This window comes from Bacteroides sp. 3_2_5 (assembly GCF_000159855.2).
In the GTDB taxonomy this organism is placed as follows: domain Bacteria; phylum Bacteroidota; class Bacteroidia; order Bacteroidales; family Bacteroidaceae; genus Bacteroides; species Bacteroides fragilis.
Map to the genome: position 1 here is coordinate 1,238,092 of NZ_JH636044.1, position 57,671 is coordinate 1,295,762.

Below are 57,671 nucleotides of genomic sequence, written 5' to 3' on the forward strand. Positions count from 1 at the left end.
GGGCCGTAACCCATAAAAGAAAAAGCACAGATGGTACCTATGATAGCTCCGCTTAAATGCCCTTCCCACGAAATGCCGGATGGTGTAAAATAGGGGAGCATATTCCATATAAGACCTCCATAGAGAAAGGTAACTAATAGAGATATGGCAATCAAGGGGATATATTTTCGTAACAGTCCGCTGAAGAAAAGAAAGAAAGCCAGTCCATAGATAATACCGCTGGCGCCGATATGCCAGGCAGGCTTGCCGATAAGGAATGTAATGGCTCCACATCCTATCCAGATTATAAGAAAAATAGAGGGAGCTATGCTTCTGTAAAAGTAAAAAAGACACCATGAAAGGAAGAATAGTGGTAAAGTGTTGGTCAATAAATGTTTGAAGCCGCTATGTATAAGAGGATGAGTGAAAATACCAAACATACCTTTTTTTGACAAAGGGTATACTCCTAAACTGGTAAAGTCCCAGTCCATACCTATCTCTAAAACCTTTATCATGTAGAGGATAAAAATTAGAAACAGCGGAAGTACCATTGTCAGCAGGATTTGTCGAATTTCTGGCCTCATATTAGCATATTTCTTTAAATTTTATACAATGCTACGAATATTTGCCCTGAAAATAAAAAATAAAGTCCCTTTTTATTTTGTTATTTACCTTTAATTCGTATTTTTGGGCATCATACTTATATTATATACTATGATAACCGAAATAATTAACCTTTAAATAATGCACAACTATGAGTTATTTACATTTTGACAAGACCCTGATGATAAATCTTGAGGAATCTTTACCAAGGGAGATTCTCCGGACGAACAAATCAGGAGCTTATCATTGTACAACGATTGTAGATTGTAACACACGCAAATATCATGGATTGCTGGTGATTCCCGTACCCAATCTGGACGATGAAAATCATGTGCTGCTATCTTCTTTGGATGAAACGGTAATTCAACACGGTGCTGAGTTTAACCTGGGATTGCATAAATATCAAGGAAATCACTTTAGCCCCAATGGACATAAGTATATCCGTGAGTTTGACTGTGAACATATTCCGGCAACAACTTACCGTGTGGGAGGAGTCATACTTCGCAAAGAGAAAATCTTTGTACATCATGAGAACCGGATTCTGATCCGTTATACCTTGGTCGATGCACACTCAGCTACCACTCTTCGTTTTCGTCCGTTCCTTGCTTTCCGTAGTGTACGCGAATATACCCACGAGAATTCGCAGGCGAGTCGTGACTACCAGTTAGTAGAAAACGGCATTAAGACTTGCATGTATCCGGGCTATCCGGAATTGTTCATGCAGTTGAATAAGAAAAACGAATTCCATTATGAACCGAATTGGTATAGAGGAATTGAATATCCGAAAGAACAGGAGAGAGGATATGATTTCAATGAAGACCTTTATGTTCCCGGATATTTTGAAGTTGATATAAAGAAAGGAGAAAGTATAATTTTCTCTGCCGGTATTTCTGAAATTTCTCCCCGCAGATTGAAACAAACTTTTGAGGCGGAAGTTGCCGACCGTACGCCACGTGATAGTTTCTATCATTGTTTAAAGAATTCCGCCCATCAATTCCATAACAAGCAGGAAGAGGACCATTATATTTTGGCCGGATATCCCTGGTTTAAATGTCGTGCCCGGGATATGTTTGTATCGCTGCCCGGATTGACGCTTGCTGTAGATGAGATAGGTGAATTTGAAGACGTGATGGAAACTGCCCGCAAAGCGATCAATAACTACATTAAAGGTGAACCGAGAGGCTGTAAAATCTACGAGATGGATGATCCTGACGTATTATTATGGGCCGTATGGGCTCTGCAACAATATGCAAAGGAAACAAGTCGTGAACAATGTCGTGCCAAATATGGTTCTTTGTTAGAAGAAATCATCGATTTTATTCGTCAGCGCAAACATGATAATCTGTTCTTGCACGAAAACGGGTTGTTGTATGCCAATGGTGCAGATAGGGCGATCACATGGATGAATTCCACGGTTAACGGACGTCCGGTTATTCCGCGTACAGGTTATATCGTAGAGATAAATGCTTTGTGGTACAATGCCTTGCGTTTTATTGCCGACTTAGTTCGTGAAGGCGGTAATGGATTGCTGGCAGATTCACTGGATGCACAGGCTGAGGTAACTGGAAAGTCTTTTGTGGAAGTCTTTCGTAATGAATATGGTTATCTGTTGGATTATGTAGACGGAAATATGATGGATTGGAGTGTACGCCCCAACATGATATTTACGGTTGCCTTCGATTATTCTCCTCTTGACCGGGTGCAAAAGAAACAAGTACTCGATATTGTGACGAAGGAATTACTTACTCCGAAGGGACTCCGAACATTGAGTCCGAAGAGCGGCGGATATAATCCGAATTATGTAGGTCCTCAAATCCAGAGAGACTATGCTTATCATCAGGGTACGGCTTGGCCATGGCTGATGGGATTCTACATGGAGGCGTATCTGCGAATCTATAAGATGAGTGGAATTTCGTTTGTAGAGCGTCAGTTGATTGGACTTGAAGACGAGATGACCAGCCACTGTGTTGGTTCGTTGCCGGAATTGTTCGACGGAAATCCACCTTTTAAAGGGCGTGGAGCAGTATCGTTTGCAATGAATGTGGCGGAGATTTTACGTATCTTGAAGCTGTTGTCTAAATATAATTTATAGGAGGAGGGACGAAGATGAAAGTTTTAATGTTTGGATGGGAGTTCCCCCCGCATATCTTAGGAGGTTTAGGAACTGCCAGCTATGGTTTGACAAAAGGTATGTCTCAACAAGAGGATATGGAGATTACATTTTGTATTCCCAAGCCTTGGGGTGACGAAGACCAGAGTTTTCTGAGAATAATCGGTATGAACAGTACACCGATTGTGTGGAGGGATGTAGATTGGGAATATGTCAAAGGGCGTGTAGGCTCTTACATGGATCCTCAATTATATTTTGACTTGCGCGATCATATTTATGCTGATTTCAATTATCTGAATGCAAATGATCTGGGATGCATTGAATTTTCAGGGCGTTATCCGGATAACTTACATGAGGAAATCAATAACTACTCAATTGTTGCAGGAGTTATAGCACGGCAACAGGAGTTTGAAATTATACACTCACATGACTGGTTGACTTATCCGGCCGGTATTCATGCAAAACAGGTATCGGGCAAACCATTGGTGATTCACGTACATGCTACTGACTTTGACCGTAGTCGTGGTAATGTGAACCCCACAGTTTATGCCATTGAGAAAAATGGTATGGATCATGCCGATCATATTATGTGTGTGAGTGAATTAACTCGTCAAACAGTAATCCATAAATATTTCCAGGATCCGAAGAAAGTATCAACTGTGCACAATGCAGTTTCTCCTCTTTCGCAAGAGATACAGGATATTGTACCTAATAAGAACCCGAAAGAAAAGGTAGTTACCTTCTTGGGACGTATTACAATGCAAAAAGGTCCTGAGTATTTTGTAGAGGCAGCTGCGATGGTATTGCAGCGTACGCGGAATGTACGTTTTGTGATGGCCGGTAGTGGTGATATGATGGATCAGATGATCCGTCTGGCAGCTGAAAGAGGCATTGCCGATCGTTTCCATTTTCCGGGATTCATGAAAGGGAAACAAGTATATGAAGTCTTGAAGGCCAGTGATGTATACATTATGCCTTCGGTATCCGAACCTTTTGGTATTTCTCCGTTGGAGGCTATGCAGTGTAGCGTACCAAGCATTATTTCCAAACAATCCGGTTGTGCCGAGATCTTGGAAAAATGTATCAAGACCGATTACTGGGATATCCACGCTATGGCAGATGCTATTTATTCTATCTGTACCTATCCGGCTATGTACGAGTATCTCCGTGATGAAGGTAAGAAAGAGGTGGACGAAATAAAGTGGGAGAACGTAGGCTACAAGGTTCGCGGCATCTACGACGAGGTTATAAAAAATTATGGAAAACAATAAAACAATATAGATATGAGAACAATCTGTCTTTATTTTGAGATACATCAAATTATTCATCTGAAACGTTACCGTTTCTTCGACATTGGTGCCGACCATTATTACTATGATGATTATGCCAATGAGACAGGTATTAATGAGGTTGCCGAACGTTCTTATATTCCGGCTCTCAATACATTGATTGAAATGGTGAAGAATTCCGGAGGAGCATTTAAAGTAGCCCTTTCTATTTCGGGAGTAGCATTGGAACAGCTCGAAATTCATGCACCTGCCGTAATTGACCTGTTACATATATTAAACGATACGGGTTGCTGTGAATTCCTGGCAGAGCCATACTCTCATGGCTTATCATCATTGGCCAATGAGGACTGTTTCCGTGAAGAGGTAATGCGTCAGAGCGAAAAGATGAAACAGATGTTTGGTAAAGCTCCGAAAGTGTTCCGTAACTCCAGTTTGATTTATTCGGATGAAATAGGTGCTACGGTGGCTAGCATGGGTTTCAAGGGCATGCTGACCGAAGGTGCTAAACACGTTTTGGGTTGGAAGAGTCCGCATTACGTGTATCATTGCAATCAGGCTCCCAGTCTGAAATTGTTATTAAGAGACTTCAAGTTATCGGATGATATCAGTTTGCGTTTCTCTAACTCTGATTGGAGTGAGTATCCTTTATTTGCCGATAAGTTTATCGGTTGGATTGATGCTTTACCACAAGAAGAACAAGTGATCAATATCTTTATGGAACTGAAAGCATTGGGTATGGCGCAGCCATTATCGTCCAATATTTTGGAGTTCCTGAAAGCACTTCCTTATTGTGCAAAAGAAAAGGGCATTACTTTCTCTACCCCATCGGAGATTATTTCGAAATTGAAATCTGTTTCCCAATTGGATGTACCATATCCAATGTCGTGGGTAGACGAAGAAAGAGATACGAGCAGCTGGCTGGGTAATGTTTTGCAGCGTGAAGCTTTCAGCAAATTATACAGTGTGGCTGAACGTGTACACCTTTGCGATGATCGTCGTATCAAGCAGGATTGGGATTATCTGCAAGCCAGCAATAACTTCCGTTTTATGACGACCAAGAATACCGGTGTGTGGCTGAATCGTGGTATTTATGATTCTCCTTATGATGCCTTTACTAACTATATGAATATCTTGGGGGATTTCATTAAACGTGTAAATTCTCTCTATCCTGAGGATATCGATAATGAAGAGTTGAATTCATTGTTGACAACTATCAAGAACCAGGGAGAAGAGATCGCCGAATTACATAAGGAGGTTGATAAGCTGCAGGCAAAAGCGGAAAAGGCTGCAAAAACAGTAAAGGCCGAACCCAAAGCTGCACCTAAAAAGGCCGCTGCGAAGAAACCTGCTGCAAAGAAAGCAACGGCAAAAAAAGAAGATTAATATGATTCAAGAACATGCTTTAGCGTAAACTAAAGCGGTGGAAAGGGGCTGTCCAAAAAAGTTGGATAGCCCCTTATTGTTATTTACAGTTTAAAAGTAAAAGGCATAAAATGACCCTTATCTCTTGATAAGAAGGGTAATAGTCCAAATTTTTTAAATGATATTTCTTTGTAGATTTACAAGCAGTGAGTTGAAAAGGTAAGGAGCTGACTTTGGAAGATAACCTCTTTCTATTTTATGGAGAAAGAGGCGTCTCTGCTTTAGTTCGCCACATCTTGTTATTTTTTACATAAAACATAAGGAGAATGAGACCATAAAAATTAAGGCGATGTAAATGATTCTTTATTTACATCGCCTTAATTGTATTATATACTGAGAATATTTTGTTACTGCTTACCGTTGAAGTTGGTATAAGTTACTTCTAACTTCAGTTTCGTACCGTCCGGACCACCTTCCAGTTTTACGTATCCCGGTTGTAGATCGTGCTGGATGCTGATCATATTCTTATTGGAAGAGCTATCATACTGTACCAGTACCGGGATAAGTACCACTTTATTCCAATCCGGATTTGCTGCTTCCCAAGCTGCTTCGTTCCAACTGTCTCCTGCTTTTTTCTTGGCTTCCTGCTTTTCGTTGACGCATGCATTAATCAAGCGAGTCAAGTTGGTAAACACATACTGATTGGTTGTAGGTTTATTGGAAATAATAGCATTGTGTACGGCCAGATAAGAAGTGATGTTATCTGTAAGTTTGTTCTCTTCGAAGAAACTTTGCCGTTCTTTCTCACGTAAAAGTAACACATATGTAGGTGCTTTCATACTAAATTTCCCATTGTCCGGTTGGTTGTAGCTATTGAAAGTCAATTTCACTGCATTAATGGTGTCATGGCTTAATTCTTCATAAATCTTATTGATCGGCAATGTAGCTTGTGTGAAGATACCGGCCGGAGACTTCAAATAAGTACAGTCTGTCTTTTTAGCGATTTCGTTTAGCTTTTCAGAATTAACAAACTTATTGGCTTGAATTACTTCCTTGGTTGTAGCGAAAGTACGGGTTGTGTAGTATAAAGAGTCAGCACCATTTTTTTTCTTCAGATTATTTCCCAAGCTGTCTTTTTCGTGGCATCGGATTACAACATTCAGGTTGATCTGGTCAACATAAAGAATCGTTCCGTTACCATAGTCATTCTTGGCATAAATACCTTTGAATACGTTATTAATAAATGCTTCCGAAGTTTTAAAATATTCAGGGTGATCTCTGTTCAAACGATAGATACGTTTACCTAGTTTCGTGATCTCTTCAGAAGTTAGACGGACATTAGGATAAAAGTCATCTGAGTTTCTGATGGAATCGCTGAGTGATTGGTCAACAGCTGTGTAGGCTTTTCGTGCGAGTAAGTTGTTTGGATTGTAATACTTCAATGGATCGATGTCTGTATAATAGTTCTGGGTCAAGTTTTCGTCCAGTTCATAAACAGTCATTCGGCATGGATTGATAGAGTCTCCAAAATAACTTTTATAGTATAAGATCAATTCAGCGGTGTGAATAGAGTCTCCTGCCATTACCCCTTTGGGATTAGTTTCCGGATCGTAGACCGAAGGAAAAGAAATTCCATCCGGACTATTCAACTGTGCGAGGAAACTGGCTTCGTATTCTCCGAATTCTTTATCAGTGAATTTTCCCACATAACCTACGCTGGTTTTGGCAAAAACAGGACCTGATAGGTCGGAATTCGTAGTTAACTCGTAAGTCGTATATCTTCCATTGATATTTTGGTCGCTATCCGGAAGCATATCCCATCCGATAGTACCTGTATTATCATCGCATCCGAAGAAAGTCAAGGCAAGCAGTGCTACCCATACATATTTTGCTTTCATGATCGTCGTATCTAGGTTCTTATTTATTTTTGTTCAGCTTCCCATACTTGATCGTAGAAACTGTTGCAAGCATCTGCAAGAGCATCGGGAGCTTGATAGTCAAGAACCAATTTGCCCGATTGACGCGCGTAGTTCATGACATCTTCATTTACATGTTCACTATTCTGTACTATTCCGTCCGAGTAATCGACAGCTAATTTGCAAAGTGTAGCATAATCTACCGGATCTTTCAGGGTAGCTACATCTTTTTTATTAATACCCTTTAGCATCAGTTTGCTTGCAAAGTCATTGTTGAATGTACCTTTGAAATCATCTTCGTATACGGAGAATACTACTTTTGCATCGCGGAACGAAGGTTCGTCTTTATACGCTTTCTTTATATACAAAGGGGCTAATGCCGTCATCCAGCCATGACAGTGAATAACGTCCGGACACCAACGCAATTTCTTTACCGTTTCCAGCACTCCTCTGGCATAGAAGATAGCCCGGCTATCATTATCATCGTATTCAACCCCGTTTTCATCAGCTGTCTGCAGCCGGTTCTGAAAATAATCATCGTTATCGATGAAATAAACCTGCATACGTGCTGACTGGATAGAAGCTACTTTGATAATAAGTGGATGGTCGGTGTCGTCGATGATCAGGTTCATGCCGGAAAGACGTATCACTTCGTGCAATTGATTTCTGCGTTCGTTGATATTCCCCCATTTGGGCATAAATGTTCTGATTTCTCTGCCTTTTTCCTGGATAGCTTGTGGTAGGTGTCTGCCTATATTGGCCATCTCGGATTCTGAAACGTAAGGAGTAATCTCTTGTGTAATAAATAAAACCTTGTTAGCCTTTGTCATAATAACAATCGTTCTCGTAAATATTCTGCAAAGATATAAAAAAAAACGGGCATTAAAGCAAGTTCTCTGGCGGTATAATTCCTTATGAATTGTTAAGTGCTTGTTTTTCAGTGATAAATCGTCCTGTTGCTTAGGACTCTCCTTCGTCTTCTTTTGCATTAATTTACGATATTTCTTCTTTATATGGTAAATTATGGTTTATTTTGCACCGTTTTTCAAACAACTAAGAATCATAAACCAATTAAAATGAAAGTAATACATACGATCAAGGACTTGCAGGCTGAACTTTCGGTTTTGAAAGCCCAGGGTAAAAAGGTGGGGTTGGTGCCTACTATGGGTGCTTTGCATGCAGGGCACGCATCTCTTGTAAAGCGTAGTGTAAACGAGAATGAAGTAACGGTGGTAAGTGTTTTTGTGAACCCTACCCAGTTTAATGATAAAAATGATCTTGTTAAGTATCCTCGCACACTGGATGCCGATTGTAAATTGCTCGAGGCTTGTGGAGCGACTTATGCTTTTGCTCCTTCGGTGGAAGAGATGTATCCGGAACCGGATACCCGCCAATTCAGTTATGCTCCTTTGGATACTGTAATGGAGGGGGCTTTCCGTCCGGGACACTTTAATGGAGTATGCCAGATAGTAAGTAAACTGTTCGAAGCGGTGAAACCACATCGTGCATACTTTGGTGAGAAAGATTTTCAGCAATTGGCTATCATCCGTGAGATGGTTCGTCAGATGCAGTTTGATCTTGAAATAGTAGGTTGTCCTATTGTTCGTGAAGAAGATGGTTTGGCTCTGAGCAGCCGGAATGCGCGTCTGTCGGCAGAAGAACGTGAAAATGCATTAAAAATATCTCAGACCTTATTTAAAAGTCGTACCTTTGCAGCCACTCACACAGTGAGTGAAACGCTGAAGTTTGTGGAAGATGCTATTGCTGCTGTTCCGGGATTGCGTCTGGAGTATTTTGAGATAGTAGACGGAAACACTTTGCAGAAGGTTGATAATTGGAACCAAACATCGTATGTAGTGGGCTGTATAACAGTGTTCTGCGGTGATGTCAGACTGATTGATAATATTAAATACAAAGAATCTTAAACTTAAAAAAGACGAACCCCTTATGATGATTGAAGTGTTGAAGTCAAAAATTCATTGTGCCCGTGTCACGGAAGCCAATCTGAATTATATGGGTAGTATTACGATTGATGAGAATCTATTGGATGCAGCTAATATGATTGCCGGTGAGAAGGTGTACATTGCCGACAATAATAACGGCGAGCGTTTTGAGACCTACATTATCAAAGGTGAACGCGGATCAGGTAAAATCTGCTTGAATGGTGCTGCGGCCCGTAAAGTACAACCGGATGATATTGTGATCATTATGTCGTATGCGTTGATGGATTTTGAGGAAGCTAAGTCGTTTAAGCCGACTGTTATTTTTCCGGATCCGGCTACAAATAGTGTAGTGAAGTAAGAAATCGTTCAATTGTGGAATATGAAAATCCCTGCTAATTATCCAATTTAGCAGGGATTTTTTATTAGGATCGATTATTGCGAGTATCCGGTCCGGAGAATAAATTGTTAGGAGGGTGTCCATAACTCACCACATACTCTGTGGTGAATACGAGTTTTGAACATCCCCCCGACTTTATACTTCTACTTGGTACTCAATTGTTCGTTCATTGCTGCTGCGGCACGGCGTCCGTCTCCCATGGCAAGGATGACAGTAGCTCCTCCGCGTACAATATCTCCTCCCGCATAAATAGTGGGAATAGACGATTGCATCTGATCGTTAACAGTGATTGTTCCTTTACGGCCCAATTCCAGACCTTTGATAGAACTGGGGACGATAGGATTGGGAGATACCCCGACACTGACAATGGCGAGATCGATATCAACGGTTTCTGTTGCTCCTGGGATGGGGACGGGGCTACGCCGTCCGGAGGCATCCGGTTCACCCAATTCCATCTTTTGCAAGATTACTTGTTTGACACGTCCTTGCTCGTCTGCCAGATATTCGATTGGGTTGTGTAAGGTCAGGAACTCTATACCTTCTTCTTTGGCATGTTTCACTTCTTCCAGACGTGCTGGCATTTCTTCTTCTGAACGGCGATAGATGATCATAGCCCGTTCGGCTCCAAGACGTTTGGCTGTACGGACAGAGTCCATGGCAGTGTTACCGCCACCAATTACAGCTACGTTCTTTCCGAAGGCTACCGGAGTATCGGAATCGGGACTGGCTGCATCCATCAGATTTACACGAGTCAGATATTCGTTGGAAGACATGATGTTGATCGAGTTCTCACCCGGGATGTTCATAAAGTTGGGAAGTCCGGCTCCTGAGGCTACAAAAATTCCCTTAAAACCTTCTTCTTCCAACTGTTCTACGCTGATCGTTTTCCCTACAATGCAGTCTTTGATGAATGTAACTCCCATTTTGGCAAGATTCTCAATCTCGACGTCTACTATTTTGTTGGGTAGACGGAATTCGGGAATACCATATTTCAGTACACCGCCAATTTCATGTAGCGCCTCGAATACCGTTACATCATATCCGTATTTGGCCATATCCCCTGCAAAGGATAGTCCGGCAGGACCGGAACCGATAACAGCCACTTTGATACCGTTTTTCTCGCCTACTTCAGGTACGGAGATTTGTCCGCTTTCTCGTTCGTAGTCGGCAGCAAATCTTTCCAGGTGACCAATGGCTACGGCTTCTTTGCCCATTTTCAGATGGATACATTTTGATTCGCATTGTTTTTCCTGCGGACATACACGACCGCATACGGCAGGCAGGGCACTGGTCTCTTTCAGTGTTTTGGCTGCTTCAAGGAATTCTCCACGTTCTATGTTCTTGATGAAACGGGGAATGTCGATGCCTACCGGGCAACCTGTCATACAGCCTGGGTTGGCACAATCCAGACAGCGCTGTGCCTCCGTAACTGCCTGCTCTTTAGTCAGCCCTTGATTGACTTCTTCTTTACGGCTGTGTGACCGGTACTCCGGATCGAGTTCGTTCATTTGGCAGCGTTCAATGTTCGCACGGTCTTTAGCTTTGATAGCTTTACGGAGTGCTTCGCGCCAAGGGGCTGTACGTCCGTTTTCATCTATGACTTTGGTTGCTTCACATTCATCGAGTTTATGCAACTCTTCACGTTCGATGGTTTTGAAAGCTCCCATGCGCTTCAACATTTCATCGAAGTCCACTTGGTGACCGTCAAATTCCGGACCGTCGACACATACGAATTTGGTCTTTCCTCCGATAGTAATACGGCAGGCGCCGCACATTCCGGTGCCATCCACCATAATTGTATTTAATGATACTTCTGTCGGAATTTCATATTTCTTCGTCAGCAAACAAACAAATTTCATCATGATAGCCGGTCCGATAGCAAAACATTTGTTCACTTTCTCCCGTTTGATTACTTCTTCTACTCCTTCGGTAACCAAGCCTTTGCGACCGTATGATCCGTCATCGGTCATTATAATCACTTCGTCCGAACTTTCACGCATTTCTTTTTCAAGAATGATCAGTTCTTTGCTACGTCCTGCCAGTACGGTGATCACACGGTTTCCGGCTGCCTTCAGGGCCTGTACGATGGGTAGCATCGGAGCTACACCTACGCCACCTCCGGCACATACTACTGTTCCGAAGTTTTCAATGTGGGTAGCTTGTCCCAATGGACCTACTACGTCGGTGATATAGTCTCCTTCGTTTAGTTCGCAAAGGCGGGTAGAAGAGAGCCCTACTTCCTGAACAACCAGGGTGATCGTTCCTGCCTTCGGGTCGGCGGCTGCAATGGTCAGTGGCATCCGTTCTCCCTTTTCACCGACACGCACAATCACGAAATGACCTGCTTTGCGTGATTTTGCTATCAACGGAGCTTCAATGACAAGTTTGAATACTTTCTCCGAAAAGTGTTCTTTGCTAATGATTTTGTTCATTATCTAATTAATTTGTTGGATTTATTACGTAATTGCTATCAGAATGTTCTTAGTGTGCAAAGATACTGCTAATTTGTAAAAAACAAAAGAAAAGCCATCCTTTTGAGGGGATGGCTTTATTATCAGTGTAAATCAGTTTGTTTTGTTCTGATTTTATATCCGGCTATAGCCCTAATCGACAGAGAAGAGCGGGCTTGGATGAGCTTACCTGATTCTATGTCAGTCTATCATGTCAAATCCGCAGTAGGGAACCAATGCTTTCGGAATCCGGATACCCTCCGGAGTCTGATGGTTTTCCAGCAAGGCTGCTACGATGCGGGGCAATGCCAGTGCCGATCCGTTCAGTGTGTGGCAAAGTTCGGTTTTCTTTTCTCCGCTACGATAGCGGCATTTTAATCGGTTGGCTTGGTAAGTATCGAAGTTAGATACAGAGCTGACTTCCAACCAGCGCTTCTGTGCTTCGGAATATACTTCGAAATCAAAGCAAAGCGCAGCGGTAAAACTCATATCACCACCACAGAGACGGAGAATACGGTAAGGGAGTTCCAACTTCTGGAGCAGGCCTTCTACATGATCCAGCATTTCCTGATGTGACTGACGGGAGTGCTCCGGTTTGTCGATACGCACCAATTCTACTTTAGAGAATTCGTGAAGGCGATTGAGCCCGCGTACATCTTTACCGTAAGAGCCGGCTTCCCGACGGAAGCATTGTGTATAAGCGCAGTTTTTAATAGGAAGTTGCTTTTCATCCAAAATGACGTCACGGTAGATATTAGTTACCGGAACTTCAGCCGTCGGAATCAGATAGAGATCGTCTACTTCGCAATGGTACATTTGTCCTTCTTTATCCGGAAGTTGTCCGGTTCCATAGCCGGAAGCAGCGTTTACAACTGTTGGAGGCATGATTTCGGTATATCCGGATTTACGTGCTTCATCCAGGAAAAAGTTAATCAGTGCGCGTTGCAGTTGAGCTCCTTTGCCTTTGTAAACAGGAAAACCTGCACCGGTTATTTTTACACCCAAATCAAAGTCAATCAAGTCGTATTTCTTAGCCAGTTCCCAATGGGGGAGTGCATCTGTGGGAAGTTGAGTTTCCATACCTCCCATTTTCTCAACCACATTGTCCTCGGCACCAACACCTTCGGGCACACTGTCGTAGGGAATATTGGGAATGGTATACAGCAGATTCAGCATGTCGTTGGCAGCTTGGTCCATGTCGGCCTGCAGTGTTTTATTGCTCTCCTTTATCTCGGCTACACGGGCTTTTGCAACTTCAGCTTCTTCCTTTTTGCCTTCTTTCATCAACTGACCGATCGTTTTCGAAAGTGAATTTACCTCTGCCAGGTTTTTATCTAATTGATTTTGTGTATTACGTCTTTTGTCATTCACTTCGATTACTTGGGCAATTGTTTCTTTGGCTCCTTTGAAGTGTTTTTTCTCCAGACCGCGGATTACCGCGTCGGTGTTTTCTGTAATTTGTTTAATGGTAAGCATATCTATACTTTATTTATGAACTTTCTTCTTTGAGTTTACAAAGATATATAAAAATAAGATAAGAGGGTACGTCTTGTATAAAAAAGAAAAGAGACGCAATCAACCGATTGCATCTCTTTCTTCAATTTCTTACAATTTCCTTTAAACTCCGGAAATTTATGCTTCTGTTGCTTCAGCAGGGATGATAGAAACATATCTTCTGTCTTCTCTACCTACTTTGAAGTTTACAGTTCCATCTACTAAAGCGAAAAGAGTGTGGTCCTTACCCATACCGATGTTTTCACCCGGGTGGAATTCAGTACCTCTTTGACGAACGATGATGTTACCTGCTTTGCAAGCTTCGCCACCAAATATCTTAACGCCTAATCTTTTGCTCTGTGATTCGCGGCCGTTCTTAGAACTACCGACACCTTTCTTATGTGCCATTTCTTCTTACTTTTAAAATTGATTAAGCTACTACTTCTGTGATTGTTAACTCTGTGAACTGCTGACGGTGACCGTTCAACTTTCTGTGACCTTTTCTTCTTTTCTTGTGGAAAACAAGAACTTTGTCACCTTTAACCAGGCTTGAAACAATCTGGCAAACTACTTTTGCACCGTCTACAGTAGGAGCACCTACAGTAACGTTTCCGTCTTTGTCTACCAAAAGAACTTTGTCAAATTCTACTGTTGCACCGTTCTCTGCATTCTGAATGTGGTGAACGAACAATTTCTGGCCAGCTTCAGCTTTAAATTGCTGACCGTTGATTTCTACAATTGCGTACATCTTATATAAATAAATGTAAGTTAGCTCCGTCGGGTGGTCTTTAATCACTTAAAAAACACTTGCTCAAACCCGGTGCGGAATAATCAGGGTACAAAATTACTGCTTTTATTTGTTTCGGACAAGTTTTTCTTTTTCTTTTTTGTTTGCAGTATGTTATTTTGCTCTTTTTCTTCTTGCGGGTAGGGGCAGTTAGAAGGTTGATTATTAAATGGGATGTGACTTTATTCATTTTGTCACTTTGATAATCGGAACTCCTCAGAATCGTTTATTTCGGACGGGATGCTTGCCTGGGTGAAAAAAACGCGTTCTGAAGGTTTTTCCCGATGACATATATCTTGGGGCTTTTGATTGATGGTACGCACAAGGAAAGGAAAAAGTCGTGTCGGTGGTGAAAGTGCTTCGGATGGGATTGCATTCCGATTTTTTTGTCACTTCAGAAAGCTCTGCCTGCGGTTGCCAACCGGAAGACGGAGTGTCCCTTTCAGACCGGATTTGGAATAACAATAGGAGATATTTGGGAAAACAATAGGAGATATTTCCAAAACATAAGGACATTTTCGGTAAATGCTTACGTCTTTTCGGCCAAATGTTTGCTTCTTTTTGCGAAAAGTCAGGCTTTCCGAGCCCGGAAGCCCGTCTTTTCGGCCTCTAAAGTCTCCATTTGGCTTTTTTCTTCTCTCCGGATGTCGGAAACGGACAAGGACTCTGTTATGAAAAACAGATATTTACTTTCTTTTTGTACTGTTATTCGATGAACGGATGTCATCCGGTTGGATTGTTCAGAGTGGACAGCCGGATTTGTCTTCCGGAACGGAGATTAGCTGGCCAAGAGTACTGATGATTCTGTCGTAGGGATAGGCCTGAAACTCTTGGGCAGTAGTCATACCGCTGGTAACACCGGTAAAAGAAACTCCGGCAGCGGCGGCTGTTCCTGCATCCACTGTACTGTCACCGATGTATAATACTTCTTCGGGGCATGCCTTCAATCGGTCGATGGCAAGTAGCAAACCTTCAGGATCGGGTTTATGATGTGTCACATCTTCACCTCCGATAATGATGTCAAACCAATCATCCGGCATGTGATTTCTCAGGAAACTCAGTATCCGGAATCGGTATTTGGTTGAAATGATTCCGATACGGATTCCCTGTTTTTTCAGGTGTGTAAGCGTGGGGAGAGTATCCGGGAAAAGAATGGTATTTGCATTCATGTATATATCTGCCTCTTTGGAATACTCTTGTCTGAATGATTCCAGTTGGTCGGCGTCAGTAATTCCCGTAAGGATGCTGAACGATTCTTCAAGCGTTTTCCCAATGGTGCGTTTGATCATATCATCAGTGATACCGGTGTAGCCATGTCTCTCGAGTACGCTTCTGAAGCAGGTTACGATGCCACGCGAAGAGTCTGCCAGTGTATAGTCAAAGTCGAATAAATAAACAGTGTATTTCATTTGCGGAATTTTCGGCAAAGATAGTGAATTTTTTATTTCAATAAAGGTTATTTGCGTACTCTGCCTCCCGATATCCAGTGAGTCCGGTAATAGGGTTCATTGAGACTGCTGACAATGACTCCCTGGCTGGTGCTGGCATGAACAAACTTTCCGTCTTTGAGATAGATGCCCACGTGTGCCACTTTTCTGCGCGATTTCCGGCTACTGAAAAATACCAGATCACCTTCCCGAAGATTTCGCCGGGCAACTTTACTGCTCTCTTTCTTCTGACCGTCTGTGCTTCGTTGCAGTTTGGTATGATATACCTTTTTATAAATCTGGCAGGTCATTCCCGAGCAGTCTGTGCCACGTTTGGTCTCTCCGCCTCCCCGGTAGGGAGTACCTATCCATTCGGCTGCTTCCAGGTAGAGTTTATGGTTATCCTCCATTCCGATGTCTACGCCCAAGCGTACAGAAGCACGGGCCAATTTCTTATAGTCTAGTTTGGGAGCAGAGGTGCGGCAGCCACTCAGGCCGATAACTAAGACGGTGAAAAGTAACAGATTAAAAAGGTGTTTCTTCATACATTCATTCTTCTTCTACATTAAAATAATCTTCCAGTTCTTTTTCTGCCGAATTGTTTTCATTTACAAGGTCACGGATAATGACTCCATGCTCAAGCACGGCAATACGAGGACAGACATCCACCGTATGGTTCAGGTTATGGCTCGAAATAATGACCGTGGCATTATGTTCCTCATTATACTTTTTCAGCAGATGTTTAATGACGGATTGTGAACTTGGGTCCAGAAAATTAAACGGTTCGTCCAGAATGATCAGTTTCGGATAATGTAGCATGGCCGACACGATACCGATCTTTTGCTTATTGCCCGCCGAGAAGTTACGGATAAACTTCTTTTGTCCCAATACTTCCCCGTTCATAAAACGTTCGAAGGGGATCAGGCGTTCATCCACTTCTTCTTTTTTGAGTCCGTACATTTTACCGATAAAATAGAAATATTCTTCCGGAGTCAGGTAACTGATCAGGAATCCGTCATCGATAAATGCACCGGTAAAACTTTTCCAGTCTTCGCTTTGGCTCACATGAATGTCGTTGATAATGATTTCACCGGTATCAGCTTTCAGCAGGTCCAGCATTAAACGGAACAAAGTTGTTTTTCCGGCTCCATTGTTACCCACCAGGCCGACCATCTCTCCCTGATTGATTGTATAATTCTCGATATCGACGGCTGTTTGGGTGCCGAAGTTTTTCTGGAGGTTATGTATGGTAATCATATTCTTTTTCTATAAAATAAATGTTGAATCGTTATTTACTATCTCTGAATCCTTCCATGTTTTCGTAACGGCGTTGCATGAAACGGACATATACATTGTTTATCCACATAGGAGAGGTCAAGGTGAAGCCTAATCCGATGATTAATATGACAATGTAGGCCCATGTTTGTCCCAGCAGCATGGGGAGCGTGCCATAGAGTGTGGTTGGTACGATGAAAAGTCCGAAACTGATTAACATCTGCATTCCGGTATTCATACTTTGTTTGCCTGTGATGCTTTCATTGAGTGGTACGGTTTTATGGTTGTATACCGCCAGTTGGAACAAGATGCAATAGACAGGACCTGTTGTCAGAAAGATTAGTGCGACAGCACCCAGCAGGCTGGCTTTTCCCATCACAAAAGCCGGTATCAGCAGGATCAGCGGAATGATTTCCGCCAAGCTATAGATATAATATTTGGCTGTCAACAGGCTTTTGATGGATTCTTTGCGAGTCATCAGTCCGTCGATATAGTTTCCTTCAAATCCCATAAGTTGTATCAGAATCACCATACCGAATCCAAGGAAGGAGTATACCTGGACAAAACTCTTCATGTGGTCATACGTACTGCTGAAACTCAGTATGATGGAGAAGATGATTACGAGCATTGCTACCGACCGGAGTGAGGCCTTACAGCGTTTGTTGCGTAGAAGCATCTTCAATTCCAGACGCATATATTCGCCTACCTCTCCGAAGCGTTCCAGGAAACGGTATTCGGATACGGTTTTTACTTTTGTGTCTTCTACTTTATTGATTTCGTTGTATATTAAACCGGTCATCACTTTACGGTTGATACACCATACCAGAACAGTGGCTGCCAATGTACCCAGGTAAGCAAGTAGATTTCCTTCGATATAACCTTCTCCCAGGTTCATGAAAAAGTTACTTATAAATCCCGTTTTGGGAATAAAAATAGCGATGGCGATTCCACTGTAGACAACGATGGGAAGTACCACCCACCAAATATGTTCGTTAATCAGCGTACGGCAAAGCAGATACCAATATCCGTTGAAAACCATCAGTAACCAAATGCCGATGCTGTAAGTGAGAACTCCTGATATTCCATAAAAAGGAAAGACTGTGAGTGCTGCGAACGGTACGAACAGGAACAGCCAGATAAGATTGAAAGAACTGAGCCCGTGGCGGAGAAGCAGAAAGTCGAGTATACGGCTTCGTTTTACCGGAAGTAGCAGGTAAGGTTTTACTTCTTGTGTAGGAGTTTTTTGGAATGGGAAACGTATTACAAAGTCCAGGGCAAGCGCAAATATCAGTCCACTATTCAAAATATGATAGGCTTCCATATTGGGAACTTCTGTGCTGATGGCTTTTGCCAGACCGATGCCAATAAATATAAAGTAAGCACCCCAGAAAATAAAGGACGCATACATGATGTATTTGCCTATTTTATTCTTTTCGTACATCGGATGTCGTTTGGCTGCAAGTTTGCCGTGCAGGCGTAGTTCATTGAATAGCATGGTACCGTTTTATTTAAGTTTCGACAAAAAAGAGCACGCAGATAATACAACTTCTTATCTGTTTGGGTTGCATCATCTGCGTGCTGCAAGGTCTTATTATTTCTTTTCCGGGCTGACCATTGTCACTTCCACTTCATTTTTCTGTTTGAAGAGGTCGTCAGCGAATTTCCGGATGTCATTCACCGTAATGCTATTGACTATCTTTTCATAATCATTCATGCGGTTCATGCCGGTATATAAGTATTCGTCGATACTTCCCAGCCAGTAGCTGTTTTCTTTCAGGTCTTCGGTATGCTTTTTCAGCATATATTCTTTCACTTTGTTCAAGTTGGCTTCCGACGGGCCTGTTTTCGTTATGTTATCGATTTCTCCGAAAATGATCTTCATCAGCTTCTCTTTCTTTTCGGGAGCCGTATCGAAGATGATTTGCAGGATTGCTTTTTCTTTTGGATATTTTTGTAGCGTTCCGCCTACATATACACCATATGTACCTCCTTCGTCTTCACGTACTTTTTCTGTGTAGACCAAATCCAGAATCTGGCTTGTCATGCTAAGCAAGAGGTTGTTTCTCAGGTCATATTTGCAATCTCCGTTGTAGAAAGCGAAAACGGAAGCTTTCGGTGTCTCTTGCTGCTTGGTAAACTCGTTCTTGTAAATGCCCTGACGCATTTCAATTTTGTTATCTTTGAAAGTTTCTTTGCGGTTAACGGCGGGGAGCGCACCCAGATATTCGGCAATTACCGGTTTCATTTTCTCTACATCTACGTTACCGACAAAGATAAATGTGAAGTCACTTGCATCTTTGAAGCGATCCTGATACATAGACAGAATCTTGTCGTAATCCATTTGATCCACCATGTCAGCTTTTATGCGTATGATTCTCGGGTGTTTCATATAGATGCCGGCTTGGATAGAGTCGCTGAAGGCCACATTCGGATTCAATTCCTGATTCTTTAATGCGGCTTTATTACGATTTTTATATGAAGCAAATGCATCATCGTCTCTACGCGGTGCTGTAAATGTAAGGTAAGTGAGTTGCATCATCGTTTCGAAATCTTTGGGTGAACAACTTCCTGAAACGCTTTCGGTCTTGTTTGCGATATCGTAACTAACCGATGCTTTCTTTCCGGCGAGCACTTTTTCAAGGTTTACAGCACTGAAGTTACCCAAACCACCGACTCCGACTGCATCCAGACCATTTATATTGATGATTTCCGAATCCGGGAATACGGAACTACCTCCCAGGCTGACACCTTTCATCCGGATTTCATCTGCCTTGAAATCAGTTTTCTTTATAATCACTTTTACTCCGTTAGAAAGGGTCAAAGTAGTTGCTCCAAAGATGTCGTCTTTTGATTCCGAAACAATCTTACCACCTTTCGGCGCTTCAGCCATTAAGGGTTCGTCTGATACTTTATCTACGTAGGCAGTCAGCTTTTCGGTTTTTGCATCCTTCAGCAGTTTTGCGATAGCGGCTTCGGATGGTAGTTTCAGATCCTCTTTTTCGGGTGCGAAAAGGGCCAGCGCCTGATTGTCGTCTGTAATCAGTCCTTTCATCAATTGGTTGATTGCTGCCACCGGAATATTGGGGGCGATCTGGTTGATGATTGTATATTCGTTCTCTATGCCCGGTATAGGTTCGTTATCAAGAAAGTGGCGGACATATTCATTTACATACTTTTCGTTTTTCTGTTTGTCACGTTCATTGTAAGAAGATTCCAACTGACGCAAGTATTCGGCACGGGCACGATTGTATTCTGTTTCGGTGAAGCCGAATTGGCGGGCACGTTCTAATTCGCGGAGCATGGCGGCGATACCATTTTCGATGCTGTCCTCTTTGCAAACCACGATCCCCAGAAATGCATCTTTGGTTTTGGCAACAAAGAAGTTGCTATCGTCTGCTCTTGCATAAATATAGGGTGGATTGGCTGTCTGAACCAGTTCGTTCAAACGTGCATTCAGCATAATGCTGATCAGATTCTTGGCGTATTGCTGTATCAGATAGTCCACATTTCCTTTCTGGTTATCGGGAACTGCTTCGTGTTTATTGAAGAGTAGAACTTGGACATGAGGCTGTTCCTTGTCTTTCAAGATACAGATAATCGGTTCTTTATTGTCTGCGACGGGATAGTAGATACGTTCTGCCGCATTAGGCTGTGCAGGGATGTCGGCAAACATTGTTTTGATTTTAGCTTCTACGGCATCTACATCGATATCACCGACGATGACGATTCCCTGTAAGTCGGGACGATACCATTTTTCGTAATAGTCTCTCAAGGTTTGCGGCTTAAAATTCATCACTACGTCCATGGTGCCGATGGGGAAGCTATGGGCGTATTTGTCACCCGGATACATCATTGGCAGAAGCTTCTCTTGCATACGCATCATGGCACTCATGCGTGTACGCCATTCTTCATTGATGACGCCGCGTTCTTTATCAATCTCTTTCGGATCGAGTGTCAGGTCATTACTCCAGTCGTGTAGAATCAGCAGGCAGGAGTCTACTGCACCGGGAGTTTTGACGGGTACATTGGAGATATTGTAAACCGTTTCATCGATAGCCGTATATGCGTTCAGGTTTTCACCGAATTTAACGCCGATACGCTCCAGGTATTGCTTCAAGGCATCACCGGGGAAGTGAGTTGTCCCATTAAAACACATGTGTTCCAGGAAGTGTGCCAATCCGCGTTGATTTTCTTCTTCTTGAATAGAACCCACTTTCTGGGCAATGTAGAAGTCAGCCCGGTTGGCAGGCAGATTGTTCTTACGGATGTAGTAGGTCAGACCATTGTCCAACTTTCCAATACGTACGTTCTTGTCGATAGGGATGGGCGGCATTTGCTGTGCAAAGGCCTGTTGGAAGTTGCAGCATAAGATGACTGCAACCAAAAGTAAACCACGGAATAAATGTTTCATTGCTATACTGTTTTTAAGTTCCACTCACCGCAGGAGTTTCAGAGCGCATAGATCCTATTTATGTATTGAGAATCCGGACTTCCAGTATCTCCTGAGATGAATTACCTTCTTACTGTTTTTTCTATCAGTCGCATTACCGGGAAGTAAATCACATAATTGCTTCTCTAATTTTCACCAGTTTAGTCAATAAGCCTTCCAACCGGTCAAGTTTCAACATATTGGCACCGTCGCTTTTGGCTACTGCCGGATTTTCGTGTGTCTCAATAAAGAGACCGTCGGCTCCTACGGCAATGCCGGCTTTGGCTACCGTTTCGATCAATTGCGGCATACCGCCTGTTACACCGTTCGTCTGGTTGGGTTGCTGTAATGAATGAGTTACATCTAGGATGACCGGATAACCGAAAGATTGCATTTCCGGTATGCCCCGGTAGTCGATGACCAGGTCCTGATAACCGAAAGTTGTTCCACGTTCAGTCAGCATAACGTTCTTGTTGCCGGCCTCTATCACCTTGTCTGCTGCAAACTGCATGGCAAGCGGAGAGAGGAACTGTCCTTTTTTGATATTAATCGTTTTTCCGGTTTGAGCAGCAGCGACCAGTAAGTCCGTTTGTCGGCAGAGGAAAGCGGGTATCTGCAGGATGTCTACATAATCGGCTGCCATGGCTGCTTCATCGGCTGCGTGAATATCGGTTACGGTAGGCACTCCGAAGGTATTGTGTACTTTCTCGAGAACTTTCAACGCTTTTTCATCACCAATTCCCATGAATGAATCCAGGCGAGAACGGTTGGCTTTACGGTATGAACCTTTAAATACATAGGGAATACCCAGTTTATCGGTGATATTTACTATTTTTTCTGCAATTCGCATAGCCATCTCTTCGCCTTCGATGACGCAAGGACCGGCTAACAGGAAAAAATTTCCTGTTTTATTGTTCTTCAGTTGTTCTATCATAACATTTATGTTTTATCAATTGGGTATAATCAATGTGGTTGCTTCCGGGATAATTCCTATTTCAATCGGGAAATGGCGTGGCAACAAGCGTCCGTCAAGGTCGACGGCGGCATTCTGGGCACGCAATACTTTTACTTTTCGGGTACGGTAGGATTTCACCACTTTGTGGTTCAATATGCGTCCTTGAATAAGCATCCACAGTCCGGACAAGATTTGCAGGAACTCGGGACGGTAGATGACCGATACATCCAGCCAGCCATTATAGGGTACGGCACTTGGGGTTTGTCCGTATCCGGTGGCACTTCCCACACAGACTGTCATAATCCGTCCGCGGATGTGTTCGTCGTTAATTTTGAGATGTGAACGATAAAGCTTGCGTTCGAATATCAGCAGGAAGAGAGCTGCCAGATAGGAGAGGAACTTTACTCCCCAGAAACGTTTGGTCTGGTCCGTGATTTTTACGATACGCGCACCTAATCCTATATTGACTGCATTGAGGAAGTAACGTCGTTGGTGTTTTTCGCCATCGTAAAAGTTGCAGTAACCCACGTCTATTTTCTTTCGGCGGTTATTGATAATCCAGTCTACTGCTTGTTTGTATTCCAGATTCAATTCCCAGTATCTGGCAAAGTCGTTTCCTATTCCGTTGGGGATGATACCGATGGCTATCTCTTCTTTTTTTTCTGCGTTCGAACTCATAATGCCGTTAATGGCATCATTCAATGCACCGTCTCCGCCCACTACTACGATGGTGCGATAACCGTTGTTGGCCAGAATGCCGGCGAGTCGTTCTACCGATCCGAAACCCTCGGACTGCACATAGTCGTATGACACTCCCTTAGAGTCCATGTACTCTTTTATTTCTTTCCACCGTTTCTGCACCTTTCGTGTGCCTGCTTTGGGATTGTAGATTACACCCCATTTTCCAGGTTCTACGCTCATGGATATTATATTTATTATTTCGTACTTTTATTTCTAACTTCTCTGTATGGTGACCGATCTTTTTGTTAAACGACCGATCATTCATATATTAATAACAGACTTGCACTGACTTAACCGGTTATCATAGGCTATTTATTACCTTTCTCTTTATCCATTAACTCGCCCTGCGCTTGAGGGCTCATCTGCCTCCGTTCCCGGACTGATGGGCTTGGGTAGCCGGGCGCATGGACCCACACTTGCGGGACGAACTGATAAATGAAACAAAAACGGTTAAGAGCTTCGCCAAAGTTACTAAAACTCTTTGAGTTTCTGCTTTACAAAGTTAATCTTTTCCTCCATTGGGAGTGAAGCATCTACCCAATGAATGGTGAAACCTCTTCGTTCCATTCCCCGAAACCAGGTCATTTGCCGTTTGGCAAACTGGTGGATGGCAGTTTCCAGACCGGTAAACATTTCATCGTATGTCATTTTGCCAATGGCGTACAAAGTCAGGTATTTGTATTCCAATCCATAATAAATCAGATCATCCGGCTGAATTCCCTCTGCCAGGAGACGACGTACCTCTTCAACCATCCCGTCGTCCAGTCTTTGTTTAAGGCGGCGGGTGATTTTCTCCCGTCGCAATTCACGGTCGATGTCCACTCCGATAATCAGGCTGTTCAGTTGTGGGAACTCCCGTTCTTCTATTGGTGTCTTTGCATAATACTCTTCTATTTCGATAGCACGGATTGCCCGTTTGACGGTATCCACGTCTGTCGAATTGTGAAGTGTCTTATAACTGCTTAAAATGGCAGTCAGTTCTTCCAATGATTTTTCGGCCAGGCGTACACGCAACTCTTGGTTTTCGGGAACTGGAATCAGGCGATAGCCTTTTAGTACCGACTCCAGATACAAGCCTGTCCCTCCACATAGAACGGGGAGACATCCTTTTTGTTTAATAGTCTCGTAAGCTGTCAGGAAATCACGTTGATACTCAAATACATTGTATTTATAGCCCGGATCAGCAATATCTATCAGGTGGTAAGGGATTTGTCGGCCGTTAATAGTGTAGTCTTCCAGGTCTTTGCCTGTACCAAGATCCATTCCCCGATAGATTTGGCGTGAATCGGCACTGATGATTTCAGTATTTAACTCTGCGGCCAATGCGGCAGCAAAAGGGGTTTTACCCGAAGCGGTAGGGCCAAGAATGGCAATCAGATCATAGTCCGGCATGGTCATATCTTTATTAATAACGTTACAAAGATATGAAAAAGGAAGTGAAAAGCAGGTGTTAAACTCTTAAATGGTGTTATAAAACATACTTTTTTTCTTGTATTATTTGCAGATAACCAAAGAGTACGTATCTTTGCAATGTGTTTTTCATAGTATTAGATTTAAGGTTAACAAAGGTTGGAGCAAGGCGTTGCTCCTTTTTTTATGCCCTAATCTCTCCTATGCTTTGTGTATCCATATTGACAACATCTTCTTTTTCAGTATAATAACGTTGATGGAAGACACCAATAAGAATAAAAATATACCTATGGCGAAAGTTGGCCAGAGAGATCCGACAGACATTTGTGGAAACAACAGGTTCAGTGTCGTAAGATAAGAGGTGCGTGCCCACGAAACAATGCCGACGGATAGTAACAGTACAACAACATTGAGTCCTAGTGTAAGAATCTGATAGGGGAGTGCTACTCTTGAAGGGCTGTAACCTATCAGAAGCAAACTTTCCAGTTTCACGGTGTTCTTTTGTAAAAGCAGAAAAATGCTGAGCATCAGAATGTAGAAAGAGAGTATGCTGATAAATAGTCCCACTGCAAGGACAATACCCACAATCAGACGCAGAAAATAAGTGGTTTTCCCGGCGTCCAGTTTTCCGTCTTCTGTCTCATAACCCTTTTGTTGGAAATACTTTGCAATGGAGGCATCAGCGGGATTGTCTACTTCAATAATCAGCCGTGAAGGGTCCGGCTGGCTATCCGGTGCAAAGTTTTGGTTAGCCCAGTTCATAAAAGATTGTGGAACCAAAATAGTATTCAACCGGTTGGAAAAGCCGACGATGTTTCCTTTATATTGCTCAACCCGTCCGTTGCCCCGCATCAGAATATCCATTTGGATCAGGCTCATCAACCCTTCCGATAGTTTAGGCAGGCTTCGGCTCTGGGCAAATCCGAAGTTATATAAATTCAGATAATTGCGCGGAATGATGATAGGGATGGTGTGCGTGTTTTCATCAAAATGCCATTTATCGAGGCTGACGTCTACAAACTTATCAGGAACGGCCTCAAAGAACATTTCGGTAGAAAGGTGAATTCCTGCTTCCTGCATTCCCAATCCTGCGGAGACTTTAAATTGCGAAGGAGTGAAAGCACCTACGCTCCGGGTGAACGGTTGTTTCTTCAGTTCCTCTATTTCCTCAGACGAAAAAGTGTTACTCTTGCCCGCAAAAGATCCCAGCGTACTGATTTTCTTAGTAGCTGTCATATAATCTTTCTTCATAAAGCTATCCCCTTCGGTAAAGATGGGAACTACATCTTTGTAGAATTGTGCGCTGAGTAGCACAATAACCATTCCGAAAAGGTTGGCAAAGAAGAAACCGGTCAACTGACCGATGCTGATATGCTGACGGAGTAGCTTCCAGACTAAGTTGTTCATAATTTCAATATTCTGTCATATGTTAACTCGATATGCTTGCCGATGGACGTTACGATGATTCCCGCCCCTTGTTTGCTGGCTTCTTCCATTACCAGTTCTCCCATAATACGTGCATTGTTGTCGTCCAAATGACTGATGGGCTCGTCCAGGAAAATGAAGTCGAAAGGTTGACAAAGCGATCGGATGAACGCCACTCGCTGTTGTTGTCCGAAAGAAAGTTTGCCTGCCTTCACGTTCAGTTTGTCCGAGAGTCCCAATGCTTCGAACAGTGATAATACTTCTTTTCGGGTTTTATATCCGGTCAGGTTATTCTTTAGTCGGATGTTTTCGATGGCGGTCAACTCCGTAAAAATGCGTAAATCCTGAAAAAGCATACTCAGTGAATGCTTCCGGATTTCCACCCATTGCTTCACCGGATATGCTTTGATATTGGTTTCGTCGAAGTTGATGATTCCCTGATAGTCGTTTCGGTAGCCGTAGATGTAGCTGCACAACGATGATTTACCGGTACCGGAGGCAGCCTCGATCAGGTAAGATTTTCCTTTATGGAAAACAAGATTCCGATGCCATACATCCGAAGTTATCGAATTACGGTCAGCAAACACTTGGGGAAGTGTTTGCTGTAGGTGAATGCTGTCCATACACGTTGAAGATTACATGCCGGCGAACTGCTTGGCAAAGTCTACTATCTGTTTTAAAGCGTTGTCGTCTTTGTTTTTCAGAAGAATGGCTGTTTCGGTCTTACCTTCGCTGTCACTGAATGCCTCGATATACGAAATTTTTGAAGCGAGTTTATAATAAGTTTGATATTCTTCGCCGCCGAATCCGGCCATCATTTTCACAACAGGGAGATCGAGAATAGCATCCATATTGATAACAAAGAATACATTTTTGCCTTTCATATCCGATACATATCCGGCATCTTTGATTGATTTCTCTACAGGTTTGCTGATACTCTTGTACAGAAGTTCATCATTAGTGGCATACATCTGCTTGTTGCGGATGCCAAAGAATACGTTGGTTGCTCTTGACTTATAAACATATTCGTTTTCGCCCAATTGGATAATATCTTCGTTTTTACCTAATTTTAATTGTTTCTTATTGTCGTACAATGCTTTCAGGGCATTTCCGTTCTTTGCATCTGCATAAGCAGCAAAAGTAGGAACACTGTTCAAGGTTACATTAATTAGTCCGATGGAAATATCTCCATCGAAAGAGGCGAATAAACTTTTTACTTCATCGGCTTTCGCAAGAGACACATTTCTACGGAATTCTTCATTATTGAACAGCAAATCGTAGAATGCTGCTCCATTGACTCCTATATTTAAGAATGCGAGAGTCGATTCGGGGAAGTTCTGGAGGAAAGTTGTATTTAACTTTTTAACAGCTTGAGCCTGTTTCTTCAGTAACGCATCCGTCTCTGCATTATCCGAGTAGGTTTCGATCTGCAGAGCGATTTTTCCTTTCTCAAAGTTGAGGTTACCCACAGCTTTTACTTCACTCAAGTCGATTTGTGAAGAGAGTCCCAGACTGATTTGTTGAGTATACATTTTGGGAACCGCATCCATTGAAGCAAAAAAGTTGATGTCTCCTTTCTGATCCTGCATCTTCCGGAAACTGCCGTTTGAGGCGATACTGTTCTCTTCGGTCTGTTTGAGCAGTGTGGAGATGGTTTGTTTGGCAACATCCATTTGAGAAGTTCCGTAGGCTTCTGTCAAAACTGCTGCATTTTCATTAAAGACCAATAGATTGTTCTTCTGCAAGGATGTGAAACTGTACCCCTCTTCTTCTGCTATAGGCTGGCAGATTCCTTCTTTGGCCATTAAGTCGAGCGAAGCACGCAAGTCCTCGATATTACTGACTTTGGCAACTATAGTGGGACTAATGAAAGTCTTGGAAGTAAATACGAATACAGGAGCTTTGACATCAATCCCCGATTGAGAAGGATTTTTCATTATTTTTTCCAGTTGCTGGAAAGCAGCTGCATTCATTCCGCTTTTCAGGGCTTCCATCATTTTTTGTTTCATCCCTTCATTCTGTTTATCATTCAAGCCGGCTTTGTCGGCAAGAGAATTCAGATTAATGGAAGCAACAGCCGAAGCATCGGCCGGAATCACATGGATATATTCCGCTTTCTTGGAGCAGGCTGCCATGAAAACGATCAGTACTGCCAGTACCGAAAGTCGGGAAATCATTCGTTTTACCATAATTACTATCTTTTTTATTTCTGTAAATTACATATTCATTGTGTGGCAAGCCACCAATGCTGCTGTTTCTGTGCGCAGTCGCGATTTGCCTAAACTAATAGGGACAAATCCTTTCTCGATTGCTTTCTTGACTTCCTCTTCGCTGAAGTCACCTTCCGGTCCGATCAACACCAGGGCATCTTCTCCTTTTGTCAAGACATCTTTCAGTAAAGGTTTCTCTCCTTCGTAACAGTGGGCAATGAACTTTTGCCCTTTAAAGTCTTTTTCGATAAATGTGCAAAAATCAGTCATCTCGTTCAGACGCGGTAAACGTGCTTTTAACGATTGCTTGATGGCAGACACCAATATCTTTTCAATGCGTTCGGTTTTAATTACTTTCCGTTCGGAGAAGCGGCAGTTCAAGAATGTTAATTCGTCGAACCCTATTTCAGTTGCTTTTTCAGCAAACCATTCATTACGATCCATATTTTTTGTGGGTGCCATAGCAATGTGCAGATGTCCGTCCCACAAAGGCTCTTGGTAAATTGTTTCTTTAATATTCACCAGGCAACGTTTATGGGTTGCCACGCTGATCTCTGCCCGATAGAAGTTTCCCTTTCCGTCGGTGAGACTAATTTCATCTCCGGCTGTCAGGCGGAGCACACGTACACAGTGCTGTGCTTCCTCTTCAGGAAGTTCTGTGCTGGTTTGTATATCAGGGGTATAAAATACGTGCATATCTTTTATTTATGTCGGTTTATTTCGTCACGAAGTCGGGCTGCCAGTTCGTAATTCTCTTCTTGAATGGCTTTATTCAATGCTTCTTCAAGAGAAATAATGCTGACCGGCTCCGTGCGTGAGTTTTCATCCTCTTCCGGAGTATCGGGACGTTCGTCCCCGTCTGTCAACCGTATACACTCGCGTTCAAGAATAGATTCGTATATAAAGATAGGACAATCTGCCCTGACGGCCAGTGCCACTGCATCCGAGGTACGGGCATCTATCCGAATAATTTCTTCGTCTTTTTTAAAGTAGATATACGAATAGAAAACGCCTTCTTTGGCTTTGTATATTAGTACCCGGAGCAGAGTTGCTCCCAAAACATTCAGACACGAATAGAATAAATCGTGTGTCAGCGGGCGTGGGGCCTTTATTCCTTTCAGGCAAATGGCTGTAGCTTGTGCCTCGGCAGGTCCTATTATAATAGGTAGCTGCCGTTCGCCATCTACTTCTCCCAATACCATTGCATAGGCACCTACCTGCGCCTGGCTGTTAGAAATGTTCAATACCTGTAATTCTACTTTCTTATCCATTGTTAATTGTTCACTTTCTTAAGTTCTCCCGGTTGATGTTTGTATCTGAAAACAATTGCAAACAAAATACCGATAGCCAGTGCATATGCTGCAAATATGAACCAGATAGCCGGCCAGTTGCGACTTGCCAACATTCCGTTTTCATATACAGAGAATGCATCCACTACGGCTCCACTGGCATATCCTCCGATGACAGCGCCCAATCCGTTTGTCATAATGAAGAACAAACCTTGTGCACTGGCCCTTGTCTCAGGTTTGGTTTCCAATTCAACAAATAAAGAACCGGAAATGTTGAAGAAATCAAATGCCATACCGTATACTATCATTGATAAAATCAGCATCCAGATGCCTGATCCCGGATCACCAAAGCCAAACAGTCCGAATCGGAATACCCAGGCAAACATACTGATGAGCATGACACGTTTGATTCCGAAGTGCTTCAGGAAGAAAGGAATGGCCAGGATAAACAGTGTCTCGGACATTTGTGAGATGGACAGCAGGATTACCGAGTGCTTGACACCGAAAGAGTCTGCAAATTCGGGTATTTTGGCGAAACTCCCCAAAAATGCATCACCATATGTATTTGTGATTTGCAAGGCTGCACCCAGCAACATCGAGAAAAAGAAAAAGATAGCCATCTTTTTTCTTTTGAATAGGCTGAGGGCATCTAGACCGAAAGAAGACAATAGGGTTTTGCTCTGATTTTTTGCAGGGGGGCATGGGGGCAGAGTGAAAGAATACAGTCCGAGAAGTAATGCTGAGCTTGCTCCGACATAAAGTTGAGCACTGGAGTTTTTGAATCCGGTAAGGTCCACTGCCCACATAGCACAAATGAAACCGATGGTTCCCCATACACGGATAGGCGGGAAGTCTTTTACTAAATCGCATTTATATTGTTCGAGTGCATTGTACGAAACAGTATTGGCGAGCGAAAGAGTAGGCATGTAAACCATTAGATTGAGTAACATGGCCCAATACATTTGATTATAGTCGGTGGCGGTAGAAGCGTAGAACAAGCAGCCGGCTCCCAGCAAGTGGCAAATACCATAAAGGCGTTCGGCATTGAACCATTTGTCGGCTATAATGCCTGTTATTCCCGGCATGATAATGGATGCGATTCCCATTGTTGCGAAAATGGCTCCGATTTGCCCACCTTCAAAATGGAGGCCTCTTTCCATATAGCCACCTAGTGAAATTAACCACGACCCCCATACAAAGAATTGCAGGAAGTTCATAATAATCAAACGATTTTTTATATTCATAACTTTTATTGATGTGTTTCCCGTCGTGCCTGTCTATGGCAGATCAGGTGCAAATATAATATTTTTAGTTGACAGAGTGGAAAAAGCATGGAATAAAAGGAAATGAGAAAAGGAAAATGGCAAAAGAAAATTGGAAAAAACAGAGAATGAAAGGTCTATAAAAAAGAAAGCGGTCTATTCCAAATGACTTACTTCTATTGTATAAATGACTAAATGTCAGAAATAAACCTGCAAAAGTACGATTAATAATTTGTTTTTATAATGTGGGTATATATAATCCGTTGCTACCTTATTTAATCTAAGAGCCGGTTTAAGTTTTCCTCCATAATAATCTTAAAGCCTGTTATTTCGATAACGAAGGTGTGGCAACCGAACTTTGTCCGGTATTTGAGGGGACGATTTCAGCGGACTCTAAAACCTTTTGTACGCTTCTCATACGAAAAATGAATTTCGATCTTCCATCTTCCACTCTTCGTTTTAGTAGAGAACGTAAACGTAACGGTTTGACATATAGCGTGATGTATCTGTTATCTTATCTGTTTATGCCTATAAAAGCATTTTGTTTTCCTTCGTATTTTTGGCGAAGATGGTCTGAATCTTATCCGGGTATGCGGGCCGGAGTAAAGATCGCATGAAGGATCGTAATAGTCTTGTTTATAAGGACTTATGATAAGAGGGGAAATCCATTTGTTTTCTTCTTTATTTGCGCAGGGAAAAAAGGTCTTTAGGAAGTTTCTCTAATAGCAAGTCAAAATCCAACAAGGTCGCCCATTTGCGATAGTAGTAGTAAACCAACTGCCACTTAGGAAGGTCAAGAGGAAGCATATGCCATTGGCAGCCGGTCTTCACTAAATAAAAAATGGTATTCTAAATCATTTGTAAATCTTATTTTCGCTTTCTTTCTTGCAGGTTCAATACTTTTGTTATATATTGCCACTCTCTTTCCTTAAAATCAGTCTGATATATCTTTTTTAAAGTTTGGTTACTCCAAAGAAAGAAACTATTCGGCTGATACGGAAAGTTTAGATTAAAAAGATTTCAGCCATTTTTTTACAGGCTCTAAACAGGTTCTTCTTTATCAAATAAACAATAACTGAAATGAAACAAACAAAAACGATTTTAGCAGTCATTCTGTTGGTGGTATTAGCGGGGTGTGGAGAAAATAAACAGTCAAACAATGATTTAATCATTGTTGACGTTTCGAAAAGTTATCCTAAAAAAGAATTGATTCTTCAGGACTTTATGGATGTAGAATATGTTGCGTTGGAGACCACTGACGAGTTTCTTACACAAGGTCTGGTGCAGGATGTGGGAAAAGAATACATATTGGCGACAAATAGGAATAATGATGGGGATATTTTTATTTTTGACAGAAAAACCGGTAAGGGAGTGAGGAAGATAAATCGTCGGGGGCAAGGAGCAGAAGAATATGCGAGGATTAATGAGATTATTCTTGATGAAAACAATGGTGAAATATTCGTAAAGTCACCGGGAAATAAAATCTTAGTGTATGATCTTTATGGAAAGTTCAAACGGTGTTTGAGTCTTGATCGGGAAGTTTCATCTATTTTCGATTATGACAAAGATAATTTGATTTGTTATGATATGTCAGATTATCACAGTAAAGGAGAGGATAGAACCAAATCATACCATATTATCCTATCAAAACAGGATGGAAGTATCACCCGTGATATTTTTATTCCTTTCAAAACGATTGATACACCAATTGTGAATGATGGAGATAGGTTTATAGCAAATTATTCTTATCAGATACGCCTGAGTAACGGGAAATGTACACTTATGGATACATCGGCTGATACATTGTATAACTATGCGTCGGATGGTACATTAAGTCCTTTTGTTGTAAGAACTCCTTCTGCACATACCATGGAACCGGAAGTTTTTCTTTATATGGGTATCCATACCGACCGTTATTACTTTATGGAAGCCGTTAAAAATGTATTTAACTTTGAAAAGGGCAACGGATTCTATGCTGATGAACTGGTGTATGACAAAGAAGAAAAGGCGGTATTTCAAGTTACCATATACAATGATGACTATGTGGACAAAAGAACAGTGGCTATGACAGCGAAACCAATTAATCGTGAAATTGAAGACGTCACAAGTCTAAATGCAGCCCGACTTGTTGAAATTTATAAGAAAGACCAACTGAAAGATGGTAAATTGAAAGAAATAGCCTCTAGGTTGAATGAAGAAGATAATCCGGTGATTATGTTAGTAAAACAAAAGAAATAAAAGGTAGAGGTTACTGCTTATTTAATTAAAGAAACAGGTCATCCACCACCTGCTGCAGGACGGTTCTTTTACATTATTAGATGGATTGTTAACCAAATAGAGTCAATGAATAAATTGGAGGAGGTAAAGGGCTGAATATCTATCTTTATTTCTAAGTTTATTCATTGATCCCGCAGTAATCTATTCTCTCTTCATATATACAAATAAAAAAAAGGCTATCCTCCCGGACAGCCAATCTTTATTAACCTTAAATCTAATACCATGAAAAACACAGTGCAAAGATAAAGGGATTTATGTTATATAACATAATGATTTGATGAAAATCTTCTATTTGTTAACTCTAATTAACTTTGAGGCTGCTGCTTTTATGTTTATGGAATGATTATTCTACATAGAGCACCAATCCTTTGAGATATTCCCCTTCCGGGTGATAGATGTTCACCGGATGGTCTGCGGGCTGGGTCAACTGATGTAGTATACGTACACTTCTGCCCGACATGGCGGCAGCAGTAAATACAGCAGTACGGAAATTATCTTTGGTCACTACTTGCGAACATGAGAAGGTGAATAAGATACCACCCGGTTTGATTTTCTCAAATGCTTTGGCATTGAGCTTGCGGTAGCCCTGAAGGGCATTGCGCAGCGCATCCTTATGTTTGGCAAATGCCGGAGGATCAAGAATGATCAAGTCGTACTGGTCACCCATACGGTCGAGATATTTGAAAGCATCTTCAGCAAAGGCTGCATGACGGGTATCTCCCGGGAAGTTTAATTCTACATTTTTATTAGTCAGATCGATGGCTTTTGCAGAACTGTCTACCGAGTGCACCTGTTTGGCACCTCCACGCATGGCGTAAAAGGAAAAGCCTCCGGTATAACAGAACATATTTAATACCGACCGCCCCTTGGCATAACGCTCCAGTAGAGCACGATTCTCACGCTGGTCTACAAAAAAACCTGTTTTTTGTCCCTTCAGCCAGTCTACATGGAATTTCAGCCCATATTCCTGAGCGATGTTGTCGCTGCTTCCTCCTTTAAGGAAACCGTTCTCCGGGAAAAGGTCCGCTTTAAATGGGAGGGTCGTTTCTGATTTATAATAGATATTTTCAATCTGATCACCCATAACTTCGGACAAAGCTTCGGCAATGGCCATACGGTCTACATGCATTCCTGCAGAATGTGCCTGCATCACAGCAGTCCGGGCATAAACATCGATAACGAGTCCGGGCAGATTATCGCCTTCTCCATGTACCAGGCGATAGGTATTGTTAGTCGGATTGGTAGCGATGCCAATACTGCGTCGCATGTCGTAGGCCACTTCCAATTTGTGTTTCCAGAAATCGTGGTTAATCTCTTCTTGTTTGAACGAAAGTACACGTACAGCAATACTTCCGATCTGGAAATGCCCTTTGGCAATAAATTCTTTTTTTGAGGTGTACACTTCCACTACTTCACCTTCCTCGGGTTCGCCGTCGAAGTGGGCGATGGCACCAGAAAAAATCCAGGGGTGGAACCGTTTCAATGAGTCTTCTTTGCCGGGTTTAAGATATACTTTATGCATAAATTTATTATGTTGTTTTTACTTTTATTGTTGATCTGAACCTACTTTTACTTTCTCTGTGGCTTCCTCTTCCGGAGCCAATTCGTAGTTTCCTGTTCGTTTCAGTTCCTCCAATAAGTGATATATGTTGAGGCAGGCCCAAGCATCTGTAGCTGCGTATTGCTTTTGAGCATCCGTCAGTACATCTGCTTCCCAATTAGAAAGACGCTGTGATTTTGAGATTTTCTCACTAAACAAGATACCGTATATCTTTTGCAGGCTCTTATCCTGAATGCCGAAAGGACGGACGTACTCTTGTAACTCAATGCATGCCTGTTGATTGAAAGGGGCTCGTTTGTGTAACATCATGAAGTCGTCTTTTAGCGAAAGGCCCACTTTGATTACTTTCGGATCTTCAAGTAGTTCTATGATAGGTTGGGTTAGGCCGGTCATGTTCAGGCGAAACAGAAAGCAACACTCGTCAGATGAAATCTGAAGTAATGCTACTTTATGAGAATGTCCCTTGGTGAATGAGGGACGTGTCTCGCTGTCGATTCCCAAGATGGCTTGGGATTGCAGATAAGCCACCGCTTTTTGCGCCTCACTTTCAGTCTGTATTACATGAATCCGTCCGGGAAATGCTGCTTTGGGCATCTCCTTCACCTCTTCTTTGCTTATGGTTCTTTTTAAAATCATATTCTTTTATTCATCATCATGGCAATGGCAGCCATGATCGTGACAATGGCAGTCGTCATCTTCACAGTGACAGTCTTCATTGTTTTCGGGTTCGTACTCTTCTTCCTCTTCGTCTTCTCCCCGGGCTTTCGGACTATATTTTACGTCATGCAGGGCACGCATGGTGTTTACCAGTTTTTGTCCCCACAAGAGTCCGAAGTTTTCTTGGCAGATGGCGAGGGAATCGTTCATCGTCTCGTTCAATCCCAGCTGGAATACGAAGATAAAGTCTTTGATATCCTGATAGATATCGGCCAAATCTTCCGAAATATTCTTTTTGATCGGTTCGTCACTGTAAGCCATGTCGGGTAGAAATACTTCCAGATAATCGTCTTTTTCTGCCAATATGGATGCCAGGTTGATGCGTAACACTTCGTAAATTTCTTCCGTTACATACGTTTCAGGTGATTCATCACCTATCATTTCGCATTTCGGAAGCATGGATGCTTTTAGATAAAGCAAAGGAAGTATTTTAAGGGTGGTATCAACAAACGTACTGCGTTTCATACTTTCGGCACGTTCCAAAAAAGCGCAGAACTCGGCGGCTACTGTAACGAATTCTATCACATTCTTATCAAATATTACTTGACTCTCTTTTTTCATATCTGCTTGAATTGAAACGCAAAGGTAAGAAAAAGTTGTGGGTAGTCCAATGAAATTCTTTTTTTTACTACTTTTGCATCATTAATTATATAGCTTAAGATTCATCATCCACATGGCAAAAAAGAAATCAGATAAGGAAGCAGAACAGAAGCCGGCTTCCACAAAAAAATATGTGGCTTTCTTCAGGAACGAAACAATTCACTTTGTAATCGGGTTGGTACTGGTCATTTTCTCAGTCTATTTGTTACTGGCCTTTACCTCTTTCTTTTTCACTGGAGCAGCTGACCAAAGTATTATTGATAGCGGAAATGCCCAGGACCTTGCTGCTGTGAACAATCACGTAAAGAACTATGCAGGTTCCCGGGGAGCTCAGTTGGCAAGCTACCTGATCAATGATTGTTTTGGCATTTCCTCTTTCTTTATTTTAATCTATTTGGCTGTTGCCGGACTCAAATTAATGCGTGTGCGTGTGGTACGCCTTTGGAAATGGTTTATCGGATGTTCATTGCTGCTCATTTGGTTTTCTGTTTTCCTTGGTTTCGTTTTTATGGACCATTATCAGGACTCCTTCATCTATCTGGGTGGATTGCATGGTTATAACATCAGTAACTGGCTGATTTCTCAAGTCGGCATTCCGGGTGTATGGCTGATTCTTCTGGCAACAGGTATTTGTTTCCTTATATATATGAGTGCCCGCACCATCATTTGGCTGCGTAAGCTTTTTAGTCTTAGTTTCTTGAAGCGTAAACAAAAAGAAGAACTTGCTGAAGTTACTCAGGCCCCTCAACCACATGAATATGATAACCCGAAACCTCAGGAAGTGGAATTTGATGTAAATCGTACTTTCCGGCAGGAAGTACCGGTGAAAAAGGTGGAAACTACTGTTGTGCCTGAAACACCTGTCGAATCTTCAACTGAAATGCCTGTGACTCCGGAAGACAGGGATGTGACATCCGATGGTGATGTGACTATGACTTTTGAACAGACAGCTCCTGATCCCGTACCTCCTTTTCGGGCAGCGTCGGCAGATAAAGAGCCTGAGTTCGAGATAGAGCCTGCTGCCGATGATGAAAATTATCTGGGTGCGGAGACCGAACCTTACAACCCTAAATTGGATTTAGAGAACTATCATTTTCCTACTATCGATTTGATGAAACACTATGAAAATAGTGAGCCTACCATCAATATGGAGGAACAGAATGCGAATAAAGACCGTATTATCAATACATTGCGTAGTTTTGGCATTGAAATAAGTACGATTAAAGCTACGGTAGGACCTACGGTAACTCTTTATGAGATCACTCCGGAACAAGGAGTACGTATTTCAAAGATTCGTGGCTTGGAAGACGATATCGCTTTGAGCCTTTCTGCGTTGGGCATTCGTATCATTGCTCCCATACCTGGAAAAGGTACGATCGGTATCGAGGTGCCTAACTCAAATCCGAAGATCGTTTCAGGACAGTCTATTATAGGTAGTAAGAAGTTTCAGGAGTCAACCTATGATTTGCCTATTGCACTTGGTAAAACCATTACGAATGAGGTATTCATGGTTGATCTTTGCAAAATGCCGCACGTATTGGTGGCAGGTGCTACCGGACAAGGTAAATCTGTCGGCTTGAACGCTATCATCACTTCACTGCTTTATAAGAAGCATCCTGCCGAATTGAAGTTTGTTCTGGTGGATCCTAAGAAAGTGGAATTCAGCATTTATTCTGTCATTGAGCATCATTTTCTTGCAAAACTTCCCGATGGTGAAGATGCTATCATCACTGACGTAACTAAAGTGGTGCAGACCCTCAATTCTGTTTGTGTAGAGATGGACAGCCGCTATGATCTGCTGAAAATGGCTCATGTGCGCAACATTAAAGAGTACAACGAGAAGTTCATCAATCGCCGCCTGAATCCGGAAAAGGGGCATAAATTTATGCCTTATATCGTAGTGGTTATTGATGAGTTTGGTGATTTGATTATGACAGCCGGTAAGGAGATAGAACTACCGATCGCCCGTATTGCGCAGTTGGCACGTGCCGTAGGTATTCATATGATTATCGCAACCCAGCGTCCGACTACCAATATCATTACAGGTACTATTAAGGCCAACTTCCCGGCACGTATCGCATTTCGCGTGTCAGCGATGATGGACTCACGTACTATCCTCGACCGTCCGGGAGCCAATCAGTTGATCGGTCGCGGTGATATGCTCTTCCTTCAGGGAGCCGATCCGGTACGTGTACAGTGTGCATTTATCGATACGCCCGAAGTGGAAGAAATCACCAAGTATATTTCACGTCAGCAGGGATATCCTACCGCCTTCTTCCTGCCCGAATATGTGAGTGAAGATAGCGGCAGTGATTTGGGGGAAGTCGATATGGGACGGCTCGATCCGTTGTTTGAGGAAGCTGCCCGGTTGATTGTGATTCACCAGCAGGGATCTACTTCGCTGATACAGCGCAAATTCTCCATCGGCTACAATCGTGCCGGGCGTTTGATGGATCAGCTGGAAAAGGCCGGTATTGTAGGTCCCTCACAGGGAAGCAAGGCACGCGATGTGCTGTGTGTGGACGAAAATGACCTTGAAATGCGTTTGAACAATATTCAATAATCAAACGTTAAATGAGTGTATACAATGAAGCAGATTATAATTAGCATTTGGATAGCTTTACTGACTTTGCCTGTGTTTGCTCAACAACAAATGCAGGCAAAAGTTGTGCTTGATAAGACGGCGGCCACATTTGAAAAGGCAGGCGGTATCTGTGCGGAATTCAACGTGACAGTGTTTAACAAAAGCAGGATGGCCGGACAGTCTGCCGGAGTCATCGAACTCAAAGGGGAAAAGTTTGTACTGAAAACAGACGATGGTATTACTTGGTTTGATGGTAAGACCCAGTGGAGCTATCTGAGAAGCAGTGATGAAGTTAATATCAGTAACCCTACCGGGACCGAATTGCAGGGCCTTAATCCGTATGCGCTTTTACAGATATACCGTCATGGCTTCGACTATAAGATCGGATCATTGAAGAACTTTGGTGGCAAACCGGTCTATGAGGTAGTATTGACTGCTACTGATAAGAAGAGAGATTTATCGCGAATTGTGCTTTATGTGAGTAAAGACACTTATCAACCCTTGTTCATTATGATGGAACAACGTGATAAGAGTCGTAGCGAGATCACTGTGACCGGTTATCAGACAGGTTTGAAATATGCCGATGGTATGTTTGTGTTTGATAAGAAACAATATCCTCATGCCGAAGTGATTGATCTTCGGTAGGAGAGGGAAATGATTTCAAGCGTTAAATAGTAAATCGTAAAATATAAATAGGAGTATGGAAACAGAAAGAATTAAATGCCTTATTATAGGTTCAGGACCAGCCGGCTATACAGCCGCTATCTATGCTGGACGTGCAAATTTGTCACCGGTGCTTTACGAAGGAATACAGCCGGGTGGACAGTTGACTACCACTACCGATGTAGAAAACTTCCCGGGCTATCCGCAAGGAATCAGCGGACCACAATTGATGGAAGATCTTCGTACACAGGCCGAACGTTTTGGTGCTGACATCCGCTTTGGGATTGCTACCGCTTCTGATCTTGGTCAGGCTCCTTACAAAATTACAATCGATGGTGAAAAAGTAATCGAAGCCGATTCATTGATTATCGCCACCGGAGCTACAGCCAAATATTTAGGACTGGACGATGAAAAGAAGTATGCCGGTATGGGGGTAAGCGCTTGTGCTACTTGCGACGGTTTTTTCTATCGTAAGAAAGTGGTTGCTGTGGTAGGTGGTGGTGACACTGCTTGTGAAGAAGCGATCTATTTGGCCGGACTCGCTTCCAAGGTTTATCTGGTTGTGCGCAAGCCTTATCTCCGTGCTTCGAAAATTATGCAGGAGCGTGTGAGGAAACATGATAAGATTGAAGTACTTTTTGAGCATAATGTAGTTGGTCTTTTCGGTGAGAACGGTGTAGAAGGTATGAATCTTGTGAAACGTTGGGAGGAGCCCGATGAAGAACGCTATTCATTACCTATCGACGGTTTCTTCCTTGCTATCGGGCATAAACCGAATTCGGACATCTTTAAACCCTATCTGGATACTGATGAAGTGGGATATATTACCACCGACGGTGACAGTCCTCGTACCAAGGTACCCGGAGTATTTGCTGCGGGTGACGTAGCTGATCCGCATTATCGTCAGGCTATTACAGCAGCCGGAAGCGGATGTAAAGCTGCTATTGAAGCTGAACGCTATCTGTCTGAAAAGGGATTGATCTAAGATTTGTAAAAAACTACAAAGATATTCCGGACGCAGTTGTCTCTTTGGACAGTAATTGTGTCCGGAAATAAAGCGGAGGACGCAGAGTTTATATTTTCAGAAATGGAATAATACTCTGTGTCCTCCGCGTTTTTGTGGAGTATGATGTGGTCGTTAATATACTTCTATTTCGTCCAAATAGATGTTAGCCTGAACCACATCTTTTTCATTCGGGTCTTTCACGAAATCAATACCGTTTCGTAAAGTACCACCATTTTGAAGAGTGATTTTGATATACTTGACTTCTTTGGGGGCAAAGCCTAATGTATCAGTGAATGCCTTTCTGCCTCTTTCAGGATAGTTCCGTTTGAAGGAAGCTTCTGCCATTTTATCATACTTCCGTCCGTCGGAAGAGGTCTCGACAGTAGCTACACTGGGAGGGAGAATGACTGATGCGGGGTTGTATAACGAACCGAAGACCACTTTGCTGACAGTAGTAGGCTGTTCGAATTCAACGATAAATACCAGTTTATTGCAGGCGTCGTTCATCCGGAATCCGCTCCACGGAGTCATCGAAGCGATGTTGCCACGTTTACCGTTGGTCAGTCCGAAAGTGCTTATATCAGTACCGAGAACATCATTTTCACCAAAAATGTCGCCTTTGGCCCCTCCGATGGGCGGAGTCACTGTGAAACTTTTACCACTGATCAGATTGCCATACAACTTCTTTCCACTGACCTTGCCCAACATCTTTCCGTCTTTGAAAGCAGCGGCTTTCACGTCCATCTCGCCGGATAAGGCGAAAGGCTGATTGTAAATGGCAGATTCTACTGTTGGAACGCTTCCATTTGTTGTATAGTGAATTTCGGCATTGGGGTAGAAACTTTCCAGTACTACTTTCAACGTATTAGTTTCGTCTACATGTGTATTGATATTCACATCGAAGAAATTGCGGCAAGCTTTGACATTTTTCACATCCATACGACGGAAGTCTTCTACCATGCGTTGGCAAAAGTTATTCCAGTTTTTGTTTGCATTCAATGTCCAGCCCGTTTCGGCGATGGCTACTGCACGTGGGAAAGCCTGATAGTCGCGGTTGTCATTGCCGGGCATGTATTCCGTCCAGATGTTACCCTGTACACCGATGATATGCTTTTTCACCAGTTCGTTTGCATCGTCCGGTACAGGGTTGTAGCTGTAAGTCTTTTTAAGCGTATTATATCCACCGATGGTGACGGGAGCTATCTCCGGTTCTTCCTGATACTGATCCAGATATGCGTATGGATTTGGTGTCATAATGGCGTTGTGTCCGGCTTTGGCTGCATTTAATCCACCCTCTACTCCTCTCCAGGACATAACGGTGGCATTCGGGGCCAGTCCGCCTTCCAGAATTTCGTCCCATCCGATGATGTTACGCCCTTTACTATTCAAGTATTTCTCCATGCGGGTGATGAAGTAGCTTTGTAACTTCTCTTCTTTGGTATGTTTCTTCCCATCGATAACGTTGGGGGTAACATCGTCTTTCAGTCCCAGTTGTTTGATCAACGACTGGCAGTATTCACTGTTGATCCAGGCTGTTTTCGGGCATTCGTCACCACCGATATGGATGTATTTGCTGGGGAAGAGATCCATAACTTCATCCATCACTCCTTCAAGGAATTGGAAAGTGGTGTCTGAAGGGCAGAATACCTGCTCAAATACACCCCAGGTTCCTGTCACATCGCATGTGCTGTCCGGTGTACATGAAAGTTCCGGATAAGAAGCAATGGCTGCTATTGCATGCCCCGGCATCTCGATTTCGGGGATCACCGTGATAAATTTGCTGGCTGCATAGTCTACAATGGCTCTGATCTGCTCCTGTGTATAGTATCCGCCATGCTCTTTGCCGTCAAAGACTTGCGGGTAGTTTACATAGTAATAATCTACCAATGTTTCTTTACGTTTGGAACCTATCTCAGTCAGTTTAGGATATTTTTTGATTTCGATTCTCCATCCCTGGTCGTCGGTCAGATGCCAGTGGAAAGTGTTCATCTTGTGCATGGCCAGCATATCGATGAATTTATATATATATTCCACCGGGGAGAAGTGGCGACATACGTCCAGCATCAGACCACGGTATGCAAAGCGCGGAGCATCTTCTATTTCGACAGCCGGTACCGACCATTCGGCGTTCTTCACCTTTTGATTACCATATACAACGGGTGGCAATAACTGATAAAGTGTTTGCACTGCATAGAAAAATCCCTTGGGGGTAGAAGCTGTAAGGGTGATATTTTGAGGAGTGACAGAGAGTTTATATCCCTCTTCGGGCATTCCGTCTTGCGGCACGAAACGAATAACAGGCTCGTCCGTTACGTTCTCGAAAGTTTGCTTTATGGTAATTCCTGATGTCAGCTTCAATCGGTTGATGAGGCTGTCGGCAATGATTTGTACGTCCGGTGTACAAGCGGTTGTTATGACTCTTACTTTTTTACTTATTTCGAACCGTCCCTGTTGGGGAATCATTTGGTTTGGCAACGGAACGATATTGTATTCGTTCACGATGGTTTCTTTTGACTGTTTACATCCGGGGGTGATGAAAAGCAGAGACAAAAGAAAAAGAGTAATTCCTTTTTTCATGGTAATAAATGTGTGTTAAGTTATTGAATGGCGACAAAGCGCTTTTATCCTATTTTGCTGATCTTCTTAAGTTTTTCCTCGTCGATGATCTTGATTTTTCGTCCGTCGATGGTGATCAGTCGTTCGGTTGCGAAGTTGGATAATGTACGGATGGCATTAGAAGTAGTCATATTCGATAGGTTAGCCAAATCCTCGCGTGAAAGATAGATACTTAACGTAGAGCCATCTTCTTCCAGTCCATAGCTTTCTTTGAGGAAAAGCAGTGATTCGGCCAAGCGTCCGCGAATGTGTTTTTGGGTCAAATTGACGGTTCTTTCATCGGCAATACCGAGGTCGATAGACAATTGACGAATGAAAAACATACCCAGGTCATTGTTCTGGCTTACCAGTGTCATGATAGCACTCATGGGAATCAGGCAGATGGTTGAAGGTTCGAACGCAGAAGCGGCAGTCACATAGTCTTCTTTGGCAAAGTAAGCTCGGTAACCGAAATATTCTGTAGGCTTTATCATGCGTATAATCTGACTTCTGCCTCCTACACCGTCTTTATAGATTTTTACTTTGCCGCTAAGCAGACACATCAGATAGGTAGGTGATTCACCTTCACAATAAATTGTTTCATTCTTTTTGTAATTTTGAAGGGTGAAATTATTGGCCAGGAACTCCCTTTGCTCTGCGTTTAGAGGAGCCCACATCTCTGCAATACGTTCGGGAACGTTTATTTCTGACAAATTCATCTTTACCATATCTGTTGCAAAACTGTGTTATAAAGCACAAATGTAGAAAGAAAAAATGAAAAACAGAATAGTTTATCGAAAAGTTTGCTATGTATGCTTTACATTTTGGAAGTCGGGCGGGCTATTTAGGAGAGTGAGCATACTCTTTCTGAGAGCAAGAAGCGCAATATGGAACTCCGGTTTATCTATCTTTCAAATTGAGCATTGATCTCTTTCAATCTTTTGTTGACAGACGCTGGGATGTTTGCCGGCAGGAAAGTAGGGTTGGGTAGAGGAAACCCGGGAAATGAAAAGCTCCCCATAAGAGATCTTTGAAAAGGACCTTCTTACGGGGAGACATCAAGTATGGCTTACTTCGTGAATAACAGTTCTCTGTATTTGGGCAACGGCCAGATTTCATCGTCAATTTCCATCTCGAGATGGTCTATATGGTCGCGTATGCTTTCCAGGTAAGGACGTACGGTCTCTTCGTAAGCAAAAGCTTTCTCTTTGAAGTTCTCTTTGTGATTGGCTACTTTGCGGGCTTCTGTCATGTCGCGTACCAGTACTTTAATAGCAGATACACGGTGAGAGATTTCTTTAATAAGTTCTTTCCGATCGGCACTCATTACTTCGTATTCTTCTTCAGAGAAGATTTCTTTCATTCTGCAAAGGTTTTCCAAAAGACGGTTCTGGTAGCTGACAGCGATAGGGACGATGTGGTTGATGGCCAGATCACCCAATACGCGGCTTTCAATCTGTACCTTCATGGTATATTTTTCCAATTCCACTTCCAGACGGCAGGCGAGTTCGGTTTCGTTGAAGATACGTTCGCCTATCAGTACGGCTCTCGATTGGTTATCCATATAATGCATCAGGGCCTCCGGAACATGGCAGATGTTGGTTAGTCCGCGGCGGGCTGCTTCCTGTTTCCACTCTTCTGAGTAGCCGTCACCCTCAAAACGGATAGGTTCGGAGGCTATGATATTTTCTTTCAGGATGCGGAAGATTGCTTCGTCCTTACCGATACCCTCTTCCATCAGTTTGTCTACCGATGCTTTAAATTCATTCAACTGGTTGGCCATGGCAGCATTTATGGCAATCATGGCAGCAGCACAGTTGGCTGAGGAGCCGGCGGCACGGAACTCAAAACGATTTCCTGTGAATGCAAAAGGAGAAGTGCGATTACGGTCGGTGGTATCGAGCAGGATTTCGGGTATACGCCCGATACCTAATTTCAAAGTTGTCTTCTCCTCCGGAGTCATTTTTGAGTTGGTCACCTGACGGACAATTTCATCGAGTGTAGCTGACAGTTGTGAACCCAGGAAAATGGACAAGATAGCGGGAGGTGCTTCGTTGGCTCCCAAACGGTGACTGTTTCCGGCACTCATAATAGAAGCACGCAACAGATCCTGATTCTTGTGGACCATCATTAATACGTTTACCAGGAAAGTAAGGAATAGCATGTTTCCTTTTGGATTTTTACCCGGTGCAAAGAGGTTGATGCCTGTATCGGTGCAGAGCGACCAGTTGTTATGTTTGCCCGAACCATTAACGCCATTGTAGGGCTTTTCATGGAAAAGAACAGCAAAATGATGTTTGCGTGCGATACGTTTCATCAGGTCCATTACCAGCTGATTGTGGTCATTCGCCAGATTACAGTTTTCAAAAATGGGAGCCAATTCAAACTGGTTGGGAGCGACTTCATTGTGGCGGGTCTTTACCGGTATGCCCAGCTTGTGACACTCTATTTCAAGTTCTTTCATGAAAGCTGTGACGCGTGGTGGAATAGAACCGAAGTAATGATCTTCCAACTGTTGGTCCTTGGCCGAAGAATGTCCCATCAAGGTGCGTCCTGTTAGTCGAAGGTCGGGGCGGGCATTATATAAAGAGGTGTCAACCAAAAAATATTCCTGTTCCCAACCCAAATTGGTGAATACCCGGGTGATATTTTTGTCGAAAAGCTGGCATACTTCGGTAGCAGCTTTGTCAACGGCTGCCAATGCTTTTAATAATGGAGTTTTGTAGTCGAGTGCTTCACCTGTATATGAGATAAAAATCGTCGGGATACAAAGAGTGGTGTCTACTACGAAAGCCGGTGACGAAACGTCCCATGCAGTGTAACCGCGGGCTTCGAATGTATTACGGATTCCACCATTAGGGAAAGAAGAAGCGTCCGGTTCCTGCTGGATCAGTAATTTGCCGGAAAAACGTTCGATTACTTCACCGTCTTCACCGAACTCGATAAAGCCGTCATGTTTCTCGGCCGTTCCGTCTGTCAGTGGCTGAAACCAGTGCGTGTAGTGTGTCACATTGAGCGATTTTGCCCAGCTTTTCATGCCGTTGGCTATCAGGTCGGCCATTTCTCGGCTGATAGGGGTGCCTTTTTCGGTAGCGTCTACTACTGCTTTGTATGCTTCTTTGGGAAGGTACTCTTGCATCTTCTTACGATCGAATACATGGCTGGCATAATAATCGGATAGTTTATTAGAGGGAGTAGTAATTTCTAAGGGCTTTCTGTTAGATAGCTCTTGTAGTGCGAAAAATCTCATTTTTGACATGATGGTGTCTCTTTTATTGGTTGTTGGGCACAAAATTATATGTTTTTTCTAATATACCCCTATTTTTATAGGGGTATTTTGCAAAATAAATATGTTTTTTCTTTGTACACCCCTATTTGTTTGTGGGCGAAAGAACTTTTTTGTATACTTTACCTATCCGGAGATTACTATAAAATATGAATTTATTAGTCGCATAATCGGATTTTTTTTATATTTGCCTTCAATAAGGAGATTAGTATTTGAGGTGCAATATATTAATATGGTGTTTTTGGTTATTCTCGCTCTGTTTTGTTCAAAAGGGAGTGGCTAACGTTGTTCTTGATCCTCAGACCAATCGTCCCATCTCTGCCGATTCTATTTTGAATAATGTGATGACTTTCGCTCCTTTTTACGAAAAGTTAGTGACCGACTATCGGGCCGATCTATATATAAAAGGTACGATGGACATCAAACGAAAGAATTTTATTCTCCGGTATGTACCTTCCATGTTCCGTCTTCAAAAAGGTGTACGGCAGTATATGGTGGAGACGTATAGTGATCTGCATTTTACAGCTCCTAATATCTATGACCAAAAGGTGAAAGCTTCTATGGGCACTGTGCATAATAGCCGGGGAGTACCGGGGATGCTCGAGTATTTCAATATCAATCTTTATTCTTCAACGCTGCTTTACGACCGATTGCTTTCGCCTTTGGCCAAAAACGGGCGGAAATATTATAAGTACCTGATCGATTCCATAATGGGTGGGACGGACAACCGACAATATAAGATACGGTTTATCCCCAGAAGTAAGAGTGATCAGTTGGTGGGTGGATATATGATTGTGAGTAGTGACGTGTGGAGTGTCCGCGAAATACGTTTTTCCGGCAGGTCGGAACTGCTATTGTTCAGTTGCCTGATAAAAATGGGTCGTGTAGGAAAGGATGATGAGTTTCTTCCGGTCAGCTATAATGTCGAAGGACAGTTTAATTTTTTGGGTAACCGTATTAATGGAGTTTATGTGGCATCGCTCAACTATCACGATATTGTGCTTGAAGAAAATCAGAATAAATGGAAAGAGAAGGTGAGGGCGAGAATAAAAGGAAAAAGTAAATATGATCTTTCAGACTCTTATAACTTGCAATGCGAGACTACCTCTTTCCATACGGATAGTGCTTATTTTGAAACATTGAGGCCTATTCCTTTGTCGGAGGCTGAGCGCAGACTATACAAAGAAGATGCGTTGCGTAAAGATACCATTCAACGCAACATCAAACCAAAGAGTAAGAGTCAGGTGTTTTGGGGACAGGTGGGAGACGTACTGATCAGTGACTATAAATTGAACCTCTCCAATCTGGGAAGCGTGAAGTGCTCACCACTTATCAACCCTTTCTTGTTGAGTTATAGCGGGAGCAATGGGCTTTCCTACAGGCAATCGTTTAAATATAACCGACTTTTTAAGCATGATAGGCTATTGCGTGTGGTACCTAAGTTGGGCTACAACTTTACACGAAAAGAATTCTATTGGTCTGTCAATACCGAATTTAATTACCTGCCCGAGAAGATGGGAGCTGTTCACATTGACTTTGGTAACGGCAACCGGATTTACAGTAGCGATGTGCTTGATGATTTGAAAGCCATACCCGACAGTGTATTTGATTTTAATCAGATTCATTTGGACTACTTTTACGATTTATATTTTAACTTCCGACACAGTATCGAGATTATTAATGGATTAGAGTTAAGTGTAGGCTTATCTACCCATAGGCGAAAGGCGGTAAAGTCCTCTAAGTTGGTTCCACTGACAAAGAGTCGGGAGACACTCAATGAAGATATCCAGAACAAAATCAGGAATACCTATTTGAGTTTTGCCCCTCGGGTTCGGTTGGAGTGGACCCCTTGTTTATACTATTACATGAACGGACACCGTAAGATTAATCTCCGTTCTAAGTATCCCACTTTTTCGATAGACTGGGAGAGGGGAATCAAGGGGGTATTTGGCAGTACCGGACAATATGAACGTTTGGAGTTTGATTTGCAGCATCATATACCCTTGGGACTGATGCGTAATATCTATTATCGTTTTGGATTTGGTATGTTTACCAATCAGAAAGAAATGTATTTTGTCGACTTTAATAACTTTACCCGAAGTAATCTTCCTGAAGGTTGGAATGACGAAATCGGAGGAGTATTTCAGCTTCTCGACCGTCGTTGGTATAATGCTTCACGGAAATATATACGGGGACATTTTACTTATGAAGCTCCTTTCCTATTATTAAAACATCTGATTAAATACACACGTTATGTACAGAACGAGCGGTTGTATGCGAGTATATTGTCAGTACCCCATCTTCAGCCGTATGTGGAATTGGGATATGGAATCGGTACTCACATCTTTGATTTTGGCGTTTTTGTAGGTAGTGAGAACTGGAAGTATACCGAGGTCGGCTGCAAGTTTACGTTCGAGCTGTTTAACCGCTAACTTTATTCTTACTATTTTTGTTAGCAGAGAAGAATATTTCTACCTTTGCGGTCAAGAGGATGAGATAAAGATTTAGCAAAAAAGAGGTGCAGTCGCCTCATGAACTCAGGTTCTTTCTGGTTTCTTTATTAAGATACTCATAATAAAGAAAAGTAAATACTCTCATCCTCTTCTTTTATTGCTTCTATATATTATAATGTATAAGGATGGAACTACTTTTGGGTATTGTGATTGTCGTTACCTGTTGGATGGTTGTTCGTATTATTCGTTCAAGCAAAAATCAGGAAGGATATAAAAGGTGGAGGGCCGGTAACTATGCCAGTGAAAATCCTTATGCCAAAGAAAAAGCAAGTGGTCCGCTTTCCCAAGGTCTTTTTAGTAAGAGAGTCAGAACTACCGGTGTGAGGCGGTTCGATGACGGAGCTATCAGGTGGTGTGCCAATCTGCTGGCAACCGAAGAATCCAGATTGAGGGAAGTGTTGGATTATATACCGCGCCAATATACCTGTTTTCATGTTCGGAAAAGAAGTGGCGGATTTCGTTATATTTCGGCTCCCGCAGGTGATTTTCGTTCCATGCAACAAACTATCTATCACCGTATTTTATTGTTAGCTAACATACATCCCGCTGTTACCGGATTTTGTCCGGGAAAGTCCGTATCCGATAATGCACGGGTGCATCTGGGGCGAAAGAATGTATTAAAAGTAGATCTTCACGACTTTTTTCCTTCCATACGTTCACCCAGGGTGAGAGCAGCTTTTAGGGAGATGGGGTACTCACGTTCCATCGCGAAAGTTTTGGCGGAACTTTGTTGTCTCAGATGTTTTCTTCCGCAGGGAGCGCCTACCAGTCCGGCTCTCAGTAATATTATAGCCTATCCGATGGATAAAAAAATGATGGCGTTGGCCGGTGAATACGGGTTGGTTTATACGAGATATGCCGATGATCTTACCTTTTCGGGTGATTATTTGCCGAAAGATGAAGTTTTGGTACGAATCCACAGGATTATTCGGGAAGAAGGTTTCACGATGAATGTCAAAAAGACCCGCTTCTTGTCTGAACATAAACGTAAGATTATTACGGGAGTATCGGTTAGCTCAGGCAAGAAGATGACTCTGCCTAAAGTGAAGAAGCGGGAGATTCGTAAGAATGTGCACTACGTCCTGACAAAAGGGTTGGTCGGACATCAGGAACATATTGGTTCTACCGATCCCGTTTACTTGAAGCGTTTACTGGGCAGTTTGTGTTACTGGCGTTCCATAGAACCGGACAACCGATATGTATCCGATTCCATCACAGCTTTGAAGAGATTAATGTGAGGTATGTCGATTGTAGTTCCTTTTGATATTTTTTTTGCTATTCTTTTCTAATTCAAGAAAATAGTTCTATCTTTGCGCCCGATTTATATAATCAATATAATGTCTTATTTAATTAAAGAATTACTAAACAATTAATTATTAATGGAAAACTTAAAGAACGTTGCTCCTATTGAAGACTTCAACTGGGATGCGTATGAAAACGGCGAGAGCTTCGCTGGTGCCAGCCACGAAGAACTCGAAAAAGCTTACGACGGTACGCTTAACAAAGTAAATGACCGTGAGGTTGTTGACGGAACTGTAATCGCAATGAACAAACGTGAAGTTGTTGTGAACATCGGTTACAAATCAGACGGTATCATTCCTTTGAATGAATTCCGCTACAATCCTGATTTGAAAGTAGGTGATACTGTTGAAGTATACATCGAAAATCAGGAAGACAAAAAAGGACAGTTGGTTCTGTCACACAGAAAAGCTCGCGCTACTCGCTCTTGGGATCGCGTTAATGCTGCTCTGGAAAACGAAGAAATTATCAAGGGTTACATCAAGTGTCGCACTAAGGGTGGTATGATCGTTGACGTATTCGGTATCGAAGCATTCTTGCCGGGTTCTCAGATCGACGTGAAACCGATCCGTGACTATGATGTATTCGTTGGCAAAACAATGGAATTCAAAGTGGTTAAAATCAACCAGGAATTCAAAAACGTGGTTGTTTCTCACAAAGCTCTTATCGAAGCTGAACTGGAACAACAGAAGAAAGAAATTATCGGTAAGCTCGAAAAAGGACAAGTTCTTGAAGGAACCGTTAAGAATATCACATCTTATGGTGTATTCATCGACCTGGGTGGCGTAGACGGATTGATCCACATCACTGACCTGTCTTGGGGCCGCGTAAGCGATCCGAAAGAAGTGGTTGAACTGGATCAGAAGTTGAACGTTGTTATCCTCGACTTCGATGACGAGAAGAAACGTATCGCTTTGGGTCTGAAACAACTGACTCCGCACCCATGGGATGCTTTGGATCCGAACCTTCAGGTAGGTGACAAAGTGAAAGGTAAAGTAGTGGTTATGGCTGACTACGGTGCATTCATCGAAATCGCTCCGGGTGTTGAAGGTCTGATCCACGTTTCAGAAATGTCATGGTCACAGCATTTGCGTTCTGCACAAGACTTCATGAAAGTCGGTGACGAAGTAGAAGCTGTAGTTCTGACTTTGGATCGCGAAGAACGTAAGATGTCTTTGGGTATCAAACAACTGAAACAAGATCCATGGGAAACTATCGAAGAGAAGTATCCTGTAGGTTCTAAGCATACTGCTAAGGTTCGTAATTTCACTAACTTCGGTGTATTCGTAGAAATCGAAGAAGGTGTTGACGGACTGATCCACATCTCTGACCTTTCTTGGACTAAGAAGGTTAAACACCCGTCAGAATTTACTCAGATTGGTGCTGATATCGAAGTTCAGGTATTGGAAATCGACAAAGAAAACCGTCGTTTGAGCCTTGGTCACAAACAACTTGAAGAAAATCCTTGGGATGTATTCGAAACAGTATTTACTGTAGGTTCCGTACACGAAGGTACAATTATCGAAATGCTGGATAAAGGCGCTGTAGTTGCTCTTCCTTACGGTGTTGAAGGTTTCGCTACTCCGAAACATCTCGTTAAAGAAGACGGTTCACAGGCTCAGATGGACGAGAAACTGGAATTCAAAGTGATCGAGTTCAATAAAGATGCTAAGAGAATCATCTTGTCTCACAGCCGCATTTTCGAAGATGTTGCTAAGGCAGAAGAAAGAGCTGAAAAGAAGGCTGCTTCTAACGCAAAGAAATCTTCTAAGAGAGAAGAAACTCCTGCTATCCAGAACCAGGCTGCTTCTACAACTCTGGGTGATATCGATGCTTTGGCTGCTCTGAAAGAACAGTTGGAAGGTAAGAAGTAATTCATATTTTCTCAGATAAACTGAAGGGTATTCCTGCAAAGGAGTACCCTTTCTTTTTTGTATCTTGGCAGAACCCTTCATTATTTTTTTATTCGGTGAGACTTTGCACTGAATTTTAATTGTCTATCTTTGCAGATACAGTTTGAAAGATGGAAAAATTTGAATTACATATATTGGGTTGCGGGTCCGCATTGCCTACTACCCGGCATTTTGCTACTTCACAGGTAGTTAATTTGCGTGATAAACTTTTTATGATCGATTGCGGAGAAGGAGCACAAATGCAATTGCGTAAATCACGGTTGAAATTCTCACGGTTGAATCATATCTTTATCTCGCATCTGCATGGTGACCATTGCTTCGGATTGATGGGACTTATTTCCACTTTCGGGTTACTGGGACGTACGGCTGAATTACACATTCATTCTCCAAAAGGATTGGAAGAGTTGTTGACTCCCATGCTCAATTTCTTTTGCCATACATTGGCCTATAAAGTCATTTTTCATGAATTCGATACCAGACAGACTTCAGTGGTTTACGAAGATCGTTCGATGACGGTCACTACTATTCCGCTTCAGCACCGTATTCCTTGTTGTGGCTTTCTGTTTGCCGAAAAAGCACGCCCTAATCATATTATACGTGATATGGTCGATTTTTATAAGGTGCCTGTTTACGAACTAAACCGGATAAAGAATGGATCTGATTACGTGACTCCCGAGGGAGAAGTGATTGCCAATACACGTTTGACCCGGCCTTCGGATCCTCCCAGAAAGTATGCCTATTGTTCCGATACGATTTTTAGGCCGGAAATAGTGGAACAACTTTCCGGTGTCGACTTACTTTTTCATGAAGCGACCTTTGCCGAATCAGAGTTGGCACGTGCCAAAGAAACCTATCATACTACAGCTGCTCAGGCGGCACGGATAGCTTTGGAGGCCGGGGTACGCCAGTTGGTAATCGGTCACTTTTCTGCCCGTTACGAAGACGAGAGTATTTTGCTGAAAGAAGCTTCGGCGGTATTCCCGAATACGATTCTGGCAAAAGAAAATTTGTGTATAAGTCTTTAATTCCGGGGAAGTGATTAAACTATTGCTGAATAGAATTGTCTAAAATAACATATACGAATTACAAACGAACCTATGAACCCTTATAATGAACGAGAGGTTTTGGCGCTCCTTCAGGATGAGAGAACACAGAAGCAGGGATTTGAAAGGATTGTCTCACAATATAGCGAACAGTTATACTGGCAAATCCGGCGGATGGTGCTTTCACACGATGATGCCAATGATCTTCTTCAAAACACTTTCATTAAGGCGTGGATAAACATTGATTATTTCCGGGCTGAGGCAAAGCTATCTACCTGGCTTTACCGTATTGCCCTGAACGAATGTATCACTTTCCTGAATAAACAGCGGGCTATGAATACGGTCGCCATTGACGATCCGGAGGCCGATGTCACCCAGAAACTGGAGAGTGATCCTTACTTTTCGGGAGATCGTGCAGAACTTTTGCTTCAGAAAGCACTGCTGACCCTTCCTGAGAAGCAGCGGATGGTGTTTAACCTGAAATACTATCAGGAGATGAAGTATGAAGAGATGTCGGAGATATTCGGCACTTCAGTCGGAGCTTTGAAAGCTTCTTACCATCATGCCGTGAAAAAAATCGAGAAGTTTTTGGAAGAGGCCAATTAAACCTTTTAATATGTACAATGTCTAAGAAGAAGAGAGGAGAAGAACGTATGAAAGAAGAAGATAACATATTGAAGAAAGTGGGGAAGAAGAATTCCTTTAAAGTGCCTGAAGGGTACTTTGAAAACTTGACTTCAGAGGTCATGGGGAAACTGCCGGAAAAAGAAGGTCCTGCCTTTGAAGAAGTGAAGCAACCCACGATGTGGATCAGGATGAAGCCCTTGCTCTATATGGCGGCTATGTTTATAGGGGCTGCATTGATCATCCGTGTAGCTTCTTCGAACCACCAACCGACAACTGCCGGTGATCATCTCACTGCAAATGAAGCAGCGACAGAAGTGGTTTCGGATGAATATATTGATGTAGCATTAGATCGCTCGATGTTGGACGATTACTCATTGTACGTCTACCTTAGTGATGCGACAGCCGAATAAGTAAACTAAACTGATTTAATAAAGCGAAATGAAGAAACTGATTATTCTATTGATTATAGTTTGTGGCTTTACCCCTGCGCTGCGTGCTGTGGGAAGTCCTAATCAACATTTGTCACCCAAAGAATTCAGGGCCAAACAACAAGCATTTATAACAGAAAAAGCTGGCCTGACTCAAGAAGAGGCTGCGAAGTTTTTTCCGGTTTATTTTGAACTGCAGGATCGGAAAAAGCAATTGAATGACGAAGCATGGAAATTGCTTCGTAGCGGTAAAGATGAAAAGACTACCGACACTCAATACGGAGAAATCCTGGAAGGAGTTTATGATGCCCGCATCGCTTCGGACCGGCTGGATAAGACTTATTTTGAGAAGTTTAAGAAAATCCTTTCGTGCAAGAAAATTTATCTGGTGCAAAGAGCCGAGATGCGTTTCCACCGCGAACTGCTGAAAGGGGTACGTGATAATAAAGGTGGAAACGAACGTCCACAGGGAAAGAGGAAATAGCTTATCCTTTTAGCAAATCATTATATAGATGAGGGTGTATCAAGACTCTGTGGTGAGTGGTGACATACCCTCATCTTTTTTTGAATCCGGGGGGTGTCGGACTATAATCCTTTCTTTTTAGCTTCGTTCCAGATGGCATCCATTTCATCCAGGCTCATATCTTTTAGATTTTTACCTTCTTTAATGGTATGATCTTCCAGATAGTTAAATCGTCGGATGAATTTTTGGTTGGTACGTTCCAATGCATTGTCTGGGTTGATTTTATAAAGTCGGGCAGCATTGATGAGGCTGAACATGACATCTCCGAATTCTGCTTCTGCCTTATCCTTATCCATATTGGCTACTTCCACCTGAAATTCGGCTATTTCTTCTTTTACTTTATCCCAAACCTGCTCTCTTTCTTCCCAATCGAATCCTACGTTGCGTGCTTTGTCCTGTATTCTGTAAGCTTTTATAAGTGAGGGTAAAGCAGCAGGTACACCGCTTAACACACTTTTATTGCCGTCTTTCTCCTTCAGTTTCAATTGTTCCCAGTTTTCGGATACTTGTCCGGCTGTTTCTGCTTTTACTTCCCCGAATACATGGGGATGACGGAATATCAATTTCTCACAAAGTTTGTCGCATACATCTTTCATGTCGAAATCACCGGTTTCGGAACCGATTTTAGCATAAAAAGCTACGTGCAGCAGGACGTCTCCCAGTTCTTTGCAGATATCTTTTTTGTCGTTCCGCATTAATGCGTCGCAAAGTTCGTAAGTTTCTTCAATAGTGTTGGGGCGCAGGCTTTCGTTAGTCTGCTTGCGGTCCCATGGACATTTTACCCGAAGTTCGTCGAGGATGTCCAGAAAGCGTCCGAACGCTTCCATTTGTTCTTCTCTTGTATGCATGTTTATTATTTATTTGATTCTTTTTTCCATTCATTATATGAAATCAGCAGACCGATCACTTCCGAATAGTTCTTACGTCCACTTTCTATTTTGTTCCCTTTCAGATACAAATCATATATCCAGTCCTGAATATCACCTATAAGCGGATTATACTTTGCCATCCAGTATTCCTGGTCTTTTCTGGCCAGCTCAATGATTTCCGGACGTATACTGCCGAATAACTTTTTATATTCCTCTTCTGTCATCAATTGGCGGGCATTGGCAAGTACATGGCCTAAAATAGAAAAATAACCGCTGAAACGGATTTCTTTATTTACGGAGCGGGTGCAGACCTGATATGCATAAAAGTTTGCTTCCGCTTCGCTGGTGATACCTAGCAAATGTGCCAGCTCATGAGTATAGGTTGCCGGATATTGTGGGGGAAGCAGGTCTCCGTTCAGTGTGAACTCACAGAAGAAAGGTCCCATGCTACCCGTCACGCCCACCATCGAAATCAATGGAGTGAACATCATGGTTTTTACCCGAGGACGGGAGTGTGGGGGACGGTGTATACCTAGTGTATCACTGATCAGGTTATATTGTCGGACTGCCTCTTTGCGGATTACTTCTTTATCGATCCGATTGACCGGCACATACGATTTGTTCAGTTTTGAGATATAGTTGTCTACAAATTCATTGAAAATCTCAGGAGTGTAGGCAGTATATGGAATTCCGGTTCGTTCATAAAAATTCTTTTGTGAATAGTTGAGTCCCCATGCCAGATAGAACCAAACATAGATCCATAGCAAATATTCCACATCCCTTCTCAGTATTTTTTTCCAGCTTAATTTCAGTCGGATTCGTGCATAAAACGGATAGGCGATCATTCCTCCAATGCTCAGTGCTATAAATAAGTCACCCAATGCAAAGGGGATAATGTTCGAAAAACCGGACAAGATATATGAAATGACCGGATAGGCCGTACGGGCATACCCTTCGCCCAATGCCGGGAGCATCTGAGTGAGCCAGACAAGGGCTATTAAAGTCCCTAAAACAGAGTACCGTATGATTCGTTTCCTGTTTTTCATTGCTTCTTCTTCCTTTCGGGGAACAAAAGTACATATTCCTGCCCCTATATTCTACTTATTTTTATTAATTTTGCGCCAATCTTTCGCAATAAACTAATAAAATAGATAGATATAACATGGAATTAGCAAGTAAGTACAACCCTGCTGACGTGGAGGGGAAGTGGTATCAGTATTGGCTGGACCATAAATTATTCAGTTCGAAACCCGATGGACGTGAACCTTACACCATCGTCATTCCGCCCCCTAACGTCACCGGTGTGTTGCACATGGGACATATGCTTAATAATACCATTCAGGATATTCTTGTTCGTCGTGCACGTATGGAAGGTAAGAATGCTTGCTGGGTGCCGGGAACCGACCATGCCTCTATTGCTACCGAAGCCAAGGTAGTGAATAAGTTGGCCGCACAGGGTATTAAGAAAACCGATCTGAGCCGTGACGAGTTTCTGAAGCATGCCTGGGCATGGACAGACGAACACGGTGGTATCATCCTGAAGCAGCTTCGTAAGTTAGGTGCATCGTGTGACTGGGACCGTACGGCTTTTACTATGGATGAAAAGCGCAGTGAAAGTGTGCTGAAGGTATTTGTCGATCTCTATAATAAGGGACTTATCTACCGGGGAGTACGTATGGTTAACTGGGACCCGAAAGCACTGACAGCCCTGTCGGACGAGGAGGTGATTTATAAAGAAGAACATGGAAAGCTGTTTTACCTGAGATACAAGATTGAAGGAGAAGACGGATATGCAGTGGTTGCCACTACCCGTCCGGAAACGATTATGGGTGACACGGCCATGTGTATCAACCCGAACGATCCGAAGAATCAGCATCTCAAAGGAAAGAAAGTAATAGTTCCCTTGGTAGGCCGTGTGATTCCTGTTATCGAAGATGACTATGTGGATATCGAATTTGGTACCGGTTGCCTGAAAGTGACTCCGGCACATGACGTAAACGACTATATGCTGGGCGAAAAATATAATTTGCCGAGTATCGATATATTCAATGATAACGGTACGATCAGCAAAGCTGCCGGAATGTATATCGGTATGGATCGCTTTGACGTCCGTAAGCAGATTGAGAAGGATCTTGAAGCAGCCGGACTGCTGGAGAAGACAGAGGCTTACACCAACAAAGTGGGATATTCAGAGCGTACCAACGTGGTCATCGAACCGAAGTTGTCTATGCAATGGTTCCTCAAGATGGAACATCTGGCCCAGATCGCTCTTGAACCGGTGATGAAGGATGATATTAAATTCTATCCTGCCAAGTATAAGAATACCTACCGTCATTGGATGGAGAATATCAAGGATTGGTGTATCAGCCGTCAATTGTGGTGGGGACACCGCATCCCGGCATATTTCCTGCCCG

Annotated in this window: 46 protein-coding genes and 1 pseudogene (2 of these 47 only partly in view); 17 read left to right on the plus strand and 30 right to left on the minus strand. The window is 42.7% G+C overall.

The genetic code is table 11. The annotated features are described in order from the left end of the window. Positions 1-563: the 5' portion of a rhomboid family intramembrane serine protease gene (locus BSHG_RS12950; RefSeq protein WP_008658807.1), read on the minus strand. It extends 118 nt beyond the left edge of the window; the window shows 563 of its 681 coding nt (coding positions 1-563); its start codon is at positions 561-563; its stop codon lies off the left edge, out of view. 170 nt (positions 564-733) lie between these two features. Here BSHG_RS12950 and BSHG_RS12945 point away from each other — a divergent pair, with 170 nt between their 5' ends. Genes BSHG_RS12945 through BSHG_RS12935 form a run of 3 tightly spaced genes read left to right on the plus strand, consistent with a single transcriptional unit; the run spans position 734 to position 5,364 of the window. Then, a complete protein-coding gene (locus BSHG_RS12945; protein WP_008658808.1) occupies positions 734-2,674 on the plus strand; it encodes a glycogen debranching enzyme N-terminal domain-containing protein in 1,941 nt (646 codons plus the stop codon). A gap of 14 nt (positions 2,675-2,688) precedes the next feature. Continuing rightward, positions 2,689-3,963: a glycosyltransferase family 4 protein gene (locus tag BSHG_RS12940; RefSeq protein ID WP_008767983.1), complete on the plus strand. Its 1,275-nt coding sequence runs from the start codon at positions 2,689-2,691 to the stop codon at positions 3,961-3,963. A 12-nt stretch (positions 3,964-3,975) separates the two neighbouring features. Continuing rightward, positions 3,976-5,364: a glycoside hydrolase family 57 protein gene (locus tag BSHG_RS12935; RefSeq protein WP_005795950.1), complete on the plus strand. Its 1,389-nt coding sequence runs from the start codon at positions 3,976-3,978 to the stop codon at positions 5,362-5,364. Positions 5,365-5,750: 386 nt separating this feature from the next. On the opposite strand, the gene BSHG_RS12930 is transcribed toward BSHG_RS12935, so the two are convergent. Together BSHG_RS12930 and BSHG_RS12925 are read right to left on the minus strand one after the other, a co-directional pair. Then, complete coding sequence (locus BSHG_RS12930; RefSeq protein ID WP_005785323.1) at positions 5,751-7,241, minus strand: DUF4270 domain-containing protein; 1,491 nt, start codon at positions 7,239-7,241, stop codon at positions 5,751-5,753. 23 nt (positions 7,242-7,264) lie between these two features. Continuing rightward, the gene (locus BSHG_RS12925; protein WP_008767986.1) at positions 7,265-8,089 is read right to left on the minus strand and encodes a glycogen/starch synthase; all 825 of its coding nucleotides are present in this window, start codon (positions 8,087-8,089) and stop codon (positions 7,265-7,267) included. Positions 8,090-8,335: 246 nt separating this feature from the next. Between BSHG_RS12925 and panC the strand changes: the two genes are divergently transcribed. Beyond that, entirely contained in the window at positions 8,336-9,184 is an 849-nt protein-coding gene (gene panC, locus BSHG_RS12920; protein ID WP_005785326.1) for a pantoate--beta-alanine ligase, read from the plus strand. A 22-nt stretch (positions 9,185-9,206) separates the two neighbouring features. Beyond that, positions 9,207-9,560, plus strand: coding sequence for an aspartate 1-decarboxylase (gene panD, locus BSHG_RS12915; protein WP_005785327.1), 354 nt, complete (start codon positions 9,207-9,209; stop codon positions 9,558-9,560). Positions 9,561-9,742: 182 nt separating this feature from the next. Here panD and BSHG_RS12910 read toward each other — a convergent pair whose 3' ends face one another. From BSHG_RS12910 to BSHG_RS23765, 19 genes and pseudogenes are all read right to left on the minus strand, one after another. Continuing rightward, on the minus strand, positions 9,743-12,031 hold the full coding sequence (locus tag BSHG_RS12910; protein WP_008658817.1) for a bifunctional dihydroorotate dehydrogenase B NAD binding subunit/NADPH-dependent glutamate synthase: 2,289 nt from the start codon (positions 12,029-12,031) through the stop codon (positions 9,743-9,745). Between the two features lie 219 nt (positions 12,032-12,250). After that, positions 12,251-13,525: a serine--tRNA ligase gene (gene serS, locus BSHG_RS12905; protein WP_005785334.1), complete on the minus strand. Its 1,275-nt coding sequence runs from the start codon at positions 13,523-13,525 to the stop codon at positions 12,251-12,253. Between the two features lie 156 nt (positions 13,526-13,681). Then, entirely contained in the window at positions 13,682-13,951 is a 270-nt protein-coding gene (rpmA, locus tag BSHG_RS12900) for a 50S ribosomal protein L27 (protein WP_005785336.1), read from the minus strand. 22 nt (positions 13,952-13,973) lie between these two features. Continuing rightward, entirely contained in the window at positions 13,974-14,291 is a 318-nt protein-coding gene (gene rplU / locus BSHG_RS12895) for a 50S ribosomal protein L21 (RefSeq protein ID WP_005775748.1), read from the minus strand. A gap of 779 nt (positions 14,292-15,070) precedes the next feature. Beyond that, positions 15,071-15,739, minus strand: coding sequence for an HAD family hydrolase (locus tag BSHG_RS12890; protein ID WP_008767992.1), 669 nt, complete (start codon positions 15,737-15,739; stop codon positions 15,071-15,073). Positions 15,740-15,786: 47 nt separating this feature from the next. Then, the gene (locus BSHG_RS12885) at positions 15,787-16,302 is read right to left on the minus strand and encodes a C40 family peptidase (protein ID WP_005785341.1); all 516 of its coding nucleotides are present in this window, start codon (positions 16,300-16,302) and stop codon (positions 15,787-15,789) included. A 4-nt stretch (positions 16,303-16,306) separates the two neighbouring features. Next, on the minus strand, positions 16,307-17,014 hold the full coding sequence (locus BSHG_RS12880; protein ID WP_008658824.1) for an ABC transporter ATP-binding protein: 708 nt from the start codon (positions 17,012-17,014) through the stop codon (positions 16,307-16,309). A 31-nt stretch (positions 17,015-17,045) separates the two neighbouring features. Next, positions 17,046-18,527, minus strand: a complete 1,482-nt coding sequence (locus BSHG_RS12875; RefSeq protein WP_005785346.1) for a DUF5687 family protein — start codon at positions 18,525-18,527, stop codon at positions 17,046-17,048. Between the two features lie 96 nt (positions 18,528-18,623). After that, the gene (locus BSHG_RS12870) at positions 18,624-21,443 is read right to left on the minus strand and encodes a M16 family metallopeptidase (RefSeq protein ID WP_008658826.1); all 2,820 of its coding nucleotides are present in this window, start codon (positions 21,441-21,443) and stop codon (positions 18,624-18,626) included. Between the two features lie 148 nt (positions 21,444-21,591). Further along, positions 21,592-22,395: a 3-deoxy-8-phosphooctulonate synthase gene (gene kdsA, locus BSHG_RS12865; protein ID WP_005785350.1), complete on the minus strand. Its 804-nt coding sequence runs from the start codon at positions 22,393-22,395 to the stop codon at positions 21,592-21,594. Between the two features lie 15 nt (positions 22,396-22,410). After that, positions 22,411-23,337, minus strand: a complete 927-nt coding sequence (locus tag BSHG_RS12860; protein ID WP_005785352.1) for a diacylglycerol/lipid kinase family protein — start codon at positions 23,335-23,337, stop codon at positions 22,411-22,413. A gap of 291 nt (positions 23,338-23,628) precedes the next feature. Continuing rightward, entirely contained in the window at positions 23,629-24,549 is a 921-nt protein-coding gene (gene miaA, locus BSHG_RS12855) for a tRNA (adenosine(37)-N6)-dimethylallyltransferase MiaA (protein WP_005795937.1), read from the minus strand. Positions 24,550-24,768: 219 nt separating this feature from the next. Beyond that, a complete protein-coding gene (locus BSHG_RS12850; protein WP_005795935.1) occupies positions 24,769-25,974 on the minus strand; it encodes a hypothetical protein in 1,206 nt (401 codons plus the stop codon). After that, the gene (locus BSHG_RS12845; RefSeq protein ID WP_005785358.1) at positions 25,971-26,615 is read right to left on the minus strand and encodes an ATP-binding cassette domain-containing protein; all 645 of its coding nucleotides are present in this window, start codon (positions 26,613-26,615) and stop codon (positions 25,971-25,973) included. Before BSHG_RS12845 ends, BSHG_RS12850 begins: the two co-directional genes overlap by 4 nt. A 12-nt stretch (positions 26,616-26,627) precedes the next feature. Further along, a complete protein-coding gene (locus BSHG_RS12840; protein WP_005795931.1) occupies positions 26,628-28,181 on the minus strand; it encodes a DUF4836 family protein in 1,554 nt (517 codons plus the stop codon). Positions 28,182-28,208: 27 nt separating this feature from the next. Continuing rightward, the gene (locus BSHG_RS12835; RefSeq protein WP_005801224.1) at positions 28,209-28,898 is read right to left on the minus strand and encodes a 16S rRNA (uracil(1498)-N(3))-methyltransferase; all 690 of its coding nucleotides are present in this window, start codon (positions 28,896-28,898) and stop codon (positions 28,209-28,211) included. A gap of 5 nt (positions 28,899-28,903) precedes the next feature. Then, on the minus strand, positions 28,904-29,473 hold the full coding sequence (locus BSHG_RS12830) for a bifunctional nuclease family protein (RefSeq protein ID WP_005785364.1): 570 nt from the start codon (positions 29,471-29,473) through the stop codon (positions 28,904-28,906). A 2-nt stretch (positions 29,474-29,475) separates the two neighbouring features. After that, positions 29,476-30,735: a nucleoside permease gene (locus tag BSHG_RS12825; RefSeq protein WP_010992248.1), complete on the minus strand. Its 1,260-nt coding sequence runs from the start codon at positions 30,733-30,735 to the stop codon at positions 29,476-29,478. A 768-nt stretch (positions 30,736-31,503) separates the two neighbouring features. Then, positions 31,504-31,602: pseudogene (locus BSHG_RS23765) on the minus strand (transposase); the annotation flags it as partial. A 231-nt stretch (positions 31,603-31,833) separates the two neighbouring features. Here BSHG_RS23765 and BSHG_RS12820 point away from each other — a divergent pair. Further along, a complete protein-coding gene (locus BSHG_RS12820) occupies positions 31,834-32,991 on the plus strand; it encodes a 6-bladed beta-propeller (protein ID WP_008658832.1) in 1,158 nt (385 codons plus the stop codon). A gap of 382 nt (positions 32,992-33,373) precedes the next feature. On the opposite strand, the gene BSHG_RS12815 is transcribed toward BSHG_RS12820, so the two are convergent. Genes BSHG_RS12815 through BSHG_RS12805 form a run of 3 tightly spaced genes read right to left on the minus strand, consistent with a single transcriptional unit; the run spans position 33,374 to position 35,869 of the window. Further along, on the minus strand, positions 33,374-34,552 hold the full coding sequence (locus BSHG_RS12815) for a class I SAM-dependent rRNA methyltransferase (protein WP_005785371.1): 1,179 nt from the start codon (positions 34,550-34,552) through the stop codon (positions 33,374-33,376). Positions 34,553-34,576: 24 nt separating this feature from the next. Continuing rightward, entirely contained in the window at positions 34,577-35,227 is a 651-nt protein-coding gene (locus BSHG_RS12810; protein ID WP_005785374.1) for a 3'-5' exonuclease, read from the minus strand. 6 nt (positions 35,228-35,233) lie between these two features. Continuing rightward, positions 35,234-35,869 (minus strand): DUF5063 domain-containing protein, encoded by a 636-nt coding sequence (locus BSHG_RS12805; protein WP_005785376.1) that lies wholly within the window; start codon positions 35,867-35,869, stop codon positions 35,234-35,236. A gap of 112 nt (positions 35,870-35,981) precedes the next feature. Here BSHG_RS12805 and BSHG_RS12800 point away from each other — a divergent pair, with 112 nt between their 5' ends. From BSHG_RS12800 to trxB, 3 genes are read left to right on the plus strand one after another with little or no spacing between them, the layout of a single operon-like run. Next, complete coding sequence (locus BSHG_RS12800; protein WP_008658836.1) at positions 35,982-38,471, plus strand: DNA translocase FtsK; 2,490 nt, start codon at positions 35,982-35,984, stop codon at positions 38,469-38,471. A 24-nt stretch (positions 38,472-38,495) separates the two neighbouring features. Beyond that, positions 38,496-39,137 (plus strand): LolA-like putative outer membrane lipoprotein chaperone, encoded by a 642-nt coding sequence (locus BSHG_RS12795; protein WP_008658838.1) that lies wholly within the window; start codon positions 38,496-38,498, stop codon positions 39,135-39,137. A gap of 55 nt (positions 39,138-39,192) precedes the next feature. Further along, positions 39,193-40,140: a thioredoxin-disulfide reductase gene (gene trxB / locus BSHG_RS12790; protein WP_005785383.1), complete on the plus strand. Its 948-nt coding sequence runs from the start codon at positions 39,193-39,195 to the stop codon at positions 40,138-40,140. A gap of 153 nt (positions 40,141-40,293) precedes the next feature. Here the strand turns inward: trxB and BSHG_RS12785 are convergent, their stop codons facing one another. From BSHG_RS12785 to BSHG_RS12775, 3 genes are all read right to left on the minus strand, one after another. Continuing rightward, positions 40,294-42,738 carry a beta-N-acetylhexosaminidase gene (locus BSHG_RS12785; protein ID WP_008658841.1) on the minus strand — a complete coding sequence of 815 codons (2,445 nt, stop codon included), beginning with the start codon at positions 42,736-42,738 and terminating at the stop codon, positions 40,294-40,296. Positions 42,739-42,782: 44 nt separating this feature from the next. Further along, positions 42,783-43,484, minus strand: coding sequence for a Crp/Fnr family transcriptional regulator (locus tag BSHG_RS12780; RefSeq protein ID WP_005785389.1), 702 nt, complete (start codon positions 43,482-43,484; stop codon positions 42,783-42,785). A gap of 341 nt (positions 43,485-43,825) precedes the next feature. Beyond that, the gene (locus BSHG_RS12775; protein WP_005795924.1) at positions 43,826-46,015 is read right to left on the minus strand and encodes a glutamine synthetase III; all 2,190 of its coding nucleotides are present in this window, start codon (positions 46,013-46,015) and stop codon (positions 43,826-43,828) included. Positions 46,016-46,254: 239 nt separating this feature from the next. Between BSHG_RS12775 and BSHG_RS12770 the strand changes: the two genes are divergently transcribed. From BSHG_RS12770 to BSHG_RS12740, 7 genes are all read left to right on the plus strand, one after another. Then, positions 46,255-48,474, plus strand: a complete 2,220-nt coding sequence (locus BSHG_RS12770; RefSeq protein ID WP_008658844.1) for a DUF5686 family protein — start codon at positions 46,255-46,257, stop codon at positions 48,472-48,474. A gap of 206 nt (positions 48,475-48,680) precedes the next feature. Further along, the gene (locus BSHG_RS12765; RefSeq protein ID WP_008658846.1) at positions 48,681-49,793 is read left to right on the plus strand and encodes a reverse transcriptase family protein; all 1,113 of its coding nucleotides are present in this window, start codon (positions 48,681-48,683) and stop codon (positions 49,791-49,793) included. 141 nt (positions 49,794-49,934) lie between these two features. Beyond that, entirely contained in the window at positions 49,935-51,728 is a 1,794-nt protein-coding gene (rpsA, locus tag BSHG_RS12760; protein ID WP_005775782.1) for a 30S ribosomal protein S1, read from the plus strand. Positions 51,729-51,877: 149 nt separating this feature from the next. Next, positions 51,878-52,792, plus strand: a complete 915-nt coding sequence (locus tag BSHG_RS12755) for a ribonuclease Z (RefSeq protein ID WP_005801215.1) — start codon at positions 51,878-51,880, stop codon at positions 52,790-52,792. 72 nt (positions 52,793-52,864) lie between these two features. Continuing rightward, positions 52,865-53,416: an RNA polymerase sigma factor gene (locus tag BSHG_RS12750; protein WP_005785402.1), complete on the plus strand. Its 552-nt coding sequence runs from the start codon at positions 52,865-52,867 to the stop codon at positions 53,414-53,416. Positions 53,417-53,433: 17 nt separating this feature from the next. Further along, positions 53,434-53,847 (plus strand): hypothetical protein, encoded by a 414-nt coding sequence (locus BSHG_RS12745; protein WP_005785404.1) that lies wholly within the window; start codon positions 53,434-53,436, stop codon positions 53,845-53,847. Between the two features lie 28 nt (positions 53,848-53,875). After that, entirely contained in the window at positions 53,876-54,349 is a 474-nt protein-coding gene (locus BSHG_RS12740; protein ID WP_005801211.1) for a hypothetical protein, read from the plus strand. Between the two features lie 101 nt (positions 54,350-54,450). On the opposite strand, the gene mazG is transcribed toward BSHG_RS12740, so the two are convergent. Continuing rightward, positions 54,451-55,236, minus strand: a complete 786-nt coding sequence (gene mazG / locus BSHG_RS12735) for a nucleoside triphosphate pyrophosphohydrolase (RefSeq protein ID WP_005785408.1) — start codon at positions 55,234-55,236, stop codon at positions 54,451-54,453. A gap of 5 nt (positions 55,237-55,241) precedes the next feature. After that, a complete protein-coding gene (locus BSHG_RS12730; protein WP_008658851.1) occupies positions 55,242-56,303 on the minus strand; it encodes a DUF3810 domain-containing protein in 1,062 nt (353 codons plus the stop codon). Positions 56,304-56,419: 116 nt separating this feature from the next. Here BSHG_RS12730 and BSHG_RS12725 point away from each other — a divergent pair, with 116 nt between their 5' ends. After that, a protein-coding gene (locus BSHG_RS12725; RefSeq protein ID WP_008658853.1) for a valine--tRNA ligase crosses the window boundary here: on the plus strand, positions 56,420-57,671 show its 5' portion. It continues 1,379 nt past the right edge of the window; the window shows 1,252 of its 2,631 coding nt (coding positions 1-1,252); its start codon is at positions 56,420-56,422; its stop codon lies off the right edge, out of view.

Coding starts and splice junctions, on each gene's coding strand:
- BSHG_RS12745 (WP_005785404.1), top strand. CDS start 53,434: ATGTCTAAGAAGAAGAGAGGAGAAGAACGTATGAAAGAAGAAGATAAC.
- BSHG_RS12925 (WP_008767986.1), bottom strand. CDS start 8,089: ATGACAAAGGCTAACAAGGTTTTATTTATTACACAAGAGATTACTCCT.
- BSHG_RS12755 (WP_005801215.1), top strand. CDS start 51,878: ATGGAAAAATTTGAATTACATATATTGGGTTGCGGGTCCGCATTGCCT.
- BSHG_RS12795 (WP_008658838.1), top strand. CDS start 38,496: ATGAAGCAGATTATAATTAGCATTTGGATAGCTTTACTGACTTTGCCT.
- BSHG_RS12885 (WP_005785341.1), bottom strand. CDS start 16,302: ATGAAGAAACACCTTTTTAATCTGTTACTTTTCACCGTCTTAGTTATC.
- BSHG_RS12740 (WP_005801211.1), top strand. CDS start 53,876: ATGAAGAAACTGATTATTCTATTGATTATAGTTTGTGGCTTTACCCCT.
- BSHG_RS12890 (WP_008767992.1), bottom strand. CDS start 15,739: ATGAAATACACTGTTTATTTATTCGACTTTGACTATACACTGGCAGAC.
- BSHG_RS12800 (WP_008658836.1), top strand. CDS start 35,982: ATGGCAAAAAAGAAATCAGATAAGGAAGCAGAACAGAAGCCGGCTTCC.
- BSHG_RS12820 (WP_008658832.1), top strand. CDS start 31,834: ATGAAACAAACAAAAACGATTTTAGCAGTCATTCTGTTGGTGGTATTA.
- BSHG_RS12940 (WP_008767983.1), top strand. CDS start 2,689: ATGAAAGTTTTAATGTTTGGATGGGAGTTCCCCCCGCATATCTTAGGA.
- BSHG_RS12775 (WP_005795924.1), bottom strand. CDS start 46,015: ATGTCAAAAATGAGATTTTTCGCACTACAAGAGCTATCTAACAGAAAG.
- BSHG_RS12935 (WP_005795950.1), top strand. CDS start 3,976: ATGAGAACAATCTGTCTTTATTTTGAGATACATCAAATTATTCATCTG.
- mazG (WP_005785408.1), bottom strand. CDS start 55,236: ATGCATACAAGAGAAGAACAAATGGAAGCGTTCGGACGCTTTCTGGAC.
- BSHG_RS12910 (WP_008658817.1), bottom strand. CDS start 12,031: ATGAACAAAATCATTAGCAAAGAACACTTTTCGGAGAAAGTATTCAAA.
- kdsA (WP_005785350.1), bottom strand. CDS start 22,395: ATGATAGAACAACTGAAGAACAATAAAACAGGAAATTTTTTCCTGTTA.
- BSHG_RS12860 (WP_005785352.1), bottom strand. CDS start 23,337: ATGAGCGTAGAACCTGGAAAATGGGGTGTAATCTACAATCCCAAAGCA.
- BSHG_RS12870 (WP_008658826.1), bottom strand. CDS start 21,443: ATGAAACATTTATTCCGTGGTTTACTTTTGGTTGCAGTCATCTTATGC.
- serS (WP_005785334.1), bottom strand. CDS start 13,525: ATGCTTACCATTAAACAAATTACAGAAAACACCGACGCGGTAATCCGC.
- rpmA (WP_005785336.1), bottom strand. CDS start 13,951: ATGGCACATAAGAAAGGTGTCGGTAGTTCTAAGAACGGCCGCGAATCA.
- BSHG_RS12815 (WP_005785371.1), bottom strand. CDS start 34,552: ATGCATAAAGTATATCTTAAACCCGGCAAAGAAGACTCATTGAAACGG.
- BSHG_RS12875 (WP_005785346.1), bottom strand. CDS start 18,527: ATGCTATTCAATGAACTACGCCTGCACGGCAAACTTGCAGCCAAACGA.
- BSHG_RS12840 (WP_005795931.1), bottom strand. CDS start 28,181: ATGGTAAAACGAATGATTTCCCGACTTTCGGTACTGGCAGTACTGATC.
- BSHG_RS12845 (WP_005785358.1), bottom strand. CDS start 26,615: ATGGACAGCATTCACCTACAGCAAACACTTCCCCAAGTGTTTGCTGAC.
- BSHG_RS12780 (WP_005785389.1), bottom strand. CDS start 43,484: ATGGTAAAGATGAATTTGTCAGAAATAAACGTTCCCGAACGTATTGCA.
- rpsA (WP_005775782.1), top strand. CDS start 49,935: ATGGAAAACTTAAAGAACGTTGCTCCTATTGAAGACTTCAACTGGGAT.
- BSHG_RS12945 (WP_008658808.1), top strand. CDS start 734: ATGAGTTATTTACATTTTGACAAGACCCTGATGATAAATCTTGAGGAA.
- BSHG_RS12835 (WP_005801224.1), bottom strand. CDS start 28,898: ATGCACGTATTTTATACCCCTGATATACAAACCAGCACAGAACTTCCT.
- BSHG_RS12785 (WP_008658841.1), bottom strand. CDS start 42,738: ATGAAAAAAGGAATTACTCTTTTTCTTTTGTCTCTGCTTTTCATCACC.
- BSHG_RS12825 (WP_010992248.1), bottom strand. CDS start 30,735: ATGAATATAAAAAATCGTTTGATTATTATGAACTTCCTGCAATTCTTT.
- trxB (WP_005785383.1), top strand. CDS start 39,193: ATGGAAACAGAAAGAATTAAATGCCTTATTATAGGTTCAGGACCAGCC.
- rplU (WP_005775748.1), bottom strand. CDS start 14,291: ATGTACGCAATTGTAGAAATCAACGGTCAGCAATTTAAAGCTGAAGCT.
- BSHG_RS12880 (WP_008658824.1), bottom strand. CDS start 17,014: ATGATTACCATACATAACCTCCAGAAAAACTTCGGCACCCAAACAGCC.
- BSHG_RS12765 (WP_008658846.1), top strand. CDS start 48,681: ATGGAACTACTTTTGGGTATTGTGATTGTCGTTACCTGTTGGATGGTT.
- BSHG_RS12930 (WP_005785323.1), bottom strand. CDS start 7,241: ATGAAAGCAAAATATGTATGGGTAGCACTGCTTGCCTTGACTTTCTTC.
- BSHG_RS12850 (WP_005795935.1), bottom strand. CDS start 25,974: ATGAACAACTTAGTCTGGAAGCTACTCCGTCAGCATATCAGCATCGGT.
- BSHG_RS12810 (WP_005785374.1), bottom strand. CDS start 35,227: ATGATTTTAAAAAGAACCATAAGCAAAGAAGAGGTGAAGGAGATGCCC.
- BSHG_RS12805 (WP_005785376.1), bottom strand. CDS start 35,869: ATGAAAAAAGAGAGTCAAGTAATATTTGATAAGAATGTGATAGAATTC.
- BSHG_RS12830 (WP_005785364.1), bottom strand. CDS start 29,473: ATGGATAAGAAAGTAGAATTACAGGTATTGAACATTTCTAACAGCCAG.
- BSHG_RS12730 (WP_008658851.1), bottom strand. CDS start 56,303: ATGAAAAACAGGAAACGAATCATACGGTACTCTGTTTTAGGGACTTTA.
- panC (WP_005785326.1), top strand. CDS start 8,336: ATGAAAGTAATACATACGATCAAGGACTTGCAGGCTGAACTTTCGGTT.
- BSHG_RS12750 (WP_005785402.1), top strand. CDS start 52,865: ATGAACCCTTATAATGAACGAGAGGTTTTGGCGCTCCTTCAGGATGAG.
- panD (WP_005785327.1), top strand. CDS start 9,207: ATGATGATTGAAGTGTTGAAGTCAAAAATTCATTGTGCCCGTGTCACG.
- miaA (WP_005795937.1), bottom strand. CDS start 24,549: ATGCCGGACTATGATCTGATTGCCATTCTTGGCCCTACCGCTTCGGGT.